The sequence below is a fragment of the Niallia sp. 01092 genome, from assembly GCF_052318935.1.
GTDB lineage: Bacteria > Bacillota > Bacilli > Bacillales > Cytobacillaceae > Niallia.
Genome location: NZ_JBQRKO010000026.1, coordinates 1 through 56456 on the forward strand (window position 1 = coordinate 1; position 56456 = coordinate 56456).

The following is a 56456-nucleotide window of genomic DNA, read 5'->3' on the forward strand; positions in this document are numbered from 1 at the left end:
TAAAAAAGATACTCATTTGAGTATCTTTTTTGTTTCTCTAGGAAATTATAAACGAAACGGAGCCAGAGGATAGCTAAAGCAATTTGGTCTGCATCTAGCTTCATTGCCTAGCCCTTGTGAAAAATAACCCTTGCCTCTAAAAGTAAAAAGCACTTTTTGAGTCAAATGAACATTTTTCTTCAGGGCTGATCAAGGCACTTCCGCTTTTGTTCCTTCATCTTTCCTAATAGATAAAATTTTTATAATCCTCTCGTAAATAACCTTCCTTGTCACAAAATAGCCATAATAAAATAAAAAGTGATTTGAATACGGATAAACAAAGTATTTTTCATAAGAATATAATGCTCCATTCTTTGTATTTTTTAGAGAAAAAGAAATAAAGAAAGAATATGATATTCATCTTACTTGAAAATATAGAAAAATCAGACTATATTAAAGGTAACTTTATCTTAAAAATCCCCCTGAAAGTGAAGAAAATTAGGATAGAGGTTTGGGATATAATTAATATGGGAAAATTAATAAAACGTCAACGTTGCGGTTAATAAGTAGTTTCATGTATAATTATAGTCAAATATAGTCAAAGTCAGAAGGGGGAGGCTTGGTGAGAAATATTTCGGATATAATTGAAAACTACTTAAAAGAAGTACTAGAAATGAGCGAGAAGTCATTAGTCGAAATAAAAAGAAGTGAAGTAGCTGATAAGTTTGCTTGTGTTCCCTCACAAATTAATTATGTCATTAATACGAGGTTTACAATAGAAAAAGGTTATATTGTAGAAAGCAAACGAGGCGGCGGCGGTTTTATTCGAATAATGAAAGTTCAATCCTATGATTACGCTCATTTAATTGACCAATTACTATCCCTTATACAAAGTCGTATACCTCAAAGTAGTGCAGAGGATGTTATTTATCGTCTTGTGGAAGAAAAAGTTATTAACAATAGAGAAGCTAAAATTATGCTTAGTGTAATTGACCGATCTGTTTTGTATCTTGAATTGCCATATAGAGACGAATTACGTGCAAGAATATTAAAAGCAATGATAACTACATTAAAATATAAATAAAACTCAGTAGTGTGAGGTGAAAATATGATTTGTTCAGAGTGTAATAAAAGACCTGCAACACTTCATTTTTCCAAAAGCATTAATGGAACAAAAACAGAATCACATCTTTGTGAGCAGTGTGCATCTGAAAAAGGTGAATTATTTATGATTAATGGTTCATCAGGTTTATCGATTAATAGCTTATTATCCAATTTATTAAATATTGAACCTAGCTTTCAGCAAATTAGACAAAATCCTTATAAAAAGGAGGAAGTATTACAATGTCAAAGATGTTCGATGACATTTCCTCAGTTTATAAAAATAGGCAGATTCGGCTGCCCGAATTGTTATGAAACATTTAAAGAGCAATTGCAGCCTGTTTTAAAAAGACTGCATGGTGGAAATATTGAACATAAAGGGAAAGTACCTGAAAGAATAGGCGGCCATATTTTAATAAAAAAAGACATTGGAAAATTAAAAGAAGAGCTGCAAGAATTGATTGATAAGGAAGAGTTTGAAAAGGCAGCAGAAATACGTGATGAAATTAGATATAAAAAAGAACAATTATCGGCGTTTAATGAGGGAGGAGAATAGGGATGTCTTTGGAGAAATTTATCAATAAGGCAAGAACATCCTGGATGTGTTCAGAAGGTCCTGATTCTGACATTGTATTAACCTCTCGTATTCGTTTAGCTAGAAATATAAAAAAAATAAAATTTCCAATATTGTTTTCTAATGAGGAAGCTGCTGAAGTCATCCAGACAATAAGGACGCAATTACATGATCAGGAATCATTATGTATAGGTGATTTAGAATTACTTCCCATGGATGATCTTCAAGCTCTGGAGAAAAGGGTGCTGGTTGAAAAGCATTTGATCAGTCCCCAGCTTGCAGAAGAAGCAGCACATGGTGCATGTGTACTTTCAGATAACGAAGAAATAAGTATTATGCTAAATGAAGAAGATCATATTCGCATTCAGTGCATCAAGCCAGGATTACAGCTGTTTGAAGCATTAGCAATGGCAGATAAGATTGATGATTGGTTAGAACAACAAATTGATTATGCCTATCATCTAGAAATGGGTTATTTAACAAGTTGTCCTACGAATATAGGAACAGGGTTAAGAGCTTCTGTTATGTTACATCTGCCAGGAATGGTACTAACTCAGCAAATGAAACGTATTATTCCTGCTATTAATCATTTAGGTTTAGTAGTGAGAGGAATTTATGGGGAAGGCAGCGAAGCACAAGGAAATATCTTTCAAATTTCGAATCAAGTTACATTAGGAAAATCAGAAAAAGATATTGTGGAAGAATTAAAAAGTGTTGTGCATCAGCTGATTGAACAGGAAAAGCAAGCAAGAGAGGCATTAGCTGAAACTTCCAACATACAATTAGAAGACAGAGTATATCGATCATATGGAACACTTTGTCATAGTCGAATCATCGAGACAAAAGAAGCTGCAAAATGTCTATCCGATGTTCGTTTAGGAATAGATATGGGCTATATAAAGAATATTTCTAAAAATATTTTAAATGAGCTTTTAATATTAACACAACCTGGATTTTTACAGTTATATGCTGGTGGTCAAATGAATCCTAATGATCGTGACATTCGTCGCGCATCTTTAATAAGGGAAAGACTAATGATGGAATCAAAATAATGAGTATAGGGAGGATGAAAGCATGATGTTTGGACGTTTTACTGAAAGAGCCCAAAAGGTATTAGCACTTTCACAAGAAGAGGCAATTCGTTTAGGTCATAATAATATTGGAACAGAACATATTCTACTTGGATTAGTACGTGAAGGTGAAGGAATAGCAGCAAAAGCCCTACAGGCATTAGGGTTAGGACCAGAAAAAATACAAGAAGAAGTAGAAAATCTGATAGGTCGTGGACAGGATGCTTCTCAAACTATTCACTATACACCACGAGCAAAAAAAGTAATTGAATTATCGATGGACGAAGCTAGAAAGTTAGGACATTCATACGTAGGGACAGAACATATATTATTAGGCCTTATCCGAGAAGGAGAAGGCGTAGCAGCAAGGGTATTAAACAATCTTGGTGTCAGCCTTAACAAAGCCCGTCAACAAGTATTACAGCTTTTAGGAAGCAGTGAATCCAGCAATCATCAAGGTGGTTCTGCAGCAAGTGCAAACACGCCAACATTAGATAGTTTAGCAAGAGATTTAACCGCAATTGCTAGAGAAGGAAGTCTTGATCCAGTGATTGGCAGAAGCAAAGAAATCCAACGTGTCATTGAAGTTTTAAGCAGACGAACAAAAAATAACCCTGTCTTAATTGGGGAGCCTGGTGTTGGTAAAACAGCTATTGCAGAGGGGTTAGCTCAACAAATTGTTCAAAATGAAGTACCTGAAATCTTACGAGATAAAAGAGTAATGACACTGGATATGGGAACGGTTGTTGCAGGAACAAAATATCGAGGTGAATTTGAAGATCGTCTGAAAAAAGTAATGGATGAAATTCGCCAAGCTGGCAACATTATTCTGTTTATTGATGAGCTGCATACTTTAATTGGTGCAGGTGGTGCTGAAGGAGCAATTGATGCTTCTAATATATTAAAACCATCTCTAGCAAGAGGAGAACTTCAATGTATTGGAGCGACAACTTTGGATGAGTATCGTAAATATATTGAAAAAGATGCTGCGTTGGAAAGACGTTTTCAGCCAATTACAGTAGATGAACCAACTGCTGATGAATCAGTTCAAATATTAAAAGGGCTGCGGGATCGATATGAAGCACATCACCGTGTATCGATTACAGATGAAGCAATAGATGCAGCAGTAAAATTATCCGATCGTTATATATCTGATCGATTTTTACCAGATAAAGCAATTGATTTAATTGATGAAGCTGGTTCAAAAGTACGTTTACGATCATATACTACTCCGCCAAACTTAAAAGAATTAGAAGTGAAGCTGGAAGGAGTTCGGAAAGAAAAAGATGCCTCTGTGCAAAGTCAAGAATTTGAAAAGGCAGCATCATTACGTGATACAGAGCAAAGATTACGAGAACAATTAGAAGAAACGAAGAAGAATTGGAAAGAAAAGCAAGGCCAAGAAAATACAGAAGTAACAGTTGAAGATATTGCAAGTGTTGTATCTAGCTGGACAGGAATCCCTGTTTCTAAATTAGCTCAAACAGAAACAGATAAATTGCTTAATATGGAAGGTATCCTTCATAATCGAGTAATTGGGCAGGAAGAAGCAGTAAAAGCTATTTCAAAAGCAGTTAGACGTGCGAGAGCAGGTTTAAAAGATCCGAAACGACCAATTGGCTCCTTTATTTTCTTAGGTCCTACAGGGGTAGGTAAAACAGAGCTTGCTCGTGCCCTAGCTGAGTCGATGTTCGGCGATGAAGATGCAATGATTCGTATTGATATGTCCGAGTATATGGAGAAGCATTCAACTTCTCGACTTGTTGGTTCTCCTCCGGGATATGTAGGCTATGAGGAAGGCGGTCAGCTTACTGAGAAAGTTAGAAGAAAACCATATTCGGTTGTATTATTAGATGAAATTGAAAAAGCGCATCCTGATGTTTTTAATATTTTATTACAAGTTTTAGAGGATGGTCGATTAACAGATTCTAAAGGAAGAACCGTTGACTTCCGCAATACTGTTTTAATTATGACATCCAATGTTGGAGCATCTGCTCTAAAACGCAATAAATATGTTGGATTTAATATTCAAGATGGAGATCAAGATTATAAAGATATGAAAGGCAAAGTAATGGATGAGCTGAAAAGAGCATTTCGTCCGGAATTTTTAAACCGCATTGATGAAATTATTGTATTCCATTCACTTGAGAAAAAACATTTACAAGAAATAGTGTCTTTAATGGCAGACCAATTAGTAAAAAGATTACAAGAACAAGATATATATTTAACGATAACAGAGGCAGCAAAAGAAAAAATTGCAGATGAAGGCTACGATCCTGAGTACGGCGCTAGACCACTGCGTCGAGCAATCCAAAAACATATTGAAGACCGCTTATCAGAAGAATTGTTAAAAGGAACAGTTTTAACAGGTCAACATATTGATTTGGATGTACAAAATGGTGAATTTACCGTAAAAGTAAAAGAAACAAACTCAACTCCAAATTTACAAAAGTAGTTGTATGTTAGACTAAGCGGCACACGTATATTTTTAAATGCGTGTGCTATTTTTCTGTTTTTTTGATGGTGGAAACGAGGGGTGAGTCTTCTTGTAGGTTTGTATGAGAAACAAAGAAAAAAATAACATGATAAGATAGAAATAAAACATATATTAACGTGCAATAATGAACGCTTAAGGTAGGGAGGAAATGAAGTATGGCAAAACGTAAAACAAAATTTCTTTGCCAGGAATGTGGATATGAATCTGCGAAATGGATGGGGAGATGTCCAGGTTGTGGAAATTGGAATACAATGGTGGAAGAAGTAGAAAAAAGCACTCCTCAACGAAAAGGAGCTTTTGCTCATTCACAAGGGAGTACGCTAGCGGCAAAGCCCATTCCGATTACAAATATTGAAACAGTTAATGAACCAAGAACATTAACTGATTTGGCAGAGCTCAACCGTGTATTAGGTGGAGGTATAGTACAGGGTTCTCTTGTGCTTATTGGAGGCGACCCTGGTATAGGGAAATCCACCCTTCTTTTACAAGTGTCATCTCAACTAGCAAAAAATAAACATAACGTATTATATGTGTCAGGAGAGGAATCTCAAAAACAGACTAAATTAAGGGCAGATAGGTTAGGAGTAACAACAGAGCACCTCCTTGTATATTCGGAGACAAATCTGGAGGAGATAAGCAGAACGATAGAAAATTCAAATGTTCAATTTGTTGTTATTGACTCCATTCAAACCATTTACCACCCAGAAGTAACATCGGCCCCTGGCAGTGTATCACAAGTAAGGGAATGTACTGCAGAACTAATGCGAATCGGAAAAACAAAGGGGATTGCTATCTTTATCGTTGGACATGTTACAAAAGAAGGGTCTATTGCAGGGCCAAGACTGTTAGAACATATGGTAGATACAGTTTTATACTTTGAGGGAGAACGACATCATACTTACCGAATTCTGCGGGCAGTTAAAAACCGTTTTGGTTCTACGAATGAAATGGGAATCTTTGAAATGAAGGAATTCGGATTAGAAGAAGTGGAAAATCCTTCGGAAATATTTTTGGAAGAGCGTTCACAAGGTGCAGCTGGCTCAACAGTAGTTGCATCGATGGAAGGTACTCGCCCTGTTTTAGTGGAGATACAAGCGCTAATCTCGCCAACTAGCTTTGGAAATCCTCGGAGAATGGCCACAGGGATTGATCATAATAGGGTACCACTATTAATGGCTGTTTTAGAAAAAAGAGTCGGCATGCTATTGCAGAACCAAGATGCTTATTTAAAAGTAGCAGGAGGGGTGAAATTAGATGAGCCGGCAATTGACTTAGCTATTGCGGTAAGCATCGCTTCGAGTTTTAGAGATAAACCTACAAGGGCTACGGATTGTATTATTGGTGAAGTTGGCTTAACAGGGGAAGTTAGAAGAGTGTCAAGAATTGAACAAAGGGTACAAGAAGCAGCTAAATTAGGGTTCGAGCGGGTAATTCTTCCGGCTAATAATGTAAGTGGGTTAAAGGCTCCTAGAGGCGTAGAAATAATAGGAGTAGCTTCTGTCAGTGAAGCATTAAAAGCTGCATTAGACTAAAAATAAGGTGTTTTTCACTATTTTTCTAAAAATACATTCATACAGTTTTATAAAAAGACTGTATTCGTATAGAATGTTGCTTTTAAACTCGCAGCCAGAATACACTTCGTCCGTTTAGCGAGCGTCGAGCCTCCTCGTCGCATACGCTCCTGTGGCGCCAGAGTCTTTCTCGCATTCCCACAGGAGTCTACGTGTATTCAGTCTGCTCAGTACTTCTTCTCCCATTTTTTTACGTATAAAACAACTAACTTTGAGAAAACAGTCTATAAACATCAAAAGGTGGATTTCCAAAAAAATCAATTGATGTTAAGGGAATGGTGTGATAAAATGTACTGTTTAATTATTTGACATTTTATAACTATTAGTGCTACTCTTAACATATTCTTTAAGAAGAATAGGGTAAAAATTCAAGAATATAACTTTTTCATTACAAATAAGAAATTCTCAGTAATTTAAGGTTTTAAATCTGAGAATTTGTTTATAATGTGAAGGAGGAGGTGAAAGTATTGTTAAAGCGCATTATACAAGCTTGTTTCTTAATTATTGGAGGGACGCTTGGAATCATTTTTATTCCAGACTTATTAGATGTAATGACCATTGATTCTCATTTAATAAATAATCCGTATGTTTCTGCAATACTTGGTGCCATTATTTTTTATTTTATTACTTTTTGGGCGGTTGATTATGTAATTAATTTTGTAAAAATAGTGGAGGAAGCTCTTGTAAAGGCTCCAATCACAGATATTATATTTGGAAGTGTAGGATTAGCCTTTGGTTTAACATTAGCTTTTTTAATAGGCTATGCATTAACAGCGATAAAGGTACCAATTATTAATACGATAGCTCCTATACTCTTAACATTACTTTTTGGATATTTAGGATTTCAAGTCGGTTTTAAAAAGCGAGATGAATTATTGACTCTGTTTACTGCTAAAAGGAAAAAGGCAAGTGAAGAGGAAGTTGTTAATCAGGAAAAAGGCAATCTGAAAATACTTGATACAAGTGTTATTATTGATGGAAGAATAGCTGATATATGCCAAACAGGCTTCTTAGAAGGTACGATTGTAATACCTCAATTTGTTTTAGGAGAATTACAGCATATTGCTGATTCCTCCGATGCTTTAAAACGAAACAGAGGAAGAAGAGGCCTCGACATACTTAATAGAATTCAAAAGGAATTAGCAATTAAAGTAGAAATATATGAAGGTGATTTTGAAGAAATTGTAGAAGTCGATAGTAAGCTTGTTAAACTTGCTAAATTAACAAATGGTGTTGTGGTGACAAACGATTTTAATTTAAATAAAGTTTGTGAGTTGCAAAAAGTCTCCGTATTAAACATTAATGATTTAGCAAACGCTGTTAAACCGGTAGTACTTCCGGGAGAAGAAATGAAAATCCAAATCATTAAAGATGGAAAAGAGCACAATCAAGGTATTGCCTATTTAGATGATGGAACGATGATAGTAGTAGAAGAGGGGCGAAACTACATTGGGAAACATATCGATGTGTTGGTTACCAGTGTATTGCAAACCTCTGCAGGCAGAATGATATTTGCAAAACCGAAGTTATTAGAAAAAGCACTGTAATAGAATAGGAGTTTTTTTATGACTTATGAAGTCATTATACCAGCAGCTGGACAAGGAAAAAGAATGGGAGCAGGAAAAAATAAACTGTTTCTTGAAGTGGATGGTAAACCGATATTTATCCATACATTAAACGTTTTTGAAAAGGATGCTGACTGTAAAGGAATACGGCTAGTAACAAATCCTCAAGATAAAACAGAGATGAAGGAATTAATAAAAAAAAATAACATAACAAAAGTTTCTGCTTTTATTGACGGTGGAAAAGAAAGGCAGTACAGCATTTATAACGCAGTAAAAGATTTAATTAATGATAGCGTTATACTTGTCCATGATGCTGCAAGACCTTTTATTAATAGGAGTCAAATAAAGAAGTTGACAGAAGTTGCAAAAGAAAGCGGTGCAGCTGTTTTAGCAGTCCCTATTAAAGACACCATTAAGAAAGTGAATGGTGATGTAGTGACAGAAACAGTCGAGCGTTCTAGCTTGTGGGCTATTCAAACCCCACAAGCTTTTCGTATTTCTTTACTAAAGGAAGCTTATGAAAAAGCGTTGCAAGACGACTTTTTAGGGACAGACGATGCAAGTTTAGTAGAGCGTATCGGGAAAGAAGTGAAAATTGTTCGGGGTAATTATGACAATATAAAATTGACAACCCCAGAAGATTTATATTTTGCAGAAGCGATCATAAAGAAAATAAAATCTAATAGGGAAAAGGAGCCAAATAGATGTTTCGAATAGGTCAAGGATTTGATGTACACCAACTTGTAGAGGGAAGGCCTCTTATCATTGGAGGAATTACAATACCATATGAAAAAGGATTGTTAGGTCATTCAGATGCAGATGTGCTTTTACATACGATAGCAGATGCTTGTCTTGGCGCAGTAGGTGAAGGGGATATCGGCAAACATTTTCCAGACACAGATGAAGCGTTTAAAGACGCAGATTCTGCTAAGCTTCTTCAATATGTTTGGGAGATTGTAAAGTCAAAAGGATATGAGCTGGTTAATGCAGATTGTACCATTATTGCCCAAAAGCCGAAGATGGCACCTTATATCCTTGCCATGCAGGAAAGAATAGCAAGTTTGGTAGAAACGGAAGTAAGCAATATAAATGTAAAGGCAACAACAACAGAAAAGTTAGGTTTTACAGGCAGGGGAGAAGGAGTTGCTTCTCAAGTAGTAGTTCTCTTGAAAAGAAAGTAATGATCGCTCTTTTAAAGAAAAAAATGAAATGATAGAATAAATAAGAAAAATTCAATGAATGACAATCAAGGAGGCAACAGTATGACTAACGAAATCCGTGTTCGTTATGCCCCTAGTCCAACAGGACATTTACATATAGGGAATGCACGTACTGCATTATTTAATTATTTATTTGCAAGAAATACAGGCGGGAAATTTATTATCCGTATTGAAGATACAGATAAAAAGAGAAATATAGAAGGCGGAGAGCAAAGCCAGTTAAAGTACTTGAAATGGCTAGGAATCGATTGGGATGAAAGCATCGATGTAGGCGGTGTTTATGGTCCGTACCGTCAATCGGAAAGAAACGATATTTATGAAAAATACTATACAGAACTGCTAGAAAAAGGATTAGCATATAAATGCTATTGCACGGAAGAAGAAATTGAAGCAGAACGTGAAGAGCAGTTAAAAAATAATGAAACACCAAAATATTCTGGGAAATGCCGTCACTTAACACAGGAAGAACAAGCAAAGCTGGAAGCAGAAGGCAGACAGCCAAGTATCCGCATTCGTGTTCCTGAAAATGTCGTTTATGAATTTGAAGATATGGTAAAGGGACAAGTTTCATTTGAATCGGAAGCAATTGGCGACTATGTTATAGTTAAAAAAGACGGGACTCCTACTTACAATTTCGCAGTAGCAATCGATGATCATTTAATGGAAATCACCCATGTATTAAGAGGCGATGATCATATTACTAATACTCCTAAACAATTAATGGTATACGATGCATTAGGCTGGGAAAGACCGATTTTTGGTCATATGACATTGATTGTAAACGAAAGCAGAAAGAAATTGAGCAAAAGAGACGAGTCTATCATACAGTTTATTGAACAATATGAAGATTTAGGTTATTTACCAACTGCGTTATTTAACTTTATTGCTTTATTAGGATGGTCACCAGAGGGAGAAGAGGAACTTTTTTCAAAAGAAGAATTTATCCAAATTTTTGACGCTGCTCGCCTTTCGAAATCACCGGCGTTATTTGATCAACAAAAATTGGCTTGGATGAATAACCAATATATTAAAAAGGCAGAATTAAGTAAAGTCGCAGAATTAGCAATTCCACACTTAATAAAAGCAGGCCTGATTGGCGAGAATCGTTCAGAAGAGGAAGAGGCTTGGGTTCAAAATTTAATTCATCTTTATCAAGACCAAATGAGTTTTGGAGCAGAAATTGTGGAACTTTCCTCTTTGTTTTTCAGTGATGAAATTAGCTATGATGAAGAAGCAAAAGAAGTGTTGGCAGGAGAACAAGTCCCTGTTGTGTTAAATTCTTTTAGAGAAGAATTAAACAATATGAGTGAATGGAGTCCTGAAAACATTAAAGCAGCTGTTAAAAGTGTTCAAAAGGCTACTGGTCAAAAAGGGAAAAATTTATTTATGCCTATCCGTGTTGCGGCAACAGGACAAACGCATGGTCCAGACTTGCCAAAAGCAATTGCATTATTAGGACAGGCAAAAATTGAAAAGCGATTATTGTCATTAAATAGTTAACATATTATGCAAAATGTAATATAGTAAAAGAAAAAGAATGAATGTAAAACGTAGATGAGGAAGAGTAAAAAAAGGAAGCTTTCAAGAGAGAATCACCATTGGCTGAAAGTGATTTATGCAAATCCTTTTTTGAAGTGCCCCTCAGAGTCCTATATCGAACAGTTTTCTTTAAAGGCGCATGTGCTTTTCATTGTCTAGCTCGAGCGCCTAGTCCCTGTGAAAGATAACCTCTTGTCTCTAAAAGTAAAAAACACTTTTTGAGACAAGAGAACATTTTTCTTCGGGGCTGACAAGGCGCATGCGCTTTTCTTAGTAGATAGAGGCGGAACCTGTCCGTTAACAAGGAGGAGTGGAGATTATTGCTTTGGCATTAATCTAAACAGAGTGGAACCGCGCAAAAAAGCGTCTCTGTCTTTTTGACAGAGGCGCTTTTTTTAATAGAAAAAGTCAGTTTTTTTTCTCCTAAATGTGGAAATTGGACTTTTTATAATCTTTATTTTAAATAAATATTAATTCATGAACAAAACAACGGTTTTCTTATAAAGCATTAAAAAAGTAAATGTTGTTTTTGGTTGGGAGGGATAAAATGTTTCAGCGTATAAAAGAGGATATTACAGTAGTATTTGAACAAGATCCAGCGGCAAGAAGTTATTTAGAAGTTATCTTAACGTATTCCGGTTTGCATGCTATTTGGTATCACCGAATAGCACACTGTTTCTATAAACGCAACTTTTTTTTCTTAGCACGAGTCATTTCACAATTCAGCCGGTTTATGACAGGCATTGAAATTCACCCTGGAGCAACAATCGGAAAACGATTATTTATTGATCATGGCATGGGAGTAGTTATTGGGGAGACTTGTGAAATAGGAGATAATGTCACGATATATCAAGGTGTAACGCTAGGTGGGACTGGGAAAGAAAAGGGGAAACGACACCCGACAGTTAAAGATAATGCATTAATTGCAACAGGTGCTAAAGTATTAGGATCTATTATAATTGGCGAAAATGCTAAAATAGGTGCAGGATCTGTCGTGTTAAGAGATGTACCTTCCAATTCGACCGTTGTTGGCATTCCAGGAAGAGTGAAGGTTCAAGATGGAAGGAAAATAAATAAAGATTTAAATCACTGCGATTTGCCGGATCCATTTGCGGAGCGATTAAAAGAAATGGAAACAGAAATTTTGCAATTAAAACGACAATTACGGGAAATGCAAGAAGAAAGGAGTTATAAATAATGGCCATTCAAATTTATAATACGTTAACTAGAATAAAGGAAGAGTTTATTCCATTAGAAGATGGAAAGGTTAAAATGTATGTATGTGGTCCTACCGTTTACAACTATATTCATATAGGAAATGCAAGACCTGCTATTGTATTTGATACAGTTAGACGCTATTTAGAGTATCGAGGGTACGATGTTCAATATGTTTCTAATTTTACAGATGTAGATGATAAATTAATTAAAGCCGCGAATGAGTTGGGAGAAGATGTGCCAACCATTGCAGAACGTTTTATAAATGCTTATTTTGATGATGTCACTGCACTAGGATGCAAAAAAGCGGATTCGCACCCTCGTGTAACAGAAAACATGGATATCATTATCGACTTTATTGCAGTATTAGTGGATAAAGGATTTGCTTATGAATCGGATGGGGATGTTTATTACCGTACTAGAAGTTTTGAAGCATATGGGAAATTGTCCCATCAATCAATTGATGAATTACGTTTAGGTGAAAGAATAGCGGTAGGCGAGAAGAAACAAGACTCGTTGGATTTTGCTTTATGGAAAAAGGCGAAAGATGGCGAGATAGCATGGGAGAGTCCGTGGGGGCAAGGTCGTCCGGGGTGGCATATAGAATGCTCCGCAATGGCTAAAAAGTATTTGGGCAATACGATTGATATACATGCTGGTGGTCAAGATTTAACTTTCCCGCATCATGAAAACGAAATTGCTCAATCAGAAGCTTTAACAGGAGAGACATTTGCACGATACTGGATGCATAACGGATATATTAATATTGATAACGAGAAAATGTCTAAATCACTAGGAAATTTTGTAACGGTGAATGATATTATTAAAATACATGATCCTCAAGTGTTGAGATTTTTTATGTTATCTGTTCATTATCGAAATCCTATTAATTATAGTGAAGAAGTGTTGGAGAATACACGTGCCGGCTTAGATAGATTACGAACATCATATGAAAATTTACAGCATCGTAAAGCAGCAAGCACAGATTTGACAGATACAAATAATGATTGGCTAGAGAAAATTAACGACTTGCACGAACAGTTTGTTAAAGAGATGGATGACGATTTTAATACGGCAAATGGTATTTCTGTATTATTCGAATTATCAAAACAGGCTAACTATTATTTATTAGAAAAAACAACTTCTGCCGTTGTTATCAATGCATTTATTAACGAATTTGAAGAACTGTTTGGCGTATTAGGAATGTCCTTAGCTAAACAGGAATTATTAGATAAAGATATTGAAGCGTTAATTGAAAAAAGAAATCAAGCTCGTAAAGCTCGAAATTTTCAATTAGCAGATGAAATTAGAGATCAGCTCAAATCAATGAATATCATTTTAGAAGATACAGCACAAGGTATACGATGGAAGAGAGGATAAAGCATGCTCCTCTATGATAAAAATATTGATGAAAAACAGTTGAACAGCCTAGCCCTAGCCTATATGGGTGATGCTGTTCTTGAAATATATGTTCGAAGACACTTGCTTTATATCGGAAAAGTGAAACCAAACCATCTTCACAGAGAAGCGACAAAGTATGTTTCTGCTAAAGGACAAGCAAAAGCAGTGCATCAGCTTCTCGAGGAAAGTTTTTTTACCGAAGAGGAGCTTACTGTGTTAAAACGAGGCAGAAATGCAAAATCTGGATCTATTCCAAAAAATACTGATGTGCAAACATATAGGTATAGTACTGGGTTTGAATCCGTTCTAGGTTATTTATATTTAGCAAGTAGAGAAGAACGGTTGGAGGAAATAATTAAAGCTACTTTTTCAATCATTGAAAATAGTTGGAGGAACAATACGTGAACAGCGATTATATTGTAGGAAAAAATGCGGTTATTGAAGCATTAAAATCAGAACGTGATGTAAATAAGATTCTTATTGCAGAAGGGTCACAAAAAGGACAGATGCAAACAGTCATTGCCTTAGCTAAACAAGCAAATGTGCTTGTCCAGTTTGTGCCAAAGAAGAAATTGGACAGTCTTATAGACGCTAATCATCAAGGAGTAGTAGCACAAGTTGCAGCATACCAATACCGTGAGATAGATGATTTATTTGCATTAGCAGAAAAGAAAAAGGAAGTTCCTTTCTTTTTGCTGCTAGATGAGATAGAAGATCCCCATAATTTAGGGTCCATTATGCGTACAGCGGATGCAGTTGGAGCGCATGGAATCATCATCCCTCGTAGAAGAGCGGTTGGATTAACAGCGACCGTTGCAAAAGCATCAACAGGAGCTATTGAACATGTCCCAGTTGTTAGAGTAACGAATATGGCTAGAACAATAGATGAATTAAAAGAGAGAGGAATTTGGATTGCAGGAACAGACGCAAAAGGAAGTGAAGATTATCGACATTTCGATGGAACCATGCCTTTAGGTTTAGTAATCGGAAGTGAAGGTAAAGGAATAGGGAGACTGATACGGGAAAAATGTGATTTTCTTATTCATTTACCAATGGCTGGATCTGTTACATCTCTAAATGCGTCTGTAGCAGCTGCACTTTTAATGTATGAGGTATATCGTAAACGCTATCCAATTGAGGGATAAAAATGGATATACTAATTGTCGATGGTTACAACATTATTGGTGCATGGCCTTACTTAAATAAACTTAAATCGAATGATTTAGCTGCAGCAAGAGACAAGCTTGTTGAAAAAATGGCAGAATACCAAGCTTACTCTGGGTATCATGTCATTATTGTTTTTGATGCTTATTACGTAAGAGGAACAGAAAAGAAATATAAAAATTATAAAGTGGACGTAATTTTTACAAGAGAAAACGAAACAGCAGACGAAAGAATTGAAAAACTGGCAAAAGAATTAAGCAATAGAAAAACACAAATTCATGTAGCGACATCTGATTTTACAGAACAGTGGGCCATATTTGGCCAAGGAGCCTTAAGGAAATCGGCGCGAGAGTTGTTTATTGAAATGGATGGAATCGAGCGAAATATTGGAAAAAAAGTAAAAAAAATAAAAGAAAAGAAGCCTGTTACCAAAATTCAATTGACAAAAGAAATCGAAGAAATATTCGAAAAATGGCGCCGTGGAGAGAAATGAGCAGTTGACGCTAAAAATTACGCTACTGTATAATGGTTTTATCCATGAATGCACGGTCGGGGGGATCTGAATGAGTGCTGACAACGGGACAAAAAGTAACGAAATTGTTGAGAAATATGTTGACCTTGAAGATGAAGCAATAGTGGAACTAGTGCATAAAGGTGAAAGTGATGCATTAGACTATCTTATTCAAAAATATCGAAACTTTGTACGTGCCAAAGCCAGATCCTATTTCCTTATTGGTGCAGATAAAGAAGATATTGTACAAGAAGGCATGATTGGTTTGTATAAAGCAATCCGTGATTTTAAAGGGGACAAACTGTCATCATTTAAAGCATTTGCTGAATTGTGTATTACAAGACAAATTATTACAGCAATAAAAACGGCAACTAGACAGAAGCATATTCCTTTAAATTCATACGTGTCTCTTGATAAACCCATTTATGATGAAGAATCAGATCGAACTTTAATGGATGTTATATCTGGTGCAAAAGTATTAGATCCAGAAGAGTTAATCATTAATCAAGAAGAGTTTGATCATATTGAAATAAAGATGTCAGAGTTGTTAAGTGATTTAGAACGAAAAGTGTTGGCCTTGTATTTAGATGGACAATCTTATCAAGAAATATCAGAAGAGCTTAATAGACATGTGAAATCAATCGATAACGCTCTTCAAAGAGTAAAAAGAAAATTGGAAAGATATTTAGAAATTAGAGAGTTTTCTCTCTGAAAAAACATTATTCTAGAAAAGTATGTTCTCTTGACTGACATTTGACATTGATATATGACCATGATACAGTTTGGTAATGTATAAAGAACGTAGAAGGTGTCAAAAATGAGGAAAAAGCTTGTTTTAGCATGCGGAAATTGTGGTTCGAGAAATTATTCTACAATGGGTAACAAAGAGGCTGAACGATTAGAAATAAAAAAGTTTTGCCAAAAATGTAATGCCCACACTGTTCATAAAGAAACAAAATAATTGTTTCAGGGTGAAGACAAAGTGATTTTAGCAGAAACTTCAGGCTGATCGAAAACAAAAACATCTGTCGACAGCCTGAAACAAAATAATCGTTTTCATCGCTTTAAGATAAGCTACCCGCTTTAAATATGGAGGTAACGAAATGCAACGCACTGTTAACTTTTTTCGTGAGGTAGGCAGAGAGTTAAAAAAGGTAAGTTGGCCCAATAGGAAGGAATTAACCAACTATACCATTATTGTTATTGCGACAGTAACGTTCTTTGCTGTATTCTTCGCGCTTGTTGATATGGGAATTTCTGAACTAATTCGATTAATACTTGAATAACAGTTGTCTACTCATGGTATAATGGTAAAACATAAGAAACATTTACAAAGCCCGGTAACGGGTTTTTTCATTGCTTTAATAGAACAAAAGCGGTCAGCCCTGAGGCTGAACATAGACATATATAGGTTCCGTTTGAACAACTATATCGCGTTTATAGAGACCGAACCCTTTGATCAGCTAAAGAGTTTGTTGAGACAAAGAAATTAACAATAAAACTGCAAAAATTAAGTGCGGGGAGGGAAGGACGAAATAGTCCTCTACTATGGAAAAAAATTGGTATGTAGTGCATACGTACTCTGGATATGAAAATAAAGTGAAAGCAAACTTAGAAAAGCGAGTAGAAACAATGGCAATGCAAGATAAAATATTTCGCGTTGTTGTACCTGAAGAAGAAGAAACGGATATTAGAAACGGAAAGAAAAAAGTAGTAAAAAGGAAGGTTTTTCCAGGTTATGTGTTGGTTGAAATTGTAATGACGGATGATTCTTGGTATGTTGTCCGCAATACACCAGGAGTAACTGGGTTTGTAGGGTCTGCTGGATCCGGTTCAAAACCAACCCCGCTTCTTCCTGAAGAAGTTCAAGTTATTTTGAAGAGAATGGGCGTTGATGAACAACGTATTGAAATTGAATTTGAGTTAGGGGAAACAGTAAAAGTGAACGAAGGTCCATTTGCTAATTTCACAGGTTCTGTGGAAGAAATTGACACCGATAAAGCAAAGGTAAAAGTTTTAGTTAATATGTTCGGCCGTGATACCCCTGTAGAACTTGATTTTACACAAATTGAAAAATTTTAATCTGAAAAACTTGAAATGCACTTAAAAAAGTGATAATATTTCAAAGGTCAGTATGTCTCACAAAAAGAGATAAGATATTGTCAGATTTCTTTATTCATATAAAGACGATAAGTTGAGTGGGAGGGGTATACCCTATTACCACATCACGGACTTTAAGGAGGTGTGTCTCGTGGCTAAAAAAGTAATTAAGGTTGTTAAATTGCAAATTCCAGCAGCTAAAGCAAATCCGGCACCACCAGTTGGTCCTGCACTAGGTCAAGCAGGTGTGAATATCATGGGATTCTGTAAAGAGTTTAATGCTCGTACAGCTGAACAAGCTGGTTTAATTATTCCTGTTGAAATTACGGTGTTTGAAGACCGTTCATTTACATTTATTACAAAAACTCCACCTGCTGCTGTTTTACTTAAAAAAGCGGCTGGTATTGAGTCAGGTTCTGGTGAACCTAACCGTAATAAAGTAGCAACTGTTAAGCGTGATAAAGTACGCGAGATTGCTGAAACGAAAATGCCTGATCTAAATGCAGCTAGCGTTGAAGCAGCTATGCGCATGGTAGAAGGTACTGCCCGCAGCATGGGTATTGTTATTGAAGACTAAACCATTTAAATGGTTCTGTTGATTAAGGTTGCGACACTGATAATGGTTAAGTCGCAACCTTTATTCGTGGGAGGTAATTCCGCTAAAACCACAATTCAAGGAGGAAATATTATTATGGCTAAAAAAGGTAAGAAGTATTTAGAAGCTATCAAACTTGTTGATCGTACTAAAGCTTACCCAATTCAAGAAGCAGTTGAACTTGTTAAAAAAACAAGTACTACAAAATTTGATGCATCTGTTGAGGTTGCTTTCCGTCTAGGCGTTGATCCTAAGAAAGCGGACCAACAAATCCGTGGAGCAGTTGTTCTTCCACATGGAACTGGTAAAACTCAACGTGTATTAGTTTTCGCTAAAGGCGAAAAAATTAAAGAAGCAGAAGCTGCAGGTGCAGATTATGTTGGAGATGCTGAATTCATCAACAAAATCCAACAAGGTTGGTTCGAATTTGATGTAATCGTTGCAACTCCAGATATGATGGGTGAAGTTGGTAAACTTGGTCGTGTATTAGGACCTAAAGGTTTAATGCCAAACCCTAAAACTGGTACAGTAACTTTTGATGTAACAAAAGCAGTTAACGAAATCAAAGCAGGTAAAGTAGAATACCGTGTTGATAAAGCTGGAAACATTCATGTTCCAATCGGTAAAGTTTCTTTCGAAGAAACAAAACTTGTTGAAAACTTCCAAACTATTTTTGATACAATGTTAAAAGTTAAACCAGCAGCAGCAAAAGGAACTTATATGAAGAACGTATCTGTTACTTCAACAATGGGTCCTGGAGTTAAAGTAGATCCTTCTGCAGTTTAATATAAAATATATTTGACAAAACAAGATTAATGGCATATACTACATCTTGTTGTGAAAAATTAAATAACATTTGTACCGTAGACAGTAGGTGCTCATAAGAGCTTAATTTCCTGCCGAGGTAATACGATAGATTTTTAATCAGTTGTGTAAACGACTATTGTATACTCCTCCATGTCTATATTGATGTGGAGGTTTTTTACTTTCCGGTATAAATGTAAATTCTACAGGAGGTGTAAAGATGAGCAGCGTAATTGAACAAAAGAAACAAATAGTAGAAGATATTGCTGAAAAATTCAAAGCAAGTAAATCAACGATTGTTGTTGATTACCGCGGTCTAACTGTTTCTGAAGTAACAGAACTTCGTAAACAACTTCGTGAAGCTGGTATCGAGTTCAAAGTTTTCAAAAACACATTAACACGCCGTGCTGCTGAAGCTGCAGGTTTAGCAGGTATTAACGAAGCTTTAACTGGTCCTAACGCAATTGCATTCAGTAATGAAGATGTTGTTGCACCAGCGAAAATTCTTAATGACTTTGCTAAAAAGAATGAAGCGCTTGAAATTAAAGCGGGTATTATTGAAGGAAATGTTGCTTCAGTTGAAGATGTTAAAGCTCTTGCTGAACTTCCATCACGCGAAGGACTACTTTCTATGTTACTCAGCGTGCTTCAAGCACCAATCCGCAACTTCGCTCTTGCTACAAAAGCAGTTGCAGAACAAAAAGAAGAACAAGGCGCGTAAGAATTTACGTTACTTTCAAGTATCATAATAAATGGATAAAAAACAAGGAGGAACAATATAATGTCTAAAGAACAAATCTTAGAAGCAGTAAAAGCAATGACTGTTTTAGAATTAAACGACTTAGTAAAAGCTATTGAAGAAGAATTTGGTGTAACTGCTGCAGCTCCTGTAGCTGTTGCTGGTGCTGCTGGCGGAGAAGCTGCAGCTGAAAAAACTGAGTTTGATGTAGTTCTTGCATCTGCTGGAGATCAAAAAATCAAAGTTATCAAAGTTGTACGTGAAATCACAGGTCTTGGTCTTAAAGAAGCAAAAGAACTTGTTGACAACACTCCAAAAGCTGTTAAAGAAGGAGCTTCTAAAGAAGAAGCTGAAGAAATCAAAGCTAAACTTGAAGAAGTTGGAGCTAACGTTGAAGTTAAGTAATGTTAGTTAAAAAAAGCTCGCTATATAAGCGGGCTTTTTTTCCCTTAAAGTGTGTGTTCAAAAAGGTTGGGAATCAACGAAGAGATTCGCAAGTTTGTGTTCCCGAACTTTTTGAACAACCTCTTATAGGAATTACTTCAAAAAAGTAAAATCCTCAATGGTTCTTCCGATATAATGCTCCCGTGGAGGTGGTCAGTTGTGACAGAACATTATTATTCCCGTACACAAAATGTAAGCAGTGATCCGAATTATTGGGATTACATGTTAAAAGGCAATAAATTTCGCTTTAAAACAGATAATGGCGTTTTTTCTAAAAAAGAAGTTGATTTTGGTTCGAAGCTATTAATCGAAACATATGAATATTCAACCGTTGCAGGAGATATATTGGATGTTGGATGTGGATATGGACCGATAGGACTTTCTATAGCCAAAAATGCTGAAAATAAAATGGTTCATATGGTGGATGTTAATGTAAGAGCGATACAGCTTGCAACGGAAAATGCTTCTGCTAATCATATAAAAAATGTTAAAATTTATGAAAGTGATAGACTTTTGCAAGTGGAAAGCAAAATGTTTGCATCTATATTAACGAACCCGCCGATACGTGCAGGAAAAAAAGTTGTTCATGATATTTTCGAACAAAGTTATGAACATTTGGTTGATGGTGGAGACCTTTGGGTAGTGATTCAGAAAAAGCAGGGAGCTCCTTCTGCGATAGCAAAGTTAGAGCAATTATTTCATGATGTAGAAATCGTTGAAAAGAAAAAAGGTTATTTTATAATAAGAGCAAAAAAGATTGACTAGTCCGAATCGTTGTGATAGCATTGTATAATGCCAATATATTATTTTTTCTGATTGGTATCATTTTATACAACTAGTGTATAAAATTGGATTATTTCGGAAAAGCTAACAAAATAATACTAGAAATATGAAAAATGTGGTTTTTTGGATTGGAAAACCCTTTTTCTTTTTGTCTTATAAAAAGTAATAAACTGCTTTTATAAGATGTAAATAGATGTACTATAACGTTTGATTTGAGGGGTGAATCAGTTGACAGGTCAACTTGTTCAGTATGGACGACACCGCCAGCGAAGAAGCTATGCACGAATTAGTGAAGTTTTAGAATTACCAAATCTTATAGAAATCCAAACCTCTTCCTATCAATGGTTTCTAGATGAGGGATTGCGTGAGATGTTTCAGGATATTTCACCAATCGAAGACTTTACTGGCAACTTATCGCTTGAGTTTATTGATTACAGCTTAGGGGATCCAAAATATTCAGTAGAAGAATCAAAAGAACGAGATGTTACATACTCCGCGCCATTACGAGTTAAGGTTCGTCTTGTAAACAAAGAAACAGGAGAAGTAAAAGACCAAGATGTTTTCATGGGTGATTTCCCGCTTATGACTGAAACTGGTACATTTGTTATTAACGGAGCTGAACGTGTTATCGTTTCTCAGTTAGTACGTTCTCCAAGTGTGTACTATAATGGGAAATTAGATAAAAACGGGAAAAAAGGATTTACAGCGACTGTGATTCCAAACCGTGGAGCTTGGTTAGAATATGAAACCGATGCAAAGGATGTTGTTTACGTACGTATCGATCGTACTCGTAAACTGCCGGTAACGGTTCTTTTACGTGCTTTAGGATTTGGATCTGATCAAGAGATATTAGACTTGATTGGTGACAATGAGTATTTACGCAATACTTTAGAAAAAGATAATACAGAAGGAACGGAAAAGGCTCTATTAGAAATATATGAGCGTTTACGTCCTGGTGAGCCACCTACTGTCGAAAATGCAAAAAGCTTATTAGTTTCAAGATTTTTTGATCCTAAAAGATATGATCTTGCAAATGTAGGACGCTATAAAATTAATAAAAAACTTCATATAAAAAATAGATTGTTTGGTCAACGTCTAGCAGAGACGCTTGTAGATCCAGAAACAGGCGAAATAATTGCGGAAAAAGGTACGCTTTTAGATCGTCGTGCATTGGATCGCATCATACCGAACCTTGAAAATAACATCGGATTTAAAACATTAAGCCCATATGGCGGAGTATTAGAAGACGACGTTATTGTGCAATCTGTTAAAATTTATGCTCCTAATGATGAAGGGGAAAAAGAAATTAACGTAATTAGCAATGCATATGTAGAAGAAGCAGTGAAAAATATTTCTCCTGCAGATATTATTGCATCGATTAGTTATTTCTTTAACCTGTTACATGGTGTTGGTTTAACAGATGACATTGACCACTTAGGTAACAGACGTTTGCGTTCTGTTGGTGAATTACTGCAAAATCAGTTCCGTATTGGATTATCCAGAATGGAGCGTGTAGTTCGTGAAAGAATGTCTATCCAAGATACAAACACGATTACACCGCAGCAGTTAATTAACATCAGACCGGTTATCGCGTCAATTAAAGAGTTTTTCGGAAGCTCACAGTTATCTCAATTTATGGACCAGACAAATCCGCTTGCTGAGTTAACGCATAAGCGCCGTTTATCTGCATTAGGACCTGGTGGTTTAACAAGAGAACGTGCAGGGATGGAAGTTCGTGACGTTCACTACTCACATTACGGTCGTATGTGTCCTATTGAAACGCCAGAGGGACCAAACATCGGTTTGATTAACTCGTTATCATCTTTTGCAAAAGTAAATCGCTTTGGTTTTATTGAAACGCCATACCGCCGCGTAGATCCGGAAACAGGATTAGTTTCAAGCCGTATTGATTACTTGACTGCAGATGAGGAAGATAACTACGTAGTAGCACAAGCAAACGTACGTTTAGGTGATGATGGCGCTTTCCTTGATGAGGAAGTTGTTGCTCGTTTTAGAGGGGAAAATACTGTTGTCCGCCGTGATCGTGTAGACTATATGGATGTATCACCGAAGCAAGTAGTATCTGCTGCAACAGCATGTATTCCTTTCTTAGAAAACGATGACTCAAACCGTGCGTTAATGGGTGCGAACATGCAACGTCAAGCAGTACCGTTGATGCAGCCTGAAGCTCCAAGAGTAGGAACAGGAATGGAATATGTTTCTGGTAAAGACTCTGGTGCTGCTGTTATTTGTAAACATGATGGAATCGTTGAACATGTAGAAGCTCGTGAAGTTTGGGTTAGAAGAGTACAAGTGATTGATGGTCAAGAAGTTAAAGGCAACCTAGATAAATATAGAATGCTTAAGTTTATCCGTTCTAACCAAGGTACATGCTACAATCAACGTCCGATTGTTGCTGTTGGAAACAAAGTAACAAAAGGAGAAATCCTTGCTGACGGTCCATCTATGGAATTAGGTGAACTAGCTTTAGGAAGAAACGTGCTAGTAGCCTTTATGACATGGGATGGGTACAATTATGAAGATGCCATCATTATGAGTGAGCGTCTAGTAAAAGATGATGTTTATACATCTATTCATATTGAAGAATATGAATCAGAATCTCGCGATACAAAGCTTGGACCAGAAGAAATCACACGCGATATTCCAAATGTTGGGGAAGATGCTTTGCGTAACCTTGACGATCGAGGAATTATCCGTATTGGAGCAGAAGTAAAAGACGGAGACCTTCTTGTAGGAAAAGTAACGCCAAAAGGTGTAACAGAATTAACTGCAGAAGAACGTTTATTACATGCTATTTTCGGGGAAAAAGCACGTGAAGTTCGTGATACTAGTTTACGTGTTCCTCATGGCGGAGGCGGTATCGTTCATGATGTGAAAGTATTTAATCGTGAAGACGGAGACGAACTGCCACCAGGGGTGAATCAACTTGTGCGTGTGTACATTGTACAAAAGCGTAAAATTCACGAAGGCGATAAGATGGCTGGACGACATGGTAATAAAGGGGTAATTTCTCGTATTTTACCAGAAGAAGATATGCCGTATCTTCCAGATGGAACACCTGTAGATATCATGTTAAATCCTTTAGGGGTACCATCTCGTATGAATATCGGACAGGTGCTGGAGCTGCACCTTGGAATGGCTGCAAGAAGCTTAAATATCCATGTTGCTTCTCCTGTATTTGATGGAGCTAGGGAAGAAGATGTTTGGGAAACAATCAGAGAAGCTGGCATGGCACAAGATGCTAAAACAGTACTTTATGATGGACGTACAGGAGAGCCGTTTGATAACCGTGTATCTGTTGGTGTCATGTATATGATTAAACTGGCGCACATGGTTGATGATAAACTTCATGCTCGTTCTACTGGACCTTACTCTTTAGTAACACAACAGCCACTTGGCGGAAAAGCTCAGTTCGGTGGACAACGTTTTGGAGAGATGGAAGTTTGGGCTCTTGAAGCGTATGGAGCAGCATATACATTACAAGAAATTCTTACTGTTAAATCAGATGACGTTGTAGGTCGTGTGAAAACGTATGAAGCAATTGTAAAAGGTGAAAATGTTCCAGAGCCGGGAGTACCAGAATCATTCCGCGTACTGATGAAAGAACTTCAAAGCTTAGGATTAGATGTTAAAATTCTATCCAGCAACGAAGAAGAAATAGAAATGAGAGATACAGATGATGATGATGATATTCAACAAGCTGAATCTCTTACAATAGCACCTGATACACAAGAGCCTGAGTCAGAAAAAGTAGGCATTCAAGAGTAATTTCAAGTAACTAGATGAAGGCTGACACTAATGAAAAGGGTCAGCCTTCATAAGATATAAGTACTTATTCTTATTAAGTGGCAAGTATGGAATAGCCCGAAGATCAAAAGGGAGGTAGGACCCTTGTTGGATGTAAACAATTTTGAATTTATGAAAATAGGTCTTGCTTCACCAGATAAGATTCGCTCATGGTCATATGGTGAAGTAAAAAAACCAGAAACAATTAATTATCGAACATTAAAACCGGAAAAAGACGGCTTATTCTGCGAGCGTATTTTTGGTCCTACAAAAGACTGGGAATGTCATTGTGGAAAGTATAAACGTGTTCGTTACAAAGGTGTAGTTTGTGATCGATGTGGTGTAGAGGTGACGCGTGCAAAAGTACGTCGTGAACGCATGGGGCACATTGAACTAGCAGCACCTGTATCGCATATATGGTATTTTAAAGGAATTCCTAGCCGTATGGGGCTTGTTCTTGATATGTCTCCGCGTGCTTTAGAAGAAGTTATTTATTTTGCTTCTTATGTTGTAACCGATCCTGGTGATACAGCATTAGAAAAGAAACAACTTCTTTCAGAAAAAGAATACAGAGCATATCGTGATAAATATGGGATGAAATTCCAAGCTTCTATGGGAGCGGAATCAATTAAGAAATTACTTTCTGATATTGATTTAAATAAAGATGTAGAAGCGTTAAAAGAAGAGTTGAAAACAGCTCAAGGACAACGTCGTACTCGAGCAATTAAACGATTAGAAGTGTTAGAAGCATTCCGTGGTTCTGGCAATGAGCCGTCATGGATGATTTTAGATGTACTTCCCGTTATTCCACCAGAACTTCGTCCGATGGTTCAATTAGATGGTGGACGTTTTGCAACATCAGATTTGAATGATCTATACCGCCGTGTTATTAACCGTAATAACCGTTTAAAAAGATTGTTGGATCTAGGAGCTCCAAGCATTATCGTTCAAAACGAAAAACGCATGCTTCAAGAAGCAGTAGATGCGTTAATTGATAATGGTCGTCGTGGGCGTCCGGTTACAGGACCAGGTAATAGACCATTAAAATCCCTTTCCCATATGTTAAAAGGAAAACAAGGTCGTTTCCGTCAAAACTTACTAGGAAAACGTGTTGACTACTCTGGCCGTTCGGTTATCGTTGTAGGACCGAATTTAAAGATGTATCAATGTGGTTTACCAAGAGAAATGGCATTAGAGCTTTTTAAACCTTTCGTTATGAAAGAATTAGTGGAAAAAGGATTAGCACACAATATTAAGTCTGCTAAACGTAAAATTGAGCGAGTTCAACCTGAAGTTTGGGATGTATTAGAAGAGGTAATCAGAGAACACCCTGTATTGCTTAACCGTGCACCAACACTTCACAGATTAGGAATCCAGGCATTTGAGCCAACATTAGTAGAAGGTCGTGCAATTCGTCTTCATCCACTAGTGTGTACTGCTTATAATGCGGACTTTGATGGAGACCAAATGGCTGTTCACGTTCCGTTATCATCTGAAGCGCAGGCAGAAGCAAGATTATTAATGCTAGCTGCTCAAAATATCTTGAATCCTAAAGATGGAAAACCAGTTGTTACACCTTCACAGGATATGGTGTTAGGTAACTATTACCTAACTTTAGAAAGAGAAGGTGCTGTGGGAGAAGGTATGATCTTTAACGATACAAGTGAGGCAGTGTTGGCATATCAAAATGGTTATGTTCATTTACACACTCGTGTTGCTGTTCGTGCAAGTTCTTTAAATAACGAAACATTTACGGAAGAGCAAAACAACCAACTTTTATTAACAACAGTTGGAAAGTTAATATTTAATGAAATATTACCTAAATCTTTCCCGTACATTAATGAACCTACAAAGGCAAACCTTGAAGAGAAGACTCCGGAAAGATTCTTTGTTAAACAAGGAACAGATGTGCCTGCGATTATTAGGGAAATGCCAATTATTGACCCATTTAAAAAGAAAATTCTTGGGAATATCATTGCGGAAGTATTTAAACGATTCAAAATTACCGAAACATCTAAAATGCTTGATAGAATGAAAGATCTAGGATTTAGACATTCAACAAAAGCAGGTATTACTGTAGGGGTTGCAGATATCGTCGTTTTAGGTGAAAAACAAGAAATTATCGACGAAGCTCAAGGTAAAGTTGATAATGTATTAAAACAATTTAGACGTGGATTAATTACAGAAGAAGAGCGTTATGATAGAGTTATCTCTATTTGGAGTGCTGCTAAAGATGTAATTCAGGCTAAACTGATGAAATCACTTGATAAACGAAATCCAATCTTTATGATGAGTGACTCTGGTGCCCGTGGTAACGCATCTAACTTCACGCAGCTTGCGGGTATGCGTGGACTGATGGCCAACCCGGCTGGTAGAATTATTGAGTTGCCAATTATCTCAAGTTTCCGTGAAGGATTAACAGTATTAGAGTACTTTATCTCTACACATGGTGCCCGTAAAGGTCTTGCCGATACAGCACTTAAAACGGCTGACTCTGGATATCTGACTCGTCGACTAGTTGATGTTGCTCAAGATGTAATTGTCCGTGAAGATGATTGTGGAACAGATAGAGGTTTATTAGTAGCTGCTCTTAAAGAAGGAACTGAAATAATTGAACCGTTAGAAGAGCGTTTAATTGGTCGTTATGCAAGAAGAGCAATTAAGCATCCAGAAACGAATACAGTGATTGTTCCGGAAAATGGTCTAATTACAGAAGACCTTGCTGTAGAAGTAGTGGAAGCTAATATTGAAGAAGTATGGATTCGTTCTGCCTTTACATGTAACACTCGCCATGGTGTATGTAAAAAATGTTACGGTAGAAACTTAGCAACTGGTCAAGAGGTAGAAGTGGGAGAAGCAGTAGGTATTATTGCGGCACAATCTATCGGAGAACCAGGTACACAGTTAACGATGCGTACATTCCATACTGGTGGGGTTGCTGGAGACGATATTACACAAGGTTTACCTCGTATCCAAGAAATTTTCGAAGCTCGTAATCCAAAAGGGCAGGCGGTTATATCCGAGATTGCCGGTGTAGTAGTCGGAATTAACGAAGGCAGAGACCGTCAACATGAGATTACTATTCAAGGTGAACTAGAAACGAAAACATATACTGCACCGTACACAGGAAGATTAAAAGTTAAGCTTGACGATGTAGTAGAACAAGGTCAAGAACTAACAGAAGGTTCTATTGATCCTAAAGAATTGATTAAAGTGAAAAACGTAACTGCTGTTCAAGAGTATCTACTACGTGAAGTGCAGAAGGTATACCGCATGCAAGGGGTTGAAATCGGCGATAAACACGTTGAAGTAATGGTTCGTCAAATGCTTCGTAAAATACGTGTCGTAGATGCTGGGGAAACAGATGTATTACCTGGTACACTACTTGATATCCACCAATTTACAGATGCGAATGCTAAAGCGTTAAAAGCAGGAAAATTACCAGCGACAGGAAGACCTGTATTGTTAGGTATTACAAAAGCATCACTTGAAACAGATTCCTTCTTATCTGCAGCATCGTTCCAAGAAACTACAAGAGTTTTAACAGATGCAGCAATTAAAGGAAAACGTGATGAATTATTAGGATTAAAAGAAAATGTTATTATTGGTAAGCTAGTACCTGCGGGAACTGGTATGCCAAGATATCGACATGCAGAACCTATTACAGCAGAAGAGTCTTCGGAAGAGTCTGTTACTGTAGAGTAAATAATTGAATAAGGTCAAACCCCGCTGTCCAAACAAAGTAATAGACTTGAATAGCAGGGTTCTGACCTTTGCTTATCATTTCAGAAAAGCAATTAATTTTTTTCGTAAATTAATTGACATGAAGTTTTCTAGGTGTTAATATATCAGAGGTGCTCCTATTCACCTGTTGCTTTGGAGGATATGATATGTCTTATGATAAAGTATTACAGGCTAATAAATATGTAGTAGGAACAAAGCAAACGGTTAAAGCGTTAAAAGCAGGAAATGTAACGGAAGTTTTAGTTGCAAAAGATGCTGATCCAATTCTAATTGGAAAAGTAACAGATACAGCTAAACAAGTTCATGTTCCTATAATACTTGTTGATTCCATGATGAAGTTAGGCAAATCATGTGGTATAGAAGTAGGCGCAGCGACTGTAGCCATAATTAATTAAACTGTTTTTATGGAATTAACCATGAAAACTTTGTTTTTGCCCTAATATGAACCACCTGGATGTGTGGGCTTTAAACATAAAAGAAGGGAGGAAAAAGAAATGCCAACTATTAACCAATTAGTACGCAAGCCTCGTCAATCTGCACAAGAGAAGTCGAAGTCACCTGCGTTAAACAAAGGTTACAACAGTTTCAAAAAAACACAAACAAACGTATCTTCACCTCAAAAACGTGGTGTATGTACTCGTGTTGGTACAATGACACCAAAAAAACCGAACTCAGCGTTACGTAAATATGCTCGTGTACGTTTGACTAACGGTATTGAGGTAACAGCATACATTCCTGGTATCGGTCACAACCTACAAGAACATAGTGTTGTACTTATCCGTGGAGGACGTGTAAAAGACTTACCAGGGGTACGTTATCACATTGTTCGTGGTGCGCTTGATACAGCTGGTGTTAATAACCGTATGCAAGGACGTTCTAAATACGGAACAAAAAAACCAAAAGCAGCAAAAAAATAAATAAATCTTAAAACAGCATGATCGAAAGGAGGAAATCAAATGCCACGTAAAGGTCCTGTAGCAAAAAGAGACGTGTTACCAGATCCAATTTACAATTCAAAACTTGTATCTAAATTAATCAATAAAATGATGATCGATGGTAAGAGAGGTAAATCTCAAGCTATCCTATATTCAGCTTTTGAAATCGTAGCAGAACGTACTGGAAAAGATGCAATCGAAGTATTCGATCAAGCATTAAAGAACATTATGCCAGTACTTGAAGTTAAAGCCCGCCGTGTTGGTGGTTCAAACTATCAAGTTCCAGTGGAGGTTCGTCCAGATAGACGTACTACACTAGGTCTTCGCTGGTTAGTTAACTATTCTCGTCTTCGTGGAGAAAAAACGATGGAAGAAAGATTAGCTAACGAAATTTTAGATGCAGCTAACAATACTGGAGCATCTGTTAAAAAGCGTGAAGATACACACAAAATGGCTGAAGCAAACAAAGCGTTTGCTCACTATCGTTGGTAAGATAATCAATTTAAAAAAATACTTTCTTAATGGAAGGAGAAATACCAAATGGCTAGAGAGTTCTCCTTAGAAAACACTCGTAATATTGGTATCATGGCGCATATTGATGCTGGTAAAACGACAACAACTGAGCGTGTACTTTATTATACTGGTCGTATCCATAAAATTGGTGAAACTCATGAAGGTGCATCGCAAATGGACTGGATGGAGCAAGAACAAGAACGTGGTATCACGATTACATCTGCTGCAACAACAGCACAATGGGAAGGTCATCGTGTAAATATCATCGATACACCAGGACACGTAGACTTCACAGTTGAAGTTGAACGTTCTCTTCGTGTACTTGATGGTGCGGTTGCAGTTCTTGATGCTCAATCTGGTGTTGAACCTCAAACAGAAACTGTTTGGCGACAAGCAACAACTTATGGAGTTCCTCGTGTAGTTTTTGTTAATAAAATGGATAAAATAGGAGCAGACTTCCTATATTCATTAGGAACATTACACGATCGCTTACAAGCGAATGCACATGCAATTCAATTGCCAATCGGTGCTGAAGATCAATTCGAAGGCATTATTGACTTGGTAGAAATGAAAGCAACTTTCTATGGCAACGACTTAGGAACAGATATCCAAGAACGTGAAATTCCTGAAGAGTATAAAGAACTTGCTGAAGAATACCACGAGAAATTAGTGGAAGCTGTAGCAGAACTTGACGAAGACTTAATGGAAAAATATCTTGGTGGAGAAGAAATCACTACTGATGAATTAAAAGCTGCTATCCGTAAAGGTACAGTAAACGTTGAATTCTATCCAGTTATCTGTGGTTCTGCTTTCAAAAACAAAGGTGTTCAAAAAATGCTTGATGCAGTTATCGACTACTTACCATCTCCATTAGATGTACCATCAATCAAAGGTACTGTTCCTGATTCAGATGAAGTAATTGAAAAACATTCAAGTGATGAAGAACCATTTGCGGCACTTGCATTTAAGGTTATGACAGACCCATTCGTAGGTAAATTAACATTCTTCCGTGTATACTCTGGTACTTTGAGCTCTGGTTCATATGTACAAAACTCTACTAAAGGCAAACGTGAGCGCGTAGGTCGTATTCTACAAATGCACGCAAACAGCCGTCAAGAGATTTCAGAAGTACATGCTGGAGACATTGCAGCAGCGGTTGGATTAAAAGATACTACAACTGGAGATACTCTATGTGATGATAAGAACTTAGTAATCTTAGAATCAATGGAATTCCCAGAGCCGGTTATTGAGTTGTCAATTGAACCTAAATCAAAAGCTGACCAAGATAAAATGACTACAGCTCTACAAAAATTACAAGAAGAAGATCCAACATTCCGTGCGCATACTAACCAAGAAACTGGTCAAGTAATTATCGCTGGTATGGGTGAGCTTCACTTAGATATTCTTGTAGATCGTATGCGTCGTGAATTTAAGGTTGAAGCAAACGTTGGTGCACCACAGGTTGCATATCGTGAAACTTTCCGTGGTTCTGCAGCGGTAGAAGGTAAGTTCTCACGTCAATCTGGTGGACGAGGACAATATGGTCACGTTTGGATTGAATTCTCTCCAAACGAAGAAGGTAAAGGCTTCGAGTTCGAAAACGCAATCGTTGGTGGGGTTGTTCCACGTGAATATATCGCTCCAGTTCAAGCTGGTCTTGAAGATGCGTTAGAAAGAGGAGTACTTGCAGGCTACCCAATGGTAGACGTTAAAGCTAAATTATTTGATGGATCTTACCATGATGTTGACTCATCTGAAATGGCGTTTAAAATTGCCGCTTCAATGGCACTTAAAAACGCTGCTTCAAAATGTAACCCTGTAATTCTTGAACCTGTCATGAAGGTTGAAGTAATCATCCCAGAAGAGTACATGGGTGATATTATGGGTAATATTACTTCTCGTCGTGGACGTGTTGAAGGAATGGAAGCGCGCGGTAACGCTCAAGTAGTACGTGCTATGGTTCCACTTTCAGAAATGTTTGGTTACGCTACAAACTTACGTTCAAGCACACAAGGTCGCGGAGTATTCTCTATGACTTTTGACCACTACGAAGAAGTGCCAAAATCAATCTCTGAAGAGATCATCAAAAAAAATAAAGGGTAATTGTTGATTTTACCTTTTTAATCAAGTATAACTACTATGTAAGCAATAAAGCTGTGATGAAAATTCACAGCTCCAATACTTAATTTTCACAATTAAAAGGAGGATTTTCCTAATGGCAAAAGCTAAATACGATCGTTCAAAGCCACACGTAAATATCGGAACAATTGGTCACGTTGACCATGGTAAAACAACTTTAACAGCTGCTATCACAACTGTACTTTCTAAAGTAGGTGGAGGAGAAGCACGCGGTTATGATCAAATCGATGCTGCTCCAGAAGAGCGTGAGCGCGGTATCACAATTTCAACTGCACACGTTGAGTATGAAACAGCTACTCGTCACTATGCACACGTTGACTGCCCAGGACATGCTGACTATGTTAAAAACATGATCACTGGTGCTGCTCAAATGGACGGCGGTATCCTAGTTGTATCTGCAACTGATGGTCCAATGCCACAAACTCGTGAGCACATCCTATTATCTCGTCAGGTTGGTGTACCTCACTTAGTAGTATTCTTAAACAAATGTGATATGGTTGATGACGAAGAGTTATTAGAATTAGTAGAAATGGAAGTTCGTGACCTTCTTTCTGAATATGAGTTCCCTGGTGACGATATTCCAGTTGTTAAAGGTTCTGCTCTTAAAGCACTTGAAGGTGAAGCAGAATGGGAAGAAAAAATCAACGAGCTTATGGCTGCTGTAGATGAGTATATCCCAACTCCTGCACGTGATACTGAAAAACCATTCATGATGCCTGTTGAGGATGTATTCTCAATCACAGGACGTGGAACAGTTGCTACAGGACGTGTTGAGCGCGGACAAGTTAAAGTTGGTGACGTTGTTGACATCATCGGTTTAGCTGAAGAGAAAAAATCAACTACTGTAACAGGTGTTGAAATGTTCCGTAAATTACTTGATTATGCTGAAGCTGGAGATAACATTGGTGCACTTCTTCGTGGTGTTGCACGTGAAGATATCCAACGTGGTCAAGTATTAGCAAAACCAGGTACTATCACTCCTCACGTAAAGTTCAAAGCTGAAGTTTACGTATTATCAAAAGAAGAAGGTGGACGTCATACTCCATTCTTCACAAACTACCGTCCACAGTTCTACTTCCGTACAACTGATGTAACTGGTATTTGTAACTTACCTGAAGGCGTAGAAATGGTTATGCCTGGTGACAACATCGAAATGGATGTTGAACTAATTTCTTCTATCGCTATCGAAGAAGGTACTAAATTCTCTATCCGTGAGGGTGGACGTACTGTAGGTGCTGGCGTAGTTGCTACAATCGTTGAGTAATTAACTAGTTAATTTAAAAAAGCAAGCCAGTTGATCTGGCTTGCTTTTTTTCGTATAGGTGCAGTATATTCTCTCATAATTTGATATAAAAGATAAGGCTGTTTTCTCAAAGTTTGTTGTTTTTTACGTAAAAAATGGGAGAAGAAGTACTCAGCAGTCTGCATACACGTAGACTTCTGTGGGAATGCGAGAAAGACGAGACCCCGCAGGAGTGTATGCGACGAGGAGGCTCGACGCTCGCTAAACGGACGAAGTGTATTCAGGCTGCGAGTTTAAAAGCAACATTCTATATGAAAACACCCATAGATAAAAAAAGATCCACTCTCCTTTTAGGAGAAGTAGACAAAACACTGTAAGACTACCTTATACAAACTATTAAAAAACTCTTTCACCCACCACGAAAATTATTATAAGGAAAGCAACCTTATCATTAGTGTTCTAATTTTTCGACAATTCGCCAAAACCTTGAAAAATCTACTTTAACTATGTATAATAGTCTGAGTGTACAAAAACAAAAGAAAAATAATTTATACTATTGCTTTTCTTATTTAGTTTCTGTATAATAGACAATGTTGGTCTTTGACTGCGATGATGCAGAAGGTTGCTGACACACCCGGCCGCTTTGCCATGGCGAGTGTGTGGGAAATTTCTGCGGAGAATGTCTATTTTAAAATAGGCGAAAAGGAGGGAAAATAATGGCAAAACAAAAAATTCGTATCCGTTTAAAAGCGTATGATCATAAAATTTTAGATCAATCTGCTGAGAAAATCGTTGAAACTGCAAAACGTTCTGGTGCGGCTGTTTCTGGTCCGATTCCGTTACCGACAGAAAAGTCTGTATACACTATCTTACGTGCGGTTCATAAATATAAAGATTCTCGTGAGCAATTTGAAATGCGTACGCATAAACGTCTAATCGACATTGTTAATCCAACTCCACAAACAGTTGATTCCTTAATGCGTTTAGACTTACCATCAGGTGTAGATATAGAAATTAAATTATAATAACAATAAATATTAAGATTATCAGGAGGTGTGACTGAAATGACCAAAGGAATCTTAGGAAGAAAAATTGGTATGACTCAAGTATTTGCTGAGAACGGCAATCTTATCCCTGTAACAGTAGTGGAAGCTGCTCAAAACGTAGTGCTTCAAAAGAAAACTGTTGAAACAGACGGTTACGAATCTGTTCAGATCGGTTTTGAAGATAAACGTGAAAAGTTGGCTAACAAACCTGAAAAGGGTCATGTTGCGAAAGCAAACACTGCTCCTAAGCGCTTCGTTCGTGAATTGAGAGAAGTAAACTTAGATGAGTATGAAGTTGGTCAAGAAGTCAAAGTAGATGTATTCGCTGAAGGCGATGTTGTAGATGTAACAGGGATCTCTAAAGGGAAAGGTTTCCAAGGCTCTATTAAACGTCATGGACAATCACGTGGCCCAATGGCTCACGGTTCTCGTTATCATCGTCGCCCAGGTTCAATGGGACCTGTAGCACCAAACCGCGTATTTAAAGGTAAAGCATTACCAGGACGTATGGGTGGAGAACAAGTTACTGTTCAAAACTTAGAAATCGTAAAAGTAGATGTTGAACGCAACCTTCTATTAATTAAAGGAAATGTTCCAGGATCTAAAAAAGCTTTATTAAAAATTAAAACGGCGGTAAAAGCTAAGTAATTAAACCAGAAAGGAGGAAATAAGAATGCCTAAAGTTGCATTATTTAACCAAGACGGTACTCAAGCTGGAGATATCGAATTAAAAGATACAGTATTCGGTATCGAGCCTAACAACCATGTTTTATTCGAAGCAGTTGTTATGCAAAGAGCTTCTTTACGTCAAGGAACTCATAAAACTAAAATTCGTTCTGAGGTTGCTGGTGGTGGACGTAAACCATGGCGCCAAAAAGGTACAGGACGTGCTCGTCAAGGATCTATCAGATCTCCACAATGGCGTGGTGGTGGAACAGTTTTCGGACCAGTTCCTCGCAGCTATAGCTACAAACTTCCTAAAAAAGTTCGTAGATTAGCAATCAAATCTGCATTATCTACTAAAGTATTAGAAGAAAATATTTTAGTATTACAAAGCCTTGCTTTCGAAACACCAAAAACTAAAGATTTCAAAGGATTCCTAGGCAATCTTTCTGTTGATAAAAAAGCATTAATTGTTACAGCTGACCTAGATGAAAACGTAGCATTATCTGCACGCAACATCCAAGGTGTAACAGTAGTTACTGCTTCTGATATTACAGTTTTAGATGTTTTAAACCATGATAAATTAATCATAACTAAGCAAGCGGTTGAAAAAGTAGAGGAGGTGCTTGCATAATGGATGCACGCGAAACGATTAAGCGCCCCGTTATCACTGAACGTTCTACTGACTTAATGGCTGACAAAAAATATACGTTTGAAGTTGATGTAAGAGCTAACAAAACTCAAGTTAAAGATGCTGTAGAAGAAATCTTTGGCGTAGAAGTTGAAAAAGTTAACATCATGAACTACAAAGGTAAGTTCAAGCGTATGGGACGTTTCGGAGGATACACAAACAAACGTCGTAAAGCAATTGTGAAATTAACAGCAGACAGCAAAGAAATCGAATTCTTTGAAGCTTAAAATATAATAAAGAAGAGGAGGGAACACAATGGCGATTAAGAAGTATAAACCTACCTCTAATGGTCGACGCAACATGACATCTTCTGACTTTAGTGAAATCACTACAAGTACACCAGAAAAATCATTGCTTGCTCCTTTAACAAGAAAAGGCGGCCGTAATAACCAAGGTAAGTTAACAGTTCGTCATCAAGGTGGAGGTCATAAGCGTCAATATCGTATCATCGATTTTAAACGTGACAAAGATGGCATTCCAGGACGCGTTGCTACAATCGAGTACGATCCAAACAGATCTGCAAACATCGCGTTAATTAATTATGTAGACGGAGAAAAACGCTACATTCTTGCACCAAAAAATTTAGAAGTTGGAATAGAAGTAATGTCAGGACCTGAAGCAGATATTAAACCAGGTAATGCATTGCCACTAGCTAACATTCCAGTGGGTACAGTTATCCACAATATCGAATTAAAACCAGGAAAAGGCGGACAATTAGTTCGTTCAGCAGGTACTTCTGCACAAGTTCTTGGTAAAGAAGGTAAATACGTACTAGTACGTTTGAATTCTGGTGAAGTTCGTTTAATTCTTGCAACTTGCCGTGCATCAATCGGTCAAGTAGGTAATGAACAACACGAATTAATCAAAATCGGTAAAGCTGGTCGTTCTCGTTGGTTAGGCAAGCGCCCAACTGTTCGTGGATCTGTAATGAACCCTAATGACCATCCACACGGTGGTGGTGAAGGTCGTGCTCCAATCGGACGCAAATCACCTATGTCTCCATGGGGTAAACCAACTCTTGGATACAAAACTCGTAAGAAGAATAAGAAATCAGATAAATTTATTGTACGTAGCCGTAAAAAATAACGGGGTTGAACTACGGTTCATTGATAGAACCGTAGAACAATCACGAAGGGAGGTTCAATTATGGGTCGCAGCTTAAAAAAAGGACCTTTTGTTGATGATCATTTACTAACAAAGATCGAAAAGTTAAACGAAAGTGAAAAGAAACAAGTTATCAAAACTTGGTCTCGTCGTTCTACGATCTTCCCACAATTCATCGGTCAAACAATTGCTGTTTATGATGGTCGTAAACATGTACCAGTTTATGTTACTGAAGACATGGTAGGTCATAAACTTGGAGAATTCGCTCCGAGTCGTACTTACAAAGGTCATGCAAGTGACGATAAGAAAACAAGACGTTAATGAGAGGAGGGCATTCAAATGCAAGCTAAAGCTGTTGCAAATACAGTTCGTATTGCTCCTCGTAAAGCTCGTTTAGTCGTAGATTTAATTCGAGGAAAGCAAATAGGTGAAGCAGTATCAATATTAAAGCTAACTCCAAAGGCTGCTTCTCCAATCGTAGAAAAAGTATTAAAATCTGCTATCGCTAACGCAGAGCATAATTACGAAATGGATATCAATAATTTAGTGGTTGAGCAAGCGTATGTTAACGAAGGACCAACACTTAAACGTTTCCGTCCTCGTGCGATGGGTCGTGCAAGCCAAATTAACAAACGTACTAGCCACATCACTATCGTTTTATCAGAAAAGAAGGAGGGGTAATCAGTGGGTCAAAAAGTAAATCCAGTCGGTTTACGTGTCGGAATCATTCGTGATTGGGAATCAAAATGGTTCGCAGGTAAAGACTATGCTGAACTTTTACACGAAGACCTTAAAGTTCGTGAGTATATCACTAAACGCTTAAACGATGCATCTGTTTCTAAAGTTGAAATCGAACGTGCAGCGAACCGTTTAAACGTTACTGTTCACACTGCTAAACCAGGAATGGTAATTGGTAAAGGTGGTACAGAAGTGGAAGCTTTACGCAAAGCTTTAAACTCACTTACTGGTAAACGTGTACACATCAATATTCTTGAAATTAAAAAAGCAGACATGGATGCAAAATTAGTTGCTGAGAACATTGCTCGTCAATTAGAAAACCGTGTATCTTTCCGTCGTGCTCAAAAACAAGCAATCCAACGTTCAATGCGTTCTGGAGCTAAAGGTATTAAAACAATGGTATCAGGCCGTCTTGGCGGAGCAGATATCGCTCGTTCTGAGTCTTACAGTGAAGGTACTGTGCCTCTACACACTTTACGTGCAGATATCGATTACGCTACTGCTGAAGCAGATACTACTTATGGTAAATTAGGCGTAAAAGTTTGGATCTATCGTGGAGAGATCCTTCCAACGAAGAAGAAAACTGAGGAAGGAGGCAAATAATATGTTACTACCTAAACGTGTAAAATATCGTCGTGTGCACCGTGGTAAAATGCGCGGTCAAGCAAAAGGCGGTACAGAAGTAACTTTTGGTGAATATGGTTTACAATCTACTGAAGCTTCATGGATTACAAACCGTCAAATCGAATCCGCTCGTATTGCGATGACTCGTTATATGAAACGTGGCGGTAAAGTTTGGATTAAAATATTCCCACATAAGCCATACACTGCAAAGCCTCTAGAAGTCCGCATGGGTTCCGGTAAGGGTGCTCCAGAAGGTTGGGTAGCAGTTGTTAAGCCAGGTAAAGTAATGTTCGAGGTTGCTGGTGTATCTGAAGAGATTGCACGTGAAGCACTTCGTCTTGCAGCGCACAAACTTCCAGTTAAATGTAAGTTTGTAAAACGTGAAGAAATTGGTGGTGAAACTAATGAAAGCTAATGAAATTCGTGACCTTACCACTGCAGAAATAGAGCAAAAAGTTAAATCTTTAAAAGAAGAGCTATTCAACCTTCGCTTTCAATTAGCGACTGGACAACTTGAAAATACAGCTCGCATTCGTGAAGTACGCAAAGCGATTGCTCGCATGAAAACTGTTATTCGTGAAAGAGAAATCGGCGTCAATAATCGATAACGTGAGAGGAGGTTCGTAAAATGAGCGAACGCAATCAACGCAAAGTCTATACTGGACGTGTTGTTTCAGACAAAATGGATAAGACAATTACTGTTGTTGTTGAAACATATAAAAAACATCCATTATACGGCAAACGCGTGAAATACTCTAAGAAGTATAAAGCTCACGATGAGCAAAATACAGCAAAAATTGGCGATATCGTCCGTGTTATGGAAACTCGTCCATTATCAGCTACAAAACGTTTCCGTCTTGTAGAAGTAGTAGAAAAAGCAGTTATTATTTAATTGTTCGGAATTAAGCTTCATCCCGAAGGGAGGTTACACACATGATTCAACAAGAATCACGTTTGAAAGTTGCTGACAACTCTGGTGCTCGTGAAGTACTAACTATTAAAGTTCTTGGTGGTTCAGGACGTAAAACTGCAAACATCGGTGATATTATCGTTGTTACTGTGAAACAAGCAACACCAGGTGGCGTTGTTAAAAAAGGTGACGTAGTGAAAGCAGTAGTCGTAAGAACAAAAAGTGGTGTTCGTCGTGCAGACGGTACTTACATTCGTTTCGATGAAAACGCATGTGTAATTATCCGTGATGATAAAAGTCCACGTGGAACACGTATCTTTGGACCAGTTGCTCGTGAACTTCGCGACAGCAACTTTATGAAAATTGTATCATTAGCTCCAGAAGTACTATAATATAAATTTAATTGCCTTTAAGGAGGTGCGAAAAGATGCATGTAAAAAAAGGTGACAAAGTAATGGTCATCTCTGGTAAGGATAAAGGCAAAACAGGTGTTGTTCTTGCAGCGTTTCCTAAGAAAAGCCGTGTGGTTGTTGAAGGGATTAACATTGTAAAGAAACACTCTAAGCCATCCCAGTTGAATCCACAAGGTGGAATCAATGACCAGGAAGCAGCTATTCATGTATCCAACGTTATGCCTATCGACCCTAAAACTGGTACGCCTACTCGTGTAGGTACGAAAACGGTTGATGGTAAAAAAGTACGCGTAGCGAAAAAATCCGGTGAAATTCTAGATAAATAGTTCAATGAAGAAGGGAGGTACAATGAATGAACCGCCTAAAAGAAAAATTTGTTAAAGAAACTACTCCTGCTCTAATGAGCAAGTTTAATTATAAATCTGTAATGCAAGTACCAAAACTTGAAAAAATCGTTATCAACATGGGTGTTGGTGATGCTGTTGCAAACGCTAAAGCATTAGACGTTGCAGTTGAAGAATTAACATTAATCACTGGTCAAAAACCAGTAATCACTCGTGCAAAAAAATCTATTGCAGGATTCCGTCTGCGTGAAGGAATGCCAATCGGTGCAAAAGTTACTCTTCGTGGAGAACGCATGTATGAATTTTTTGATAAATTAGTAGCTGTATCTCTTCCACGTGTACGTGACTTCCGTGGTATTTCTAAGAAATCATTTGACGGTCGCGGTAACTACACATTAGGTGTAAAAGAACAATTAATCTTCCCTGAAATTGATTACGATAAAGTAAACAAAGTTAGAGGAATGGATATTGTTATCGTTACTACTGCAAATACTGATGAAGAAGCTCGTGAACTTTTAACTCAATTTGGAATGCCGTTCCAAAAGTAATCTCTAATTAGAGGGAGGCGAAAATGTGGCTAAGAAGTCAATGATTGCGAAACAAAAACGCACGCCTAAATACAAAGTACAAGAATATACACGTTGCGAACGTTGTGGACGTCCACATTCTGTGTACCGTAAATTTAAGCTTTGCCGTATTTGTTTCCGTGAATTAGCATATAAGGGACAAATTCCTGGTGTGAAAAAAGCTAGCTGGTAAAACCCCATTTCGGGAAGGAGGTAAAAACAATGGTTATGACAGATCCAATTGCAGATTTGCTTACAAGAATCCGTAACGCGAATATGGTTCGTCACGAGAAGTTAGAAGTACCTGCTTCTAACATCAAAAAGGAAATCGCTGAAATTTTAAAGCGTGAAGGTTTCGTACGTGATGTTGAATTTATTGAAGATAACAAACAAGGATTTATCCGCATTTTCCTTAAGTACGGTTCTAGCAACGAGCGTGTTATTACTGGACTTAAACGTATTAGTAAACCTGGTCTTCGTGTATATGCAAAAGCTACAGATGTACCACGTGTATTAAACGGTCTTGGAATCGCACTAGTTTCTACTTCTCAAGGAGTACTTACTGATAAAGAAGCTCGCGCTAAACAAGTTGGCGGAGAAGTTTTAGCATACGTTTGGTAATAAGTTTTAATTGAATGGAGGTGCAACTAAATGTCTCGCGTAGGTAAAAAACCAATTGAAGTACCAGCAGGCGTTACAGTTACTATTGATAACAGTACTGTAACGGTTAAAGGTCCTAAAGGTGAATTAACTCGTGCTTTTAATACTGATATTACAATCAAATTAGAAGAGAACGTGATTAATATTTCTCGTCCATCTGATGCGAAAGAGCACCGTGCTTTACATGGCACAACTCGTGCTTTAATCGCAAATATGGTGGAGGGTGTTTCTAAAGGTTTCGAAAGAGGTCTTGAACTAATCGGGGTTGGTTATCGTGCTCAAAAACAAGGATCTAAACTTGTTTTGAACGTAGGTTACTCTCACCCAGTTGAAATCGAACCAGAAGCAGGTCTTGAAATTGAAGTTCCATCTGCAACTAAAGTAGTTGTTAAAGGTACAAATAAAGAACGTGTTGGAGCACTTGCTGCTAACATCCGTGATGTTCGTCCACCAGAACCTTATAAAGGGAAAGGTATCCGTTATGAAGGCGAATATGTACGTAGAAAAGAAGGTAAAACTGGTAAGTAATGCCGCATAGGTAAACGAAAGGAGTGACCTAAATGATTACGAAGGCTGATAAAAATCAAGTTCGTAAGAAAAGACACGCACGCGTGCGTTCTAAACTTAGCGGAACTGAAGCTCGTCCTCGTTTAAATGTGTTCCGTTCAAACAAACACATTTACGCTCAGCTTATTGATGATGTAAAAGGTGTTACTATCGTTAACGCTTCTACATTAGATAAAGAATTAAACTTAGATTCTGCAAGCAACGTAGATGCTGCTGTTAAGATCGGTGAACTAGTTGCTAAACGTGCAGTTGAAAAAGGAATTAAATCAGTTGTTTTCGATCGCGGAGGATATTTATACCATGGTCGCGTAAAAGCTTTAGCTGATGCTGCTCGTGAGAACGGCCTAGAATTTTAATAGACAAAGGAGGGACATAAAAAGATGCGTCGTATTGATCCAAACAAACTTGAACTAGAAGAACGCGTAGTTACAGTTAACCGTGTAGCGAAAGTTGTTAAAGGTGGACGTCGTTTTCGTTTCTCTGCTCTAGTAGTAGTTGGGGACAAAAATGGTAACGTTGGTTTCGGTACTGGTAAAGCACAAGAAGTACCTGATGCAATTCGTAAAGCGGTTGAAGATGCGAAGAAAAATCTTATTGAAGTGCCTATGGTTAGCACTACAATACCACACCAAGTAATCGGACATTTTGGTGCTGGTGAAATTTTATTAAAACCTGCTTCTGAAGGTACTGGAGTTATCGCTGGTGGTCCAGTGCGTGCGGTACTTGAGTTAGCTGGTGTAGCTGATATTCTATCTAAATCTTTAGGTTCTAACACACCAATTAACATGGTTCGTGCAACTTTAGACGGTTTAAAACAATTAAAACGTGCTGAAGACGTAGCTAAGTTACGTGGTAAATCAGTAGAAGAACTGTTAGGATAAGGAGGGAAATTAAATGGCAAACAAACTGGAAATTACCCTCACAAAAAGCGTAATTGGTCGTCCGCAAGACCAACGCGAAACAGTTAAAGCATTAGGATTACGTAAAGTAAACCAAACAGTTGAACAACAAGATAATGCTGCTATCCGCGGTATGATCAATAAAGTATCACATCTTGTTTCTGTGAAAGAAAACTAAAATTCATTCTTCTTCAATAAGGAGGTGCCAATATGAAACTTCATGAATTAAAACCTGCAGAAGGTGCAAGACAAGAACGCAAACGCAAAGGACGCGGTATCGGTTCAGGTAACGGTAAAACTGCTGGTAAAGGTCATAAAGGTCAAAACGCTCGTTCAGGCGGTGGTGTAAGACCTGGATTTGAAGGTGGTCAAACTCCTTTATTCCGTCGTTTACCTAAACGTGGTTTTACAAACATCAACCGCAAAGAATATGCAATTGTTAATCTTGATGTACTAAATCGTTTTGAAGATGGAGCAGAAGTTACTCCAGAACTTCTTATCGAAACAGGTATTGTAAGTAATGAAAAAGCAGGAATCAAAATTCTTGCTAAAGGCAAAGTTGAGAAAAAGCTTACAGTAAAAGCACATAAATTCTCCTCTGCTGCAAAAGAAGCTATTGAAGCTGCAGGCGGTCAAACTGAGGTGATTTAATGTTTCAGACAATCTCCAATTTTATGCGCGTGGGTGAAATAAGACGTAAAATCATATTCACCCTATTAATGTTGATTATTTTCCGTATCGGTACATTTATACCTGTACCGTACGTAAATGCTGATTTCTTACAAGCGCAAGATACATTCAGCGCCTTTGGTGTTTTGAATACTTTTGGCGGGGGAGCGTTAAAGAACTTTTCGATACTTGCAATGGGAATTATGCCATATATCACCGCTTCCATTATTGTGAGTTTATTACAGATGGATGTCGTTCCAAAGTTTACTGAATGGTCTAAACAAGGGGAAGTAGGACGACGTAAATTAACTCAATTTACACGTTACTTTACTATTGTGTTAGGGTTCATTCAAGCCTTTGGGATGTCGTATGGTTTTAATAACCTTGCAGGGGGCTCCTTGATTACCAATCCTGGATTTGGAACCTATTTTGTAATTGCTGTTGTATTAACGGCTGGTACTGCCTTTTTAATGTGGTTAGGTGAACTAATTACATCTAATGGGGTAGGAAACGGTATTTCGATTATCATCTTTGCCGGAATTGCTTCTGGAATACCATCGATTGCCAACCAGATTTATGCACAGAAGTTTGAAAATACGGGTGATCAACTTTTCATGAACATCGCAACAATACTATTAATTTTAGTTGCAATTGTTGCAATTGTTGTTGGAGTTATCTTCATACAACAGGCTCTTAGAAAAATACCTATTCAATATGCTAAAAGAATGGTTAATGGAAATAATACGAGCGGTGGTCAATCAACACATTTACCGTTGAAAGTGAACTCAGCTGGTGTTATTCCTGTTATTTTTGCTGTATCATTTTTGGTAACACCAAGAACGGTCGCAGGATTCTTTGAGCAAAACGATGTTACAAATTGGATCATAAGAGTATTTGATTATTCTCATCCAGTTGGAATGACATTATATACAGTTTTAATTCTTGCCTTTACCTACTTTTATGCATTTATTCAAGTAAATCCAGAACAACTGGCAGAAAACTTGAAGAAGCAAGGTGGATATATTCCAGGTATTAGACCAGGTAAAAACACGCAAGAGTATTTAACACGTGTTCTATACCGTTTAACATTAGTTGGTGCGCTATTTTTAGCTGCGATTGCGATTCTACCTGTAGTTTTCATCAAAATTGCTCATTTACCAGAATCGGCTCAAATTGGTGGAACAAGTATCCTAATCGTAGTTGGGGTTGCTTTAGAAACAATGAAGCAATTAGAGTCACAACTTGTTAAACGTCACTATAAAGGGTTTATTAAATAGCATAATTTAGGGGACATATGTCCCTTGAATTATATGTTAAAGACTTTAGGGGGAATACGCATGAATTTAGTCTTAATGGGACTCCCTGGCGCAGGTAAAGGTACACAAGCTGAGAAGATTGTCGAAAAGTATGGCATCCCTCATATCTCAACTGGTGATATGTTTCGTGCTGCAATGAAAGATGAAACAGAGCTTGGGCTAAAGGCAAAATCTTTTATGGATAAAGGCGAATTAGTACCAGATGAAGTTACAATTGGTATTGTTCGTGAAAGACTTAGCAAGGATGATTGCAAGAAGGGTTTTCTTCTTGATGGTTTTCCTCGTACTGTTCCGCAAGCAGATGCTTTAGAAGGTATTTTGGTTGATTTAGAAAAGAAACTTGATTACGTGATAAACGTTCAAGTTGATCAAGAAATATTAATGGAACGTTTAACAGGCCGCCGCATTTGTAAAAGTTGTGGAGCTACTTATCACTTAGTGTTTAATCCACCAGCTAAGTTGGATGTTTGTGACCGTTGTGGTGGCGAATTATATCAACGTGCTGATGATAATGAAGCAACTGTTAAAAATCGTTTAGAGGTTAATATTAAACAATCACAACCATTACTTGATTTTTATGAATCAAAAGGCTATCTACGCAATATTGATGGTCAACAAGATATACAAAAAGTATTCTTAGATCTTGATGAACTGCTAAGTAATTTAAAATAAGCACTTTTTCCATACTTTTGCTTAGACTAATCTGAATCTAGCATGGACTTAAATCAGAGTTAACAATAGAAGAATTGGGATGAAATGGCTAAGGAGTTTATTCCTAAACATGATGCATTTCCTTTTTTCAAAAGGTATAATAATTTTTATGGTTATATCTGTAACAAAAAAAGTATAATCATGTTTTAGACATGTTTATCTTCGTTAAAAGATTAATCAATTTAGATAATTGGTGCAGAGTATTTTGGATTTCATGGTAACTCCGCTTGATTTGCTTTTTTATCTAGTAGTGAAGAAGGTAACTATTATTCTTTCTATTATGGACATAAGGTATTGTACTAGGTGTGCGTTATCGAAAACTCTTTTCCATTTTAGATGCGGAATCTAAGTGACTTTTCAAGTAAAAGAGAGTATGTGTTTATAAAAATAGGGATAGACTCTAGAAGAATATTTTTTCTTAAACAGTTCATTTCTATCTGCACATCAAGATTCGATACGATCATACATTAGCTAATGTTAGAGTACTGTTTTTAAAGCATCTAACAAAAGCCTGTGGTTTGGTGGTTGCAAAGGTTAAAATTAGTTTGATGTTCGTAAACTTCTACAAATTTATTGTAATTATTGCGGACGAGATGCTTCATTGTATGTTATAATTATTTGGTTGCAGTCAACTGATAATGTAGTATATTATATGAACAGTTCAGACTAGTTTGATGTACACCGATCGTGTTACAAACGAAAAGTTACACTTTACTATAGTAAGTTAAAGGTGATTTCGTATTTTACAATGAAGGGAGACAAATTCGATGGCTAAAGACGATGTAATCGAAATTGAAGGCACAATAACTGAAACTTTGCCGAACGCCATGTTTAAAGTAGAATTAGAAAATGGTCATACTGTATTGGCTCACGTTTCTGGTAAAATCCGCATGCATTTTATTCGTATTTTACCTGGTGATAAAGTAACGGTTGAGTTATCTCCATATGACTTAACTCGCGGAAGAATCACTTACCGCTTTAAATAATCTGATTGCACTCCGTACTATCAAGGAGGTTAGGATAATGAAAGTTAGACCATCAGTAAAACCAATCTGCGAAAAATGTAAAGTTATCCGCAGACGTGGGAAAGTTATGGTTATCTGTGAAAACCCTAAACATAAACAAAAACAAGGTTAATAACAAGGAGGTGCGCATATAGATGGCACGTATTGCTGGTGTGGATATTCCACGTGAAAAGCGTGTAGTAATATCGTTAACATACATTTATGGTATTGGAAAAAATACTGCACAAAAAGTATTAGCAGAAGCAGGTGTTTCTGAAGATACTCGTGTACGTGATTTAACGGAAGATGAGTTAAACAAAATCCGTGATATCATTGATAAATTAAAAGTTGAAGGTGACCTTCGTCGAGAAATCTCTCTTAACATCAAACGTTTAATGGAGATTGGATGTTATCGTGGTCTTCGTCACCGCCGTGGTTTACCGGTTCGTGGACAAAATACGAAGAACAACGCTCGTACACGCAAAGGTCCTCGTAAGACTGTAGCTAACAAGAAAAAATAATCGGTAAAGGAGGTACTATAAATGGCACGTAAAACTAATACACGTAAACGTCGTGTTAAAAAGAATATAGAAGCAGGTATTGCTCACATTCGTTCAACATTCAATAATACAATCGTTACAATTACTGACGTTCATGGAAATGCGCTTTCTTGGTCAAGTGCAGGGGCTCTTGGATTTAGAGGTTCTCGTAAATCTACTCCATTTGCTGCTCAAATGGCTGCAGAAACAGCTGCAAAAACATCTATGGAACATGGTATGAAAACTCTAGAAGTAACAGTAAAAGGACCAGGTGCTGGTCGTGAAGCTGCTATCCGTGCACTTCAAGCTGCAGGTCTAGAAGTTACTGCAATCAGAGACGTAACTCCAGTTCCTCATAATGGCTGCCGACCACCTAAACGTCGCCGAGTTTAATTTTTCTGTATAAATTTTATATCCTTGTCTATAATGGGATATGAATAAAAATTTTAAAACCCGTACAGAAAATTTATTCCAGTTGTTGTGCACAAACGGGAACGTAAACATGGGGAATTTCGGTTACACCTATAACCGGGGTTTCGACGTTTTGAAGGAGGGTATATTTTGATGATCGAAATAGAAAAACCAAAAATCGAAACGGTTGAGATCAACGATGAGGCCAAATACGGAAAATTCGTCGTAGAGCCACTTGAGCGTGGATATGGTACTACTTTGGGTAACTCCTTACGTCGTATTCTATTATCCTCACTCCCTGGTGCCGCTATCACATCCATTCAAATTGATGGGGTACTTCATGAGTTCTCAACAATTGAAGGCGTCGTAGAAGATGTAACATCTATCATATTAAACATCAAAAAACTAGCACTGAAAATCTACTCTGATGATGAAAAAACATTAGAGATTGATATTCAAGGTGAAGGTGTCGTTACAGCAGCAGAGATTACACACGATAGTGATGTTGAGATTTTAAATCCAAATCTTCATATCGCAACATTAGGTTCAAATGGAAATCTTCGTATGCGTTTAACTGCTAAACGTGGACGCGGATATACTCCAGCTGAGCAAAATAAGCGTGAAGATCAACCTATTGGCGTAATTCCTATTGACTCTATCTATACACCTGTATCTAGAGTATCTTATCAAGTTGAGAATACTCGTGTTGGTCAATTGACTAATTATGATAAATTAACTTTTGACGTTTGGACTGACGGTAGTACAGGTCCTCAAGATGCTATTGCACTTGGTGCAAAGATTTTAACAGAGCATTTAAATATCTTCGTTGGTTTAACAGACGAAGCACAAAATGCAGAGATTATGGTAGAAAAAGAAGAAGATCAAAAAGAAAAAGTTCTTGAGATGACGATTGAAGAATTAGATCTATCTGTTCGCTCTTATAACTGTTTAAAACGTGCTGGTATTAATACGGTACAAGAACTTGCTAATAAGACAGAAGAAGATATGATGAAAGTTCGAAATCTTGGTAGAAAATCTCTTGAAGAAGTTAAGCATAAGTTAGAAGAACTTGGCTTAGGTTTAAGAAAAGATGACTGATTAGTTTATCTATCACTAGCTAAAAGCTAAGAAGGAATTTCAACAAAAGGAGGGAATCTCACATGGGTTACAGAAAGTTAGGACGCACTAGCGCACAGCGTAAAGCTATGTTACGTGACTTAACAACAGACTTAATCATCAATGAGCGAATTGAAACAACTGAAGCTCGTGCAAAGGAACTTCGTTCTGTTGTGGAAAAAATGATTACACTTGGTAAACGTGGAGATCTTCATGCACGTCGTCAAGCTGCAGCATATGTACGTCATGAAGTAGCTAACGCTGAAACAAACCAAGATGCAGTACAAAAACTATTTAGTGATGTTGCTGCACGTTATAGTGAACGCCAAGGCGGTTACACTCGTATCATGAAAATGGGACCTCGTCGTGGAGACGGTGCACCAATGGTAATTATCGAGTTAGTTTAATAAACCACTTACAAGACAACAAGGGTGCGGGACAGTTTATATGAATGAAACTTGTTCAAGTACCCTTTTGCTTTAAAAGGAATTTAAGTGTTTATTAATAGATACTAACAAGCCACTAAAAGAGTGTTACGATGAGCGTTAAGGTAATTGAATAGTATTTTGTTAATGACTCGTCTAGCTCATGCACCTCGTTTATAATGGTTATAAACAGAGGTGCGGGCTTTTTTCATGTTACAGATAAGACAGTAATGGGTGCTAAGAAAAGGTATACCATAAGATTTATATCGAAATAGCCATATAGAAAAGAAACCTGTTGAAGCAGGGAATGGAAAGATTATAAATTGATAATCTTATGTTAAACCAATTCAAAGCTCGCCCAATTGGCGAGTTTCTTTTTTTATGGATGAATGTCTAGCTTTGACGTACAGGATATACTATTGCCGATATCGCCACAGAATCGCAGGATGCAAGTCAATCGACGTTGCCATAGGACCTTGCGCTTTTCTAGTAAATGGGAGGGAATGTATGAACCAAAAAGTGTTGGTAGCTGTAGATAATGTATCTTTCCGTTATGAAGAACAATCAGATAAGGCTTTGGATGGTGTTTCCTTTCAAGTAAAAGAAGGAGAATGGATAGCAATTGTTGGTCATAATGGGTCAGGGAAGTCCACTCTTGCAAAGTTATTAAACGGTTTGTATTTTCCAAATGAAGGATCTATCAAACTGCATGATATGGTGATTACTGAAGATACAGTATGGGAAGCACGCAAAAAGATTGGTATGGTCTTTCAAAACCCTGATAATCAGTTTGTAGGTACAACTGTAAAGGATGATGTGGCTTTTGGTTTAGAAAACAATGCAGTCCCAAGAGAAGAAATGGTCCAAAGAGTGAAGCGTTCTTTAGAAAAAGTAAAGATGTTATCTTTTCTTGATCAAGAGCCACATCATCTATCTGGGGGACAGAAACAAAGGGTAGCCATTGCAGGGGTTATTGCTTTACAACCAGCTGTTATTGTTTTAGATGAAGCAACTTCCATGCTTGATCCTCAAGGGAGAGAAGAAGTCTTACAACTGATAAAAGAATTGCGAGAACAAAAAAAGATGACCATTATCTCTATTACCCATGACTTAGAAGAAGCAGCCAAAGCAGATCGAATCATTATCATGAATAAAGGGAAAGTGTACCGAGAAGGAACACCAGAACAAATTTTTCAATTAGATAAAGAATTGGTCTCTATTGGTTTAGATATTCCGTTCTCCGTTAAATTAAGCAGTGAGCTTTATCATAAAGGAATTTTGCTTGAAAAAATATTTTTGACAGAAGAAGAGTTGGTGACAGAATTATGGACATCTCACTTCAAAAAGTAGATTATCGATATCAAGAAAATACTCCATTTGAACGATTGGCGATTCAAGATGTGAATATAAACATACCTAAAGGTGTTTATATGGCCATTATTGGTCATACTGGTTCTGGAAAGTCAACTGTACTCCAACATTTAAACGCGTTATTAATCCCTTCAAGGGGAAAAGTAGTGATTGGTGACAGAGTGTTGGAAGCAGGAAAGAAGCATAAACAGCTCCGTAGTATTCGTAAAAAAGTTGGCATTGTGTTTCAATTTCCTGAACAGCAGTTATTTGAGGAAACGGTGGAAAAAGACATTTGCTTTGGACCGCTCAATTTTGGCATAAAGGAAAATGAGGCTAAGCTAAGAGCAAAAAAAGCGTTGGCAGAGGTCGGGCTCTCGGAAGATTTTCTGCAAAGATCCCCTTTTGATTTGTCTGGTGGCCAAATGAGAAGAGTCGCGATTGCAGGTGTATTAGCAATGGAACCAGATGTGCTTGTATTGGATGAACCAACAGCAGGGTTGGATCCACGGGGCAGAAAAGAAATCATGGATATGTTTTATACACTTCATCAAAAGCGAAATTTATCTACCATATTAGTGACGCATAGTATGGAAGATGCTGCATTATATGCGGATGAAATTGTGATTATGAATAAAGGCAAAGTATATCAAAACGGAACTCCTGAAGAGATTTTTTCTTTAACAGATGAGTTATTGGAAATAGGACTAGATGTTCCGGAAGTAGTAAGATTTCAGCGGAAAATAGAAGATAAGTTTGGGATGAAGATGAAGAAAGTACATTTAAATATGGAGAGTTTTATGACCGAGTTCATTTCTTATTTAAAAAGGGGAGAAAAAGGCTTATGATGGGAAAGATGTTAATTGGCCGTTTTGTTCCGATGGACTCTACTTTACATCGAATGGATCCCCGTTCCAAGCTATTGTTAATTTTTTTCTTTATTTGTGTTGTCTTTTTAGCAAATAATTATTGGACATATATCACGTTAATTGCTTATGTGCTATTGATGGTTCTTTTATCAAAAGTGCCGATAAAATTTATTTATAATGGCTTAAAACCAGTTTTATGGCTTATTATTTTCACCTTAGTACTCCATCTCTTTTTTACAAGAGAAGGGGATTTAGTATTTCAATATGGTTGGATAAAGATATATGAGGAAGGAATGAGAATGGGAGTTCTTATTTCAATACGATTCTTTTTGCTTATTATTATGACCTCTCTTCTCACTTTGACGACAACACCGATTGAGCTGACAGATGCGATAGAAACATTATTAGGACCGTTAAAGAAGTTTAAATTTCCTGTACATGAACTAGCCTTAATGATGTCTATTTCGCTGCGTTTTATTCCGACATTAATGGATGAGACAGAAAAAATAATGAAGGCGCAAATTGCCAGAGGAGTAGAGTTCTCAAGCGGTCCAATAAAAAATCGTATAAAAGCAATTGTTCCTTTATTAATTCCTTTATTCGTCAACTCCTTTAAGCGGGCAGAAGAGCTGGCGATCGCAATGGAAGCGAGAGGATATCAAGGCGGAGAAGGAAGAACAAAATATCGTCAGTTAATCTGGAAACCAGTAGATACGGTAATGCTTATAATATTACTGATGATGACATGTATCCTTCTATTACTAAGATCATAATGGAGAAAAAGATGCAAAGATATAAATGTACAATTAGCTACGATGGTTCCGCTTATTGCGGGTTTCAAATTCAGCCAAAGGATCGTACGGTGCAGGGTGAAATAGAGCGGGCCTTAAAAAAGCTGCATAAAGGTACAGAAGTGAAGATACAAGCTTCTGGACGAACAGATGCTGGTGTTCATGCAAAAGGACAAGTTATTCATTTTGATTCTGTATTAAACATTCCAATCGGAAAATGGGAATTGGCGCTGAATACTTTGCTGCCGCATGATATTGTTGTTTCCACTGTAGAAGCAGCCAGCAATGATTTTCATGCACGATATGATGTGAAAGGCAAAGAGTATCGCTATTTTATTCACTTGGCAGAGCGGCGAGATCCTTTTAAACGCCATTATGCTTATTACTATCCGTACTCCTTAAATGTCGAGGCTATCCGAGAAGCGATGGACCATTTTATTGGTGAATATGATTTTACAAGTTTTTGCTCAGCGAAAACAGATAAAGAAGATAAAGTAAGAGAAATCACGGCAGTGAAATTAATTCAGGAAGAAGATATGCTGATATTCAGCTTTGCAGGAAATGGATTTTTGTATAATATGGTTCGGATCATGATTGGCACCCTGTTAGATGTAGGGAGAGGAAAAAAAGATCCCCAATCTATTCCCGCTATTATTGAAAAAAAAGACAGAAAAGCAGCTGGAAAAACAGCATCAGCCAATGGACTGTATTTGTGGAAAGTGTTCTATTAAAGCTGTTTTCTCAAAGTTTGTTGTTTTTTACGAAAAAAAATGGGATAAGAAGTATTCAGGCTGCGCGTTTAAAAGCAACAATCTATACGAAAACAGCCTTTATTAAAGCTTGTTTTTCTACTAAGTTAAAAAAAAGTTCATAACAACTAAACCTGGTGTAACATTTCCTTGACATATACTATTCTAGGATATATCATAATATGGTATGTATTTTAATCCCACATTAAGCCCCGGAACTTAATTGTGTGAACATATAGACGTAACAGAACTTACAAAAATTCAACTAAAAAAATTTCAAATTCAGGAGGGAAACTCATGCGTACAACGTTTATGGCTAATTCAAACACTGTTGATCGTAAATGGTACGTTATTGATGCTGAAGGCAAAACTTTAGGTCGTCTTGCTAGTGAAGTAGCATCAATACTACGTGGTAAACATAAACCAACTTTCACACCACATGTGGATACTGGTGATCATGTTATTCTTTTAAATGCTTCAAAAATCGAATTGACTGGTAAAAAATTAACTGACAAAATTTACTACCGTCATACAATGCACCCAGGTGGATTAAAAACAAGAACAGCATTAGAAATGCGCACAAACTACGCTGAAAGAATGTTAGAACTTGCTATTAAAGGCATGCTTCCAAAAAATTCTCTTGGTCGTCAAATGTTTAAAAAATTACATGTATACGCTGGTAGCGAGCATCCGCACCAAGCACAACAACCAGAAGTTTACGAACTTCGTGGATAATTAATAAAGGGAGGTAAATCAAATGGCTCAGGTTCAATATATCGGTACTGGTCGTCGTAAAAGTTCCGTTGCACGTGTACGTTTAGTACCAGGCGAAGGTAAAATCATTATCAATGGTCGTGAAATCGAAACTTATATCCCGTTTGCAGCTTTACGTGAAGTTGTTAAACAACCATTAGTAGCTACTGAAACAACTGGAAGCTACGATATTCTAGTAAATGTTAACGGTGGAGGTTATACTGGTCAAGCTGGCGCTATCCGTCATGGTATCGCTCGTGCTTTACTTCAAGCAGATCCTGAATACCGTCCAACATTAAAACGTGCTGGATTATTAACTCGTGACGCTCGTATGAAAGAACGTAAAAAATACGGTCTTAAAGGCGCTCGTCGTGCACCTCAGTTCTCAAAACGTTAATTTTATACGTTTCAGAAGGCTCTTTTCACTTATGTGGAAGGGGTCTTTTTTTATGCAAAATTTTCATTATAGAAAGTATAAAATAAGCTGAATGTTCGGGATATTGTTGCTGATAATATAAAGTTATTTTATCATTTTAAGAACAGGACAAAGGTGTTTTTCTTTTTATATGTAAACTTTCAAGACTCTTGAACCATTTGGTTTGGGGTCTTTTTTTGAAATAAATCAAAAAATGGAAACTTAATAACTAACCCATCCGTAGTAGTAATCATAAAGTAAGGAGTGAGAATGTTTATGTATTCAACCATCCCAGTGCCAACTAAAAGAATAGCTGCTGATGCGATAAAAGTTTGGCGTGTAACAGAATTTATTACAACTATTGTGATTCTGCTTGTCCTAGGTGTTTTATATTATTTAGGTGTTTATTTTTCATGGGAAAATTGGATTGGCTGGATTATTATAGCCCTTATTATTTTAACGATTTTATCTTCTATTTGGGGTATCCTTGTAGAACCAGCCTTAAAACAAAAATATTGGCGGTATGATGTTAGCGAGGAGTTTATTCAGTTAAAGTCAGGTGTTTGGAATGAAAAACATCAATTGATTCCTATGACAAAGGTACAATCCGTTGAATTAAATCAAGGTCCGTTTTTGAGAAAGTATCAATTATATTCCATTAGTATTGGAACTATGGGATCTTCTCATGAAATACCTGCCGTTTCAAAAGAAGAAGCTTATCAATTGAGAGATCAAATAGCCTATTATGCGAAGATTAAGGAAGTGGAGTAATGGAAGGGAGAACAAAAAGATTACATCCACTGAAAATGCTGTTAGACGTTTTTCGTTTAATTAAAAATAATGTTGTCTTTGCTATCATCCTTTTTGTCCTTAACTTTGGGACAGAGAAACTATATATGAAAGTATTGCAAATAGTGTTTCTAATAGCTATCGTTTGGAGTCTTATTTCCATCGTCATAAAATGGACAAAATATCGATATACGATAATAGAAAGATCGATTCATCTTTCATCCGGTTTATTTACTAAATCCTACCGAACGATATCACTAAATAAAATTCAAAACATGCAAAGGCATACTTCCGTTTTGCATAAAATATTTGGAATAACATCCTTAACTTTTGAAACTGGCGAATCTGGTGATCAAAGTTCCATCTCCTTTTCTGCCATCTCTAAAAAGGAAGCCGAATGGTTGGAGCATAGTATAAACGAAAAACATACTTTATTAAAAGAGGAACAGACTGGAGATAATCATAACAATATAAGTAAGGTTAGTCACTTTAAAGCAACAAGAAAGGAAGTCATAAAGGCATCGTTTACGTCTTTGAGTTTTCTTGCCCTTATACCACTGCTGGTTTCTATCTATAAGAATGTGGATGATTTTTTTAACTTAGATGGTATGACAGCGGAAATATGGAAGACCACTTTACATCATTGGTGGTTATTTGGGCTTATTTTCATCGTATTGACGATAGCTGCTATAGCATTTGGCATTGTTTCAACTTTTTGGAAATATGGGAATTATGAAATCTTATCCGATCAGGGAGAAATTTATATAAAAAAAGGGGTAGTAGAAGAGATTTCTTTTTCCATTCAAAAAGAAAAAGTCCAAGCAATAGAAATAATCCAGTCACCTGTAAAAAGATTGTTTAAGCTAGCAGAAGTGAAACTAATAAGTACAGGAGATACGGGAGAAGAAGAGTTGAAAACCAATTCTTTATATCCCTTTTTACCGATAAATAAAGCTTATGAGATGATACATCAACTATTGCCAGAATACAAAGTAGAACAATCAATGGAAAAGCTCTCGAAAAAGGCTTTTCTTGCACGTATGTTAGAGCCGAGTTTTATTTGGATATTTGGGACTGCAGCTGTTTTTTACTTTAAGCCTTCATTATGGTATGTATCAATCCTTTTATTCTGCATCATCTACGCACTTCGGGTATTTGATTATCGTAATAGCAGATATCTTATCCATAATGAATTTGTGCAAATGAAATCGGGCAGCTTAAAGACATCTTTGTTTATCACAAAACGGAGTAAAGTGATGGAGATTGAAGTGAAACGGACGAAATGGCAGAAAAAATTTGGTCTTGCTACCATTAAAATGATAAATCGTTCCAAACCATTAGTACATACAAAAATGATGGATGTTCCATTAGAAAAAGCAGATGTATTTTACATTTGGTATACAAAGAGAATTTTGGAAATAGAAATGAAATAAGATCTTCCAAAATTAGCAACATCCTTATTAATTGGTTATCGAAAGTAATATCCAGATAGTATTGCTCCTTAAGTTTAGTTAAAAACTAATTTTAAGGGGTGAGAAATAAAGTGACAGTTATAACAACCTTTGATACGAAAAAAAGACAAAAACAAATGAAATACGAAAGATCTGTATTAAGGGAGATTTCGATAAAAGACTTAAAAGAAAGAGTAGCCCGTTATTTTGGGTCTTCTCATTTAACGTCAAGTATGATCATGGATACAGGAATTGAAGAGGCATGCTATGATGTAGCGATTGAAGCATTTCTGCTGGGTGCAAATTTTAGTAAATTCAGCGAATACGGAGAAACTTTGGAATCGATTAAAAATAGATGTTTTGATGAAGATAAGCACTTAAAGGATACGCTGTTTCATTTTCTTCTATATTGGGGAAGTGAAGAAAGCAGCAAAGATGAATCCTTGCTCTACTTATGTGAACAATTTGTTGATGAATGGTGGAACGAAGGATTTGAAAAAGCAAAAAAGAGACGAAAACTAAGACTTCATTAAAGGTAGTTCCACCCGAAGTTTGTCAAAATGGTTTTGTAGTTCTAAGTTCTAAACGATCCCCTTGTCCCATATAGTAAAAGTAAGGAC

At 37.1% G+C, this 56456-nt stretch carries 68 protein-coding genes and 1 other annotated feature; all 68 genes read left to right on the forward strand.

Features of this window, described 5'->3' with window-relative positions; all coding sequences use genetic code 11:
- The first annotated feature begins 601 nt into the window (after positions 1-601).
- Positions 602-1063 (forward strand): CtsR family transcriptional regulator, encoded by a 462-nt coding sequence (locus ACTXGU_RS19160; protein ID WP_443483135.1) that lies wholly within the window; start codon positions 602-604, stop codon positions 1061-1063.
- A gap of 24 nt (positions 1064-1087) precedes the next feature.
- Entirely contained in the window at positions 1088-1636 is a 549-nt protein-coding gene (locus ACTXGU_RS19165; protein ID WP_443483136.1) for a UvrB/UvrC motif-containing protein, read from the forward strand.
- A gap of 2 nt (positions 1637-1638) precedes the next feature.
- Positions 1639-2706 (forward strand): protein arginine kinase, encoded by a 1068-nt coding sequence (locus ACTXGU_RS19170; protein WP_443483137.1) that lies wholly within the window; start codon positions 1639-1641, stop codon positions 2704-2706.
- 22 nt (positions 2707-2728) lie between these two features.
- Positions 2729-5179, forward strand: a complete 2451-nt coding sequence (gene clpC, locus ACTXGU_RS19175; protein WP_443483138.1) for an ATP-dependent protease ATP-binding subunit ClpC — start codon at positions 2729-2731, stop codon at positions 5177-5179.
- 197 nt (positions 5180-5376) lie between these two features.
- Entirely contained in the window at positions 5377-6753 is a 1377-nt protein-coding gene (gene radA, locus ACTXGU_RS19180) for a DNA repair protein RadA (protein ID WP_443483139.1), read from the forward strand.
- Between the two features lie 506 nt (positions 6754-7259).
- Positions 7260-8339 (forward strand): PIN/TRAM domain-containing protein, encoded by a 1080-nt coding sequence (locus tag ACTXGU_RS19185; RefSeq protein ID WP_443483140.1) that lies wholly within the window; start codon positions 7260-7262, stop codon positions 8337-8339.
- Between the two features lie 18 nt (positions 8340-8357).
- A complete protein-coding gene (gene ispD, locus ACTXGU_RS19190; RefSeq protein ID WP_443483141.1) occupies positions 8358-9074 on the forward strand; it encodes a 2-C-methyl-D-erythritol 4-phosphate cytidylyltransferase in 717 nt (238 codons plus the stop codon).
- Positions 9062-9538, forward strand: coding sequence for a 2-C-methyl-D-erythritol 2,4-cyclodiphosphate synthase (ispF, locus tag ACTXGU_RS19195; protein ID WP_443483142.1), 477 nt, complete (start codon positions 9062-9064; stop codon positions 9536-9538). The genes ispD and ispF overlap by 13 nt, the downstream gene beginning before the upstream one ends.
- Positions 9539-9619: 81 nt before the next feature.
- Positions 9620-11077 carry a glutamate--tRNA ligase gene (gltX, locus tag ACTXGU_RS19200; protein WP_443483143.1) on the forward strand — a complete coding sequence of 486 codons (1458 nt, stop codon included), beginning with the start codon at positions 9620-9622 and terminating at the stop codon, positions 11075-11077.
- 586 nt (positions 11078-11663) lie between these two features.
- Positions 11664-12314 (forward strand): serine O-acetyltransferase, encoded by a 651-nt coding sequence (cysE, locus tag ACTXGU_RS19205; protein WP_443483144.1) that lies wholly within the window; start codon positions 11664-11666, stop codon positions 12312-12314.
- A complete protein-coding gene (gene cysS, locus ACTXGU_RS19210; protein WP_443483145.1) occupies positions 12314-13711 on the forward strand; it encodes a cysteine--tRNA ligase in 1398 nt (465 codons plus the stop codon). The genes cysE and cysS overlap by 1 nt, the downstream gene beginning before the upstream one ends.
- Before the next feature lie 3 nt (positions 13712-13714).
- Positions 13715-14137 (forward strand): Mini-ribonuclease 3, encoded by a 423-nt coding sequence (locus ACTXGU_RS19215; RefSeq protein ID WP_443483146.1) that lies wholly within the window; start codon positions 13715-13717, stop codon positions 14135-14137.
- A complete protein-coding gene (gene rlmB / locus ACTXGU_RS19220) occupies positions 14134-14877 on the forward strand; it encodes a 23S rRNA (guanosine(2251)-2'-O)-methyltransferase RlmB (RefSeq protein WP_443483147.1) in 744 nt (247 codons plus the stop codon). Before ACTXGU_RS19215 ends, rlmB begins: the two co-directional genes overlap by 4 nt.
- Positions 14878-14879: 2 nt before the next feature.
- Positions 14880-15389 (forward strand): NYN domain-containing protein, encoded by a 510-nt coding sequence (locus tag ACTXGU_RS19225; RefSeq protein WP_443483148.1) that lies wholly within the window; start codon positions 14880-14882, stop codon positions 15387-15389.
- A 70-nt stretch (positions 15390-15459) separates the two neighbouring features.
- Positions 15460-16119: an RNA polymerase sporulation sigma factor SigH gene (gene sigH / locus ACTXGU_RS19230; protein ID WP_443483149.1), complete on the forward strand. Its 660-nt coding sequence runs from the start codon at positions 15460-15462 to the stop codon at positions 16117-16119.
- Between the two features lie 105 nt (positions 16120-16224).
- Complete coding sequence (gene rpmG / locus ACTXGU_RS19235; RefSeq protein WP_443483150.1) at positions 16225-16368, forward strand: 50S ribosomal protein L33; 144 nt, start codon at positions 16225-16227, stop codon at positions 16366-16368.
- Between the two features lie 142 nt (positions 16369-16510).
- A complete protein-coding gene (gene secE, locus ACTXGU_RS19240) occupies positions 16511-16693 on the forward strand; it encodes a preprotein translocase subunit SecE (protein ID WP_443483151.1) in 183 nt (60 codons plus the stop codon).
- Between the two features lie 262 nt (positions 16694-16955).
- Positions 16956-17489: a transcription termination/antitermination protein NusG gene (gene nusG / locus ACTXGU_RS19245; RefSeq protein WP_443483152.1), complete on the forward strand. Its 534-nt coding sequence runs from the start codon at positions 16956-16958 to the stop codon at positions 17487-17489.
- A 169-nt stretch (positions 17490-17658) separates the two neighbouring features.
- A complete protein-coding gene (gene rplK, locus ACTXGU_RS19250) occupies positions 17659-18084 on the forward strand; it encodes a 50S ribosomal protein L11 (protein WP_141434103.1) in 426 nt (141 codons plus the stop codon).
- 114 nt (positions 18085-18198) lie between these two features.
- Positions 18199-18888, forward strand: a complete 690-nt coding sequence (gene rplA, locus ACTXGU_RS19255; RefSeq protein WP_443483153.1) for a 50S ribosomal protein L1 — start codon at positions 18199-18201, stop codon at positions 18886-18888.
- A 57-nt stretch (positions 18889-18945) separates the two neighbouring features.
- Positions 18946-19095: a sequence feature (ribosomal protein L10 leader region), on the forward strand.
- A gap of 31 nt (positions 19096-19126) precedes the next feature.
- Positions 19127-19627, forward strand: a complete 501-nt coding sequence (rplJ, locus tag ACTXGU_RS19260) for a 50S ribosomal protein L10 (RefSeq protein WP_443483154.1) — start codon at positions 19127-19129, stop codon at positions 19625-19627.
- 60 nt (positions 19628-19687) lie between these two features.
- Positions 19688-20050 (forward strand): 50S ribosomal protein L7/L12, encoded by a 363-nt coding sequence (gene rplL / locus ACTXGU_RS19265; RefSeq protein WP_443483155.1) that lies wholly within the window; start codon positions 19688-19690, stop codon positions 20048-20050.
- Between the two features lie 198 nt (positions 20051-20248).
- The gene (locus ACTXGU_RS19270; protein ID WP_443483156.1) at positions 20249-20854 is read left to right on the forward strand and encodes a class I SAM-dependent methyltransferase; all 606 of its coding nucleotides are present in this window, start codon (positions 20249-20251) and stop codon (positions 20852-20854) included.
- A gap of 246 nt (positions 20855-21100) precedes the next feature.
- A complete protein-coding gene (rpoB, locus tag ACTXGU_RS19275) occupies positions 21101-24661 on the forward strand; it encodes a DNA-directed RNA polymerase subunit beta (protein ID WP_443483157.1) in 3561 nt (1186 codons plus the stop codon).
- 123 nt (positions 24662-24784) lie between these two features.
- Positions 24785-28384 carry a DNA-directed RNA polymerase subunit beta' gene (gene rpoC, locus ACTXGU_RS19280; protein ID WP_443483158.1) on the forward strand — a complete coding sequence of 1200 codons (3600 nt, stop codon included), beginning with the start codon at positions 24785-24787 and terminating at the stop codon, positions 28382-28384.
- A gap of 185 nt (positions 28385-28569) precedes the next feature.
- Positions 28570-28818 (forward strand): 50S ribosomal protein L7ae-like protein, encoded by a 249-nt coding sequence (locus ACTXGU_RS19285; protein WP_443483159.1) that lies wholly within the window; start codon positions 28570-28572, stop codon positions 28816-28818.
- A 99-nt stretch (positions 28819-28917) separates the two neighbouring features.
- On the forward strand, positions 28918-29340 hold the full coding sequence (rpsL, locus tag ACTXGU_RS19290; RefSeq protein WP_443483160.1) for a 30S ribosomal protein S12: 423 nt from the start codon (positions 28918-28920) through the stop codon (positions 29338-29340).
- A gap of 39 nt (positions 29341-29379) precedes the next feature.
- Positions 29380-29850, forward strand: coding sequence for a 30S ribosomal protein S7 (gene rpsG, locus ACTXGU_RS19295; RefSeq protein WP_443483161.1), 471 nt, complete (start codon positions 29380-29382; stop codon positions 29848-29850).
- Between the two features lie 48 nt (positions 29851-29898).
- Complete coding sequence (gene fusA, locus ACTXGU_RS19300; RefSeq protein ID WP_443483162.1) at positions 29899-31974, forward strand: elongation factor G; 2076 nt, start codon at positions 29899-29901, stop codon at positions 31972-31974.
- A 112-nt stretch (positions 31975-32086) separates the two neighbouring features.
- Positions 32087-33274, forward strand: coding sequence for an elongation factor Tu (gene tuf, locus ACTXGU_RS19305; protein WP_443483163.1), 1188 nt, complete (start codon positions 32087-32089; stop codon positions 33272-33274).
- A 695-nt stretch (positions 33275-33969) separates the two neighbouring features.
- Positions 33970-34278: a 30S ribosomal protein S10 gene (gene rpsJ, locus ACTXGU_RS19310; RefSeq protein WP_443483164.1), complete on the forward strand. Its 309-nt coding sequence runs from the start codon at positions 33970-33972 to the stop codon at positions 34276-34278.
- A gap of 39 nt (positions 34279-34317) precedes the next feature.
- Positions 34318-34947 (forward strand): 50S ribosomal protein L3, encoded by a 630-nt coding sequence (gene rplC, locus ACTXGU_RS19315; RefSeq protein ID WP_443483165.1) that lies wholly within the window; start codon positions 34318-34320, stop codon positions 34945-34947.
- 25 nt (positions 34948-34972) lie between these two features.
- Positions 34973-35596 (forward strand): 50S ribosomal protein L4, encoded by a 624-nt coding sequence (rplD, locus tag ACTXGU_RS19320; RefSeq protein ID WP_443483166.1) that lies wholly within the window; start codon positions 34973-34975, stop codon positions 35594-35596.
- A complete protein-coding gene (rplW, locus tag ACTXGU_RS19325) occupies positions 35596-35880 on the forward strand; it encodes a 50S ribosomal protein L23 (protein WP_443483167.1) in 285 nt (94 codons plus the stop codon). The genes rplD and rplW overlap by 1 nt, the downstream gene beginning before the upstream one ends.
- 28 nt (positions 35881-35908) lie before the next feature.
- Complete coding sequence (rplB, locus tag ACTXGU_RS19330; RefSeq protein WP_443483168.1) at positions 35909-36739, forward strand: 50S ribosomal protein L2; 831 nt, start codon at positions 35909-35911, stop codon at positions 36737-36739.
- A gap of 60 nt (positions 36740-36799) precedes the next feature.
- Positions 36800-37078, forward strand: a complete 279-nt coding sequence (gene rpsS, locus ACTXGU_RS19335) for a 30S ribosomal protein S19 (protein WP_443483169.1) — start codon at positions 36800-36802, stop codon at positions 37076-37078.
- Positions 37079-37096: 18 nt separating this feature from the next.
- Positions 37097-37438 carry a 50S ribosomal protein L22 gene (gene rplV / locus ACTXGU_RS19340; RefSeq protein WP_443483170.1) on the forward strand — a complete coding sequence of 114 codons (342 nt, stop codon included), beginning with the start codon at positions 37097-37099 and terminating at the stop codon, positions 37436-37438.
- A 3-nt stretch (positions 37439-37441) separates the two neighbouring features.
- Positions 37442-38098 carry a 30S ribosomal protein S3 gene (gene rpsC, locus ACTXGU_RS19345; protein WP_443483171.1) on the forward strand — a complete coding sequence of 219 codons (657 nt, stop codon included), beginning with the start codon at positions 37442-37444 and terminating at the stop codon, positions 38096-38098.
- A 1-nt stretch (position 38099) separates the two neighbouring features.
- Positions 38100-38534: a 50S ribosomal protein L16 gene (rplP, locus tag ACTXGU_RS19350; RefSeq protein WP_443483172.1), complete on the forward strand. Its 435-nt coding sequence runs from the start codon at positions 38100-38102 to the stop codon at positions 38532-38534.
- Positions 38524-38727 (forward strand): 50S ribosomal protein L29, encoded by a 204-nt coding sequence (gene rpmC, locus ACTXGU_RS19355; RefSeq protein WP_003351417.1) that lies wholly within the window; start codon positions 38524-38526, stop codon positions 38725-38727. Before rplP ends, rpmC begins: the two co-directional genes overlap by 11 nt.
- A 20-nt stretch (positions 38728-38747) precedes the next feature.
- Positions 38748-39011, forward strand: coding sequence for a 30S ribosomal protein S17 (gene rpsQ / locus ACTXGU_RS19360; RefSeq protein WP_443483173.1), 264 nt, complete (start codon positions 38748-38750; stop codon positions 39009-39011).
- Positions 39012-39052: 41 nt separating this feature from the next.
- Entirely contained in the window at positions 39053-39421 is a 369-nt protein-coding gene (rplN, locus tag ACTXGU_RS19365) for a 50S ribosomal protein L14 (RefSeq protein WP_443483174.1), read from the forward strand.
- A 35-nt stretch (positions 39422-39456) separates the two neighbouring features.
- Positions 39457-39768, forward strand: a complete 312-nt coding sequence (gene rplX, locus ACTXGU_RS19370; protein WP_443483175.1) for a 50S ribosomal protein L24 — start codon at positions 39457-39459, stop codon at positions 39766-39768.
- Between the two features lie 26 nt (positions 39769-39794).
- Positions 39795-40334 carry a 50S ribosomal protein L5 gene (rplE, locus tag ACTXGU_RS19375; protein WP_443483176.1) on the forward strand — a complete coding sequence of 180 codons (540 nt, stop codon included), beginning with the start codon at positions 39795-39797 and terminating at the stop codon, positions 40332-40334.
- 25 nt (positions 40335-40359) lie between these two features.
- Positions 40360-40545: a 30S ribosomal protein S14 gene (gene rpsN, locus ACTXGU_RS19380; RefSeq protein WP_009499044.1), complete on the forward strand. Its 186-nt coding sequence runs from the start codon at positions 40360-40362 to the stop codon at positions 40543-40545.
- A gap of 29 nt (positions 40546-40574) precedes the next feature.
- Complete coding sequence (gene rpsH / locus ACTXGU_RS19385; RefSeq protein ID WP_443483177.1) at positions 40575-40973, forward strand: 30S ribosomal protein S8; 399 nt, start codon at positions 40575-40577, stop codon at positions 40971-40973.
- A 30-nt stretch (positions 40974-41003) separates the two neighbouring features.
- Complete coding sequence (gene rplF / locus ACTXGU_RS19390; RefSeq protein ID WP_443483178.1) at positions 41004-41540, forward strand: 50S ribosomal protein L6; 537 nt, start codon at positions 41004-41006, stop codon at positions 41538-41540.
- A gap of 32 nt (positions 41541-41572) precedes the next feature.
- Positions 41573-41935, forward strand: coding sequence for a 50S ribosomal protein L18 (rplR, locus tag ACTXGU_RS19395; protein ID WP_443483179.1), 363 nt, complete (start codon positions 41573-41575; stop codon positions 41933-41935).
- Between the two features lie 24 nt (positions 41936-41959).
- A complete protein-coding gene (gene rpsE, locus ACTXGU_RS19400; protein ID WP_101176327.1) occupies positions 41960-42460 on the forward strand; it encodes a 30S ribosomal protein S5 in 501 nt (166 codons plus the stop codon).
- Positions 42461-42473: 13 nt separating this feature from the next.
- Entirely contained in the window at positions 42474-42656 is a 183-nt protein-coding gene (gene rpmD, locus ACTXGU_RS19405) for a 50S ribosomal protein L30 (protein WP_101176328.1), read from the forward strand.
- Between the two features lie 32 nt (positions 42657-42688).
- Entirely contained in the window at positions 42689-43129 is a 441-nt protein-coding gene (rplO, locus tag ACTXGU_RS19410; protein ID WP_443483180.1) for a 50S ribosomal protein L15, read from the forward strand.
- Entirely contained in the window at positions 43129-44424 is a 1296-nt protein-coding gene (gene secY / locus ACTXGU_RS19415) for a preprotein translocase subunit SecY (RefSeq protein ID WP_443483181.1), read from the forward strand. The genes rplO and secY overlap by 1 nt, the downstream gene beginning before the upstream one ends.
- Positions 44425-44484: 60 nt before the next feature.
- Positions 44485-45135: an adenylate kinase gene (locus ACTXGU_RS19420; protein WP_443483182.1), complete on the forward strand. Its 651-nt coding sequence runs from the start codon at positions 44485-44487 to the stop codon at positions 45133-45135.
- Between the two features lie 806 nt (positions 45136-45941).
- Positions 45942-46160 carry a translation initiation factor IF-1 gene (infA, locus tag ACTXGU_RS19425; RefSeq protein ID WP_016204578.1) on the forward strand — a complete coding sequence of 73 codons (219 nt, stop codon included), beginning with the start codon at positions 45942-45944 and terminating at the stop codon, positions 46158-46160.
- Positions 46161-46197: 37 nt separating this feature from the next.
- Positions 46198-46311 (forward strand): 50S ribosomal protein L36, encoded by a 114-nt coding sequence (gene rpmJ, locus ACTXGU_RS19430; RefSeq protein ID WP_000868344.1) that lies wholly within the window; start codon positions 46198-46200, stop codon positions 46309-46311.
- A gap of 22 nt (positions 46312-46333) precedes the next feature.
- On the forward strand, positions 46334-46699 hold the full coding sequence (gene rpsM / locus ACTXGU_RS19435; protein ID WP_026565543.1) for a 30S ribosomal protein S13: 366 nt from the start codon (positions 46334-46336) through the stop codon (positions 46697-46699).
- Positions 46700-46720: 21 nt separating this feature from the next.
- Positions 46721-47110 carry a 30S ribosomal protein S11 gene (rpsK, locus tag ACTXGU_RS19440; protein WP_101176333.1) on the forward strand — a complete coding sequence of 130 codons (390 nt, stop codon included), beginning with the start codon at positions 46721-46723 and terminating at the stop codon, positions 47108-47110.
- Between the two features lie 171 nt (positions 47111-47281).
- Complete coding sequence (locus ACTXGU_RS19445; RefSeq protein WP_443483198.1) at positions 47282-48226, forward strand: DNA-directed RNA polymerase subunit alpha; 945 nt, start codon at positions 47282-47284, stop codon at positions 48224-48226.
- Positions 48227-48288: 62 nt separating this feature from the next.
- Positions 48289-48651 (forward strand): 50S ribosomal protein L17, encoded by a 363-nt coding sequence (gene rplQ / locus ACTXGU_RS19450; RefSeq protein ID WP_443483183.1) that lies wholly within the window; start codon positions 48289-48291, stop codon positions 48649-48651.
- 525 nt (positions 48652-49176) lie between these two features.
- Positions 49177-50019, forward strand: coding sequence for an energy-coupling factor ABC transporter ATP-binding protein (locus ACTXGU_RS19455; RefSeq protein WP_443483184.1), 843 nt, complete (start codon positions 49177-49179; stop codon positions 50017-50019).
- Positions 49995-50867 (forward strand): energy-coupling factor ABC transporter ATP-binding protein, encoded by an 873-nt coding sequence (locus tag ACTXGU_RS19460; RefSeq protein WP_443483185.1) that lies wholly within the window; start codon positions 49995-49997, stop codon positions 50865-50867. The genes ACTXGU_RS19455 and ACTXGU_RS19460 overlap by 25 nt, the downstream gene beginning before the upstream one ends.
- Positions 50864-51661: an energy-coupling factor transporter transmembrane component T family protein gene (locus ACTXGU_RS19465; protein WP_443483186.1), complete on the forward strand. Its 798-nt coding sequence runs from the start codon at positions 50864-50866 to the stop codon at positions 51659-51661. Before ACTXGU_RS19460 ends, ACTXGU_RS19465 begins: the two co-directional genes overlap by 4 nt.
- A gap of 11 nt (positions 51662-51672) precedes the next feature.
- The gene (gene truA / locus ACTXGU_RS19470) at positions 51673-52410 is read left to right on the forward strand and encodes a tRNA pseudouridine(38-40) synthase TruA (RefSeq protein WP_443483187.1); all 738 of its coding nucleotides are present in this window, start codon (positions 51673-51675) and stop codon (positions 52408-52410) included.
- Positions 52411-52725: 315 nt separating this feature from the next.
- The gene (gene rplM, locus ACTXGU_RS19475; RefSeq protein ID WP_443483188.1) at positions 52726-53163 is read left to right on the forward strand and encodes a 50S ribosomal protein L13; all 438 of its coding nucleotides are present in this window, start codon (positions 52726-52728) and stop codon (positions 53161-53163) included.
- A gap of 22 nt (positions 53164-53185) precedes the next feature.
- Positions 53186-53578, forward strand: coding sequence for a 30S ribosomal protein S9 (rpsI, locus tag ACTXGU_RS19480; RefSeq protein ID WP_443483189.1), 393 nt, complete (start codon positions 53186-53188; stop codon positions 53576-53578).
- Between the two features lie 294 nt (positions 53579-53872).
- Positions 53873-54367, forward strand: a complete 495-nt coding sequence (locus ACTXGU_RS19485; RefSeq protein ID WP_443483190.1) for a PH domain-containing protein — start codon at positions 53873-53875, stop codon at positions 54365-54367.
- Positions 54367-55818 carry a PH domain-containing protein gene (locus ACTXGU_RS19490; protein ID WP_443483191.1) on the forward strand — a complete coding sequence of 484 codons (1452 nt, stop codon included), beginning with the start codon at positions 54367-54369 and terminating at the stop codon, positions 55816-55818. Before ACTXGU_RS19485 ends, ACTXGU_RS19490 begins: the two co-directional genes overlap by 1 nt.
- Positions 55819-55928: 110 nt before the next feature.
- Complete coding sequence (locus tag ACTXGU_RS19495) at positions 55929-56369, forward strand: DUF2521 family protein (protein ID WP_443483192.1); 441 nt, start codon at positions 55929-55931, stop codon at positions 56367-56369.
- Positions 56370-56456 lie beyond the last annotated feature (87 nt).

Excerpts from the sequence above, each read along its gene's own strand:
- clpC (WP_443483138.1), top strand. The coding sequence starts at position 2,729 with ATGATGTTTGGACGTTTTACTGAAAGAGCCCAAAAGGTATTAGCACTT.
- radA (WP_443483139.1), top strand. The coding sequence starts at position 5,377 with ATGGCAAAACGTAAAACAAAATTTCTTTGCCAGGAATGTGGATATGAA.
- rpsG (WP_443483161.1), top strand. The coding sequence starts at position 29,380 with ATGCCACGTAAAGGTCCTGTAGCAAAAAGAGACGTGTTACCAGATCCA.
- ACTXGU_RS19490 (WP_443483191.1), top strand. The coding sequence starts at position 54,367 with ATGGAAGGGAGAACAAAAAGATTACATCCACTGAAAATGCTGTTAGAC.
- rpsE (WP_101176327.1), top strand. The coding sequence starts at position 41,960 with ATGCGTCGTATTGATCCAAACAAACTTGAACTAGAAGAACGCGTAGTT.
- rpmG (WP_443483150.1), top strand. The coding sequence starts at position 16,225 with ATGAGGAAAAAGCTTGTTTTAGCATGCGGAAATTGTGGTTCGAGAAAT.
- ACTXGU_RS19460 (WP_443483185.1), top strand. The coding sequence starts at position 49,995 with ATGGACATCTCACTTCAAAAAGTAGATTATCGATATCAAGAAAATACT.
- ACTXGU_RS19225 (WP_443483148.1), top strand. The coding sequence starts at position 14,880 with ATGGATATACTAATTGTCGATGGTTACAACATTATTGGTGCATGGCCT.
- ACTXGU_RS19285 (WP_443483159.1), top strand. The coding sequence starts at position 28,570 with ATGTCTTATGATAAAGTATTACAGGCTAATAAATATGTAGTAGGAACA.
- rplL (WP_443483155.1), top strand. The coding sequence starts at position 19,688 with ATGTCTAAAGAACAAATCTTAGAAGCAGTAAAAGCAATGACTGTTTTA.
- ACTXGU_RS19165 (WP_443483136.1), top strand. The coding sequence starts at position 1,088 with ATGATTTGTTCAGAGTGTAATAAAAGACCTGCAACACTTCATTTTTCC.
- rplC (WP_443483165.1), top strand. The coding sequence starts at position 34,318 with ATGACCAAAGGAATCTTAGGAAGAAAAATTGGTATGACTCAAGTATTT.
- ispD (WP_443483141.1), top strand. The coding sequence starts at position 8,358 with ATGACTTATGAAGTCATTATACCAGCAGCTGGACAAGGAAAAAGAATG.
- ACTXGU_RS19445 (WP_443483198.1), top strand. The coding sequence starts at position 47,282 with ATGATCGAAATAGAAAAACCAAAAATCGAAACGGTTGAGATCAACGAT.
- truA (WP_443483187.1), top strand. The coding sequence starts at position 51,673 with ATGCAAAGATATAAATGTACAATTAGCTACGATGGTTCCGCTTATTGC.
- rplX (WP_443483175.1), top strand. The coding sequence starts at position 39,457 with ATGCATGTAAAAAAAGGTGACAAAGTAATGGTCATCTCTGGTAAGGAT.
- fusA (WP_443483162.1), top strand. The coding sequence starts at position 29,899 with ATGGCTAGAGAGTTCTCCTTAGAAAACACTCGTAATATTGGTATCATG.
- gltX (WP_443483143.1), top strand. The coding sequence starts at position 9,620 with ATGACTAACGAAATCCGTGTTCGTTATGCCCCTAGTCCAACAGGACAT.
- rpsH (WP_443483177.1), top strand. The coding sequence starts at position 40,575 with ATGGTTATGACAGATCCAATTGCAGATTTGCTTACAAGAATCCGTAAC.
- rpsS (WP_443483169.1), top strand. The coding sequence starts at position 36,800 with ATGGGTCGCAGCTTAAAAAAAGGACCTTTTGTTGATGATCATTTACTA.
- rplD (WP_443483166.1), top strand. The coding sequence starts at position 34,973 with ATGCCTAAAGTTGCATTATTTAACCAAGACGGTACTCAAGCTGGAGAT.
- rplQ (WP_443483183.1), top strand. The coding sequence starts at position 48,289 with ATGGGTTACAGAAAGTTAGGACGCACTAGCGCACAGCGTAAAGCTATG.
- ACTXGU_RS19420 (WP_443483182.1), top strand. The coding sequence starts at position 44,485 with ATGAATTTAGTCTTAATGGGACTCCCTGGCGCAGGTAAAGGTACACAA.
- cysE (WP_443483144.1), top strand. The coding sequence starts at position 11,664 with ATGTTTCAGCGTATAAAAGAGGATATTACAGTAGTATTTGAACAAGAT.
- rplB (WP_443483168.1), top strand. The coding sequence starts at position 35,909 with ATGGCGATTAAGAAGTATAAACCTACCTCTAATGGTCGACGCAACATG.
- rpmJ (WP_000868344.1), top strand. The coding sequence starts at position 46,198 with ATGAAAGTTAGACCATCAGTAAAACCAATCTGCGAAAAATGTAAAGTT.
- rplO (WP_443483180.1), top strand. The coding sequence starts at position 42,689 with ATGAAACTTCATGAATTAAAACCTGCAGAAGGTGCAAGACAAGAACGC.
- rplR (WP_443483179.1), top strand. The coding sequence starts at position 41,573 with ATGATTACGAAGGCTGATAAAAATCAAGTTCGTAAGAAAAGACACGCA.
- rplM (WP_443483188.1), top strand. The coding sequence starts at position 52,726 with ATGCGTACAACGTTTATGGCTAATTCAAACACTGTTGATCGTAAATGG.
- rplE (WP_443483176.1), top strand. The coding sequence starts at position 39,795 with ATGAACCGCCTAAAAGAAAAATTTGTTAAAGAAACTACTCCTGCTCTA.
- rplW (WP_443483167.1), top strand. The coding sequence starts at position 35,596 with ATGGATGCACGCGAAACGATTAAGCGCCCCGTTATCACTGAACGTTCT.
- rplN (WP_443483174.1), top strand. The coding sequence starts at position 39,053 with ATGATTCAACAAGAATCACGTTTGAAAGTTGCTGACAACTCTGGTGCT.
- nusG (WP_443483152.1), top strand. The coding sequence starts at position 16,956 with ATGGAAAAAAATTGGTATGTAGTGCATACGTACTCTGGATATGAAAAT.
- rpmC (WP_003351417.1), top strand. The coding sequence starts at position 38,524 with ATGAAAGCTAATGAAATTCGTGACCTTACCACTGCAGAAATAGAGCAA.
- rpsJ (WP_443483164.1), top strand. The coding sequence starts at position 33,970 with ATGGCAAAACAAAAAATTCGTATCCGTTTAAAAGCGTATGATCATAAA.
- rplF (WP_443483178.1), top strand. The coding sequence starts at position 41,004 with ATGTCTCGCGTAGGTAAAAAACCAATTGAAGTACCAGCAGGCGTTACA.
- ACTXGU_RS19455 (WP_443483184.1), top strand. The coding sequence starts at position 49,177 with ATGAACCAAAAAGTGTTGGTAGCTGTAGATAATGTATCTTTCCGTTAT.
- ACTXGU_RS19485 (WP_443483190.1), top strand. The coding sequence starts at position 53,873 with ATGTATTCAACCATCCCAGTGCCAACTAAAAGAATAGCTGCTGATGCG.
- rpsL (WP_443483160.1), top strand. The coding sequence starts at position 28,918 with ATGCCAACTATTAACCAATTAGTACGCAAGCCTCGTCAATCTGCACAA.
- cysS (WP_443483145.1), top strand. The coding sequence starts at position 12,314 with ATGGCCATTCAAATTTATAATACGTTAACTAGAATAAAGGAAGAGTTT.
- rplA (WP_443483153.1), top strand. The coding sequence starts at position 18,199 with ATGGCTAAAAAAGGTAAGAAGTATTTAGAAGCTATCAAACTTGTTGAT.
- tuf (WP_443483163.1), top strand. The coding sequence starts at position 32,087 with ATGGCAAAAGCTAAATACGATCGTTCAAAGCCACACGTAAATATCGGA.
- rplJ (WP_443483154.1), top strand. The coding sequence starts at position 19,127 with ATGAGCAGCGTAATTGAACAAAAGAAACAAATAGTAGAAGATATTGCT.
- ACTXGU_RS19215 (WP_443483146.1), top strand. The coding sequence starts at position 13,715 with ATGCTCCTCTATGATAAAAATATTGATGAAAAACAGTTGAACAGCCTA.
- secE (WP_443483151.1), top strand. The coding sequence starts at position 16,511 with ATGCAACGCACTGTTAACTTTTTTCGTGAGGTAGGCAGAGAGTTAAAA.
- rpmD (WP_101176328.1), top strand. The coding sequence starts at position 42,474 with ATGGCAAACAAACTGGAAATTACCCTCACAAAAAGCGTAATTGGTCGT.
- ispF (WP_443483142.1), top strand. The coding sequence starts at position 9,062 with ATGTTTCGAATAGGTCAAGGATTTGATGTACACCAACTTGTAGAGGGA.
- sigH (WP_443483149.1), top strand. The coding sequence starts at position 15,460 with ATGAGTGCTGACAACGGGACAAAAAGTAACGAAATTGTTGAGAAATAT.
- ACTXGU_RS19465 (WP_443483186.1), top strand. The coding sequence starts at position 50,864 with ATGATGGGAAAGATGTTAATTGGCCGTTTTGTTCCGATGGACTCTACT.
- rpsQ (WP_443483173.1), top strand. The coding sequence starts at position 38,748 with ATGAGCGAACGCAATCAACGCAAAGTCTATACTGGACGTGTTGTTTCA.
- secY (WP_443483181.1), top strand. The coding sequence starts at position 43,129 with ATGTTTCAGACAATCTCCAATTTTATGCGCGTGGGTGAAATAAGACGT.
- rplP (WP_443483172.1), top strand. The coding sequence starts at position 38,100 with ATGTTACTACCTAAACGTGTAAAATATCGTCGTGTGCACCGTGGTAAA.
- infA (WP_016204578.1), top strand. The coding sequence starts at position 45,942 with ATGGCTAAAGACGATGTAATCGAAATTGAAGGCACAATAACTGAAACT.
- ACTXGU_RS19170 (WP_443483137.1), top strand. The coding sequence starts at position 1,639 with ATGTCTTTGGAGAAATTTATCAATAAGGCAAGAACATCCTGGATGTGT.
- rplV (WP_443483170.1), top strand. The coding sequence starts at position 37,097 with ATGCAAGCTAAAGCTGTTGCAAATACAGTTCGTATTGCTCCTCGTAAA.
- rpsK (WP_101176333.1), top strand. The coding sequence starts at position 46,721 with ATGGCACGTAAAACTAATACACGTAAACGTCGTGTTAAAAAGAATATA.
- rpsM (WP_026565543.1), top strand. The coding sequence starts at position 46,334 with ATGGCACGTATTGCTGGTGTGGATATTCCACGTGAAAAGCGTGTAGTA.
- rpsI (WP_443483189.1), top strand. The coding sequence starts at position 53,186 with ATGGCTCAGGTTCAATATATCGGTACTGGTCGTCGTAAAAGTTCCGTT.